Source organism: Nitrosospira sp. NpAV, from assembly GCF_000832065.1.
In the GTDB taxonomy this organism is placed as follows: domain Bacteria; phylum Pseudomonadota; class Gammaproteobacteria; order Burkholderiales; family Nitrosomonadaceae; genus Nitrosospira.
Genome location: NZ_JXQM01000007.1, coordinates 1 through 57,552, shown reverse-complemented (window position 1 = coordinate 57,552; position 57,552 = coordinate 1). Strand labels below are relative to the sequence as shown.

Annotated in this window: 54 protein-coding genes, 1 tRNA gene and 1 pseudogene (1 of these 56 only partly in view); 26 read left to right on the top strand and 30 right to left on the bottom strand. The window is 53.6% G+C overall.

Annotated elements, in window-relative coordinates:
* A protein-coding gene (locus SQ11_RS05185; RefSeq protein WP_041513098.1) for a 3-hydroxyacyl-CoA dehydrogenase/enoyl-CoA hydratase family protein crosses the window boundary here: on the top strand, positions 1-2,241 show its 3' portion. It extends 300 nt beyond the left edge of the window; the window shows 2,241 of its 2,541 coding nt (coding positions 301-2,541); its start codon lies beyond the left edge, outside the window; the stop codon is at positions 2,239-2,241.
* A gap of 116 nt (positions 2,242-2,357) precedes the next feature.
* Entirely contained in the window at positions 2,358-3,557 is a 1,200-nt protein-coding gene (locus SQ11_RS05180) for an acetyl-CoA C-acyltransferase (RefSeq protein ID WP_041513097.1), read from the top strand.
* Between the two features lie 15 nt (positions 3,558-3,572).
* Here the strand turns inward: SQ11_RS05180 and SQ11_RS05175 are convergent, their stop codons facing one another.
* Complete coding sequence (locus tag SQ11_RS05175) at positions 3,573-3,761, bottom strand: DUF3460 family protein (protein WP_041513096.1); 189 nt, start codon at positions 3,759-3,761, stop codon at positions 3,573-3,575.
* Positions 3,762-3,931: 170 nt separating this feature from the next.
* Positions 3,932-4,693, bottom strand: coding sequence for a polyamine aminopropyltransferase (locus SQ11_RS05170; protein ID WP_041513095.1), 762 nt, complete (start codon positions 4,691-4,693; stop codon positions 3,932-3,934).
* A 178-nt stretch (positions 4,694-4,871) separates the two neighbouring features.
* Between SQ11_RS05170 and SQ11_RS05165 the strand changes: the two genes are divergently transcribed.
* Both SQ11_RS05165 and SQ11_RS05160 read left to right on the top strand, forming a co-directional pair.
* On the top strand, positions 4,872-5,351 hold the full coding sequence (locus SQ11_RS05165; RefSeq protein WP_041513094.1) for a hypothetical protein: 480 nt from the start codon (positions 4,872-4,874) through the stop codon (positions 5,349-5,351).
* Between the two features lie 374 nt (positions 5,352-5,725).
* Entirely contained in the window at positions 5,726-7,174 is a 1,449-nt protein-coding gene (locus SQ11_RS05160) for an SEL1-like repeat protein (RefSeq protein ID WP_052494002.1), read from the top strand.
* Positions 7,175-7,299: 125 nt separating this feature from the next.
* Here the strand turns inward: SQ11_RS05160 and SQ11_RS17180 are convergent, their stop codons facing one another.
* Positions 7,300-7,479, bottom strand: coding sequence for a hypothetical protein (locus SQ11_RS17180; protein WP_041513093.1), 180 nt, complete (start codon positions 7,477-7,479; stop codon positions 7,300-7,302).
* Between the two features lie 233 nt (positions 7,480-7,712).
* Between SQ11_RS17180 and SQ11_RS05150 the strand changes: the two genes are divergently transcribed.
* The 7 genes from SQ11_RS05150 to SQ11_RS05115 all read left to right on the top strand — a co-directional run bounded on the left by SQ11_RS05150 (position 7,713) and on the right by SQ11_RS05115 (position 16,128).
* Entirely contained in the window at positions 7,713-8,192 is a 480-nt protein-coding gene (locus tag SQ11_RS05150) for a surface antigen protein (protein WP_041513092.1), read from the top strand.
* Between the two features lie 37 nt (positions 8,193-8,229).
* Positions 8,230-8,706: a hypothetical protein gene (locus tag SQ11_RS05145; RefSeq protein ID WP_232297904.1), complete on the top strand. Its 477-nt coding sequence runs from the start codon at positions 8,230-8,232 to the stop codon at positions 8,704-8,706.
* A gap of 240 nt (positions 8,707-8,946) precedes the next feature.
* Entirely contained in the window at positions 8,947-9,219 is a 273-nt protein-coding gene (locus tag SQ11_RS05140; protein WP_041513090.1) for a hypothetical protein, read from the top strand.
* A gap of 645 nt (positions 9,220-9,864) precedes the next feature.
* On the top strand, positions 9,865-11,019 hold the full coding sequence (locus tag SQ11_RS05130; RefSeq protein ID WP_232297903.1) for a cupin-like domain-containing protein: 1,155 nt from the start codon (positions 9,865-9,867) through the stop codon (positions 11,017-11,019).
* A 271-nt stretch (positions 11,020-11,290) separates the two neighbouring features.
* Positions 11,291-13,912, top strand: a complete 2,622-nt coding sequence (locus SQ11_RS05125; protein ID WP_198140801.1) for an MMPL family transporter — start codon at positions 11,291-11,293, stop codon at positions 13,910-13,912.
* A gap of 174 nt (positions 13,913-14,086) precedes the next feature.
* Entirely contained in the window at positions 14,087-15,187 is a 1,101-nt protein-coding gene (locus tag SQ11_RS05120) for an ADP-ribosylglycohydrolase family protein (protein ID WP_041513086.1), read from the top strand.
* Positions 15,188-15,357: 170 nt separating this feature from the next.
* Positions 15,358-16,128 (top strand): DUF1269 domain-containing protein, encoded by a 771-nt coding sequence (locus tag SQ11_RS05115; protein ID WP_041513085.1) that lies wholly within the window; start codon positions 15,358-15,360, stop codon positions 16,126-16,128.
* A gap of 138 nt (positions 16,129-16,266) precedes the next feature.
* Here SQ11_RS05115 and SQ11_RS05110 read toward each other — a convergent pair whose 3' ends face one another.
* From SQ11_RS05110 to SQ11_RS05090, 7 genes and pseudogenes are all read right to left on the bottom strand, one after another.
* Entirely contained in the window at positions 16,267-17,376 is a 1,110-nt protein-coding gene (locus SQ11_RS05110; RefSeq protein ID WP_041513214.1) for an NAD(P)-dependent alcohol dehydrogenase, read from the bottom strand.
* A 159-nt stretch (positions 17,377-17,535) separates the two neighbouring features.
* Positions 17,536-19,080 carry an FAD-binding oxidoreductase gene (locus tag SQ11_RS05105; protein WP_041513084.1) on the bottom strand — a complete coding sequence of 515 codons (1,545 nt, stop codon included), beginning with the start codon at positions 19,078-19,080 and terminating at the stop codon, positions 17,536-17,538.
* A 23-nt stretch (positions 19,081-19,103) separates the two neighbouring features.
* Entirely contained in the window at positions 19,104-20,093 is a 990-nt protein-coding gene (locus tag SQ11_RS05100) for a hypothetical protein (RefSeq protein WP_156972413.1), read from the bottom strand.
* Positions 20,094-20,116: 23 nt separating this feature from the next.
* Entirely contained in the window at positions 20,117-20,446 is a 330-nt protein-coding gene (locus tag SQ11_RS05095) for a cytochrome c (protein ID WP_041513082.1), read from the bottom strand.
* A gap of 330 nt (positions 20,447-20,776) precedes the next feature.
* Positions 20,777-20,857 (bottom strand): DUF4113 domain-containing protein, encoded by an 81-nt coding sequence (locus tag SQ11_RS18215; RefSeq protein WP_368730364.1) that lies wholly within the window; start codon positions 20,855-20,857, stop codon positions 20,777-20,779.
* A gap of 92 nt (positions 20,858-20,949) precedes the next feature.
* A pseudogene (locus tag SQ11_RS18210) lies at positions 20,950-21,093 on the bottom strand (DNA polymerase V subunit UmuC); the annotation flags it as partial.
* Positions 21,094-21,378: 285 nt separating this feature from the next.
* A tRNA-Arg gene (locus SQ11_RS05090) sits at positions 21,379-21,454 on the bottom strand.
* Between the two features lie 30 nt (positions 21,455-21,484).
* Here SQ11_RS05090 and SQ11_RS05085 point away from each other — a divergent pair.
* From SQ11_RS05085 to SQ11_RS05070, 3 genes are all read left to right on the top strand, one after another.
* On the top strand, positions 21,485-22,723 hold the full coding sequence (locus SQ11_RS05085; RefSeq protein WP_052494001.1) for an MFS transporter: 1,239 nt from the start codon (positions 21,485-21,487) through the stop codon (positions 22,721-22,723).
* 362 nt (positions 22,724-23,085) lie between these two features.
* Entirely contained in the window at positions 23,086-23,613 is a 528-nt protein-coding gene (locus tag SQ11_RS05075) for a peroxiredoxin (RefSeq protein ID WP_041513080.1), read from the top strand.
* A gap of 67 nt (positions 23,614-23,680) precedes the next feature.
* Complete coding sequence (locus SQ11_RS05070) at positions 23,681-24,076, top strand: TraR/DksA family transcriptional regulator (protein ID WP_041513079.1); 396 nt, start codon at positions 23,681-23,683, stop codon at positions 24,074-24,076.
* Between the two features lie 43 nt (positions 24,077-24,119).
* Here SQ11_RS05070 and SQ11_RS05065 read toward each other — a convergent pair whose 3' ends face one another.
* From SQ11_RS05065 to SQ11_RS16315, 7 genes are all read right to left on the bottom strand, one after another.
* Entirely contained in the window at positions 24,120-24,725 is a 606-nt protein-coding gene (locus tag SQ11_RS05065) for a Smr/MutS family protein (RefSeq protein WP_041513078.1), read from the bottom strand.
* Positions 24,726-24,760: 35 nt separating this feature from the next.
* Positions 24,761-25,711, bottom strand: a complete 951-nt coding sequence (gene trxB, locus SQ11_RS05060) for a thioredoxin-disulfide reductase (protein ID WP_041513077.1) — start codon at positions 25,709-25,711, stop codon at positions 24,761-24,763.
* Between the two features lie 49 nt (positions 25,712-25,760).
* Complete coding sequence (alaS, locus tag SQ11_RS05055; protein ID WP_041513076.1) at positions 25,761-28,679, bottom strand: alanine--tRNA ligase; 2,919 nt, start codon at positions 28,677-28,679, stop codon at positions 25,761-25,763.
* Between the two features lie 31 nt (positions 28,680-28,710).
* On the bottom strand, positions 28,711-29,058 hold the full coding sequence (locus SQ11_RS05050; protein ID WP_041513075.1) for a hypothetical protein: 348 nt from the start codon (positions 29,056-29,058) through the stop codon (positions 28,711-28,713).
* Positions 29,055-29,519 carry a recombination regulator RecX gene (gene recX / locus SQ11_RS05045; RefSeq protein WP_052494000.1) on the bottom strand — a complete coding sequence of 155 codons (465 nt, stop codon included), beginning with the start codon at positions 29,517-29,519 and terminating at the stop codon, positions 29,055-29,057. Before recX ends, SQ11_RS05050 begins: the two co-directional genes overlap by 4 nt.
* A gap of 12 nt (positions 29,520-29,531) precedes the next feature.
* Positions 29,532-30,551: a recombinase RecA gene (gene recA, locus SQ11_RS05040; protein ID WP_041513074.1), complete on the bottom strand. Its 1,020-nt coding sequence runs from the start codon at positions 30,549-30,551 to the stop codon at positions 29,532-29,534.
* A gap of 217 nt (positions 30,552-30,768) precedes the next feature.
* Complete coding sequence (locus SQ11_RS16315; protein ID WP_052493999.1) at positions 30,769-32,136, bottom strand: tetratricopeptide repeat-containing serine protease family protein; 1,368 nt, start codon at positions 32,134-32,136, stop codon at positions 30,769-30,771.
* A gap of 126 nt (positions 32,137-32,262) precedes the next feature.
* Here SQ11_RS16315 and SQ11_RS05030 point away from each other — a divergent pair, with 126 nt between their 5' ends.
* On the top strand, positions 32,263-32,901 hold the full coding sequence (locus SQ11_RS05030) for a YqhA family protein (RefSeq protein WP_041513073.1): 639 nt from the start codon (positions 32,263-32,265) through the stop codon (positions 32,899-32,901).
* 14 nt (positions 32,902-32,915) lie between these two features.
* Here SQ11_RS05030 and SQ11_RS05025 read toward each other — a convergent pair whose 3' ends face one another.
* The 7 genes from SQ11_RS05025 to SQ11_RS04995 all read right to left on the bottom strand — a co-directional run bounded on the left by SQ11_RS05025 (position 32,916) and on the right by SQ11_RS04995 (position 38,042).
* Positions 32,916-33,425 (bottom strand): CinA family protein, encoded by a 510-nt coding sequence (locus SQ11_RS05025; protein WP_041513072.1) that lies wholly within the window; start codon positions 33,423-33,425, stop codon positions 32,916-32,918.
* A gap of 147 nt (positions 33,426-33,572) precedes the next feature.
* The gene (locus SQ11_RS05020) at positions 33,573-34,076 is read right to left on the bottom strand and encodes a phosphatidylglycerophosphatase A (protein ID WP_041513071.1); all 504 of its coding nucleotides are present in this window, start codon (positions 34,074-34,076) and stop codon (positions 33,573-33,575) included.
* Entirely contained in the window at positions 34,057-35,028 is a 972-nt protein-coding gene (gene thiL / locus SQ11_RS05015) for a thiamine-phosphate kinase (RefSeq protein WP_041513070.1), read from the bottom strand. The genes SQ11_RS05020 and thiL overlap by 20 nt, the downstream gene beginning before the upstream one ends.
* Before the next feature lie 112 nt (positions 35,029-35,140).
* Positions 35,141-35,650, bottom strand: a complete 510-nt coding sequence (gene nusB / locus SQ11_RS05010; protein ID WP_041513069.1) for a transcription antitermination factor NusB — start codon at positions 35,648-35,650, stop codon at positions 35,141-35,143.
* 10 nt (positions 35,651-35,660) lie between these two features.
* Positions 35,661-36,143 (bottom strand): 6,7-dimethyl-8-ribityllumazine synthase, encoded by a 483-nt coding sequence (gene ribH / locus SQ11_RS05005; RefSeq protein ID WP_041513068.1) that lies wholly within the window; start codon positions 36,141-36,143, stop codon positions 35,661-35,663.
* 42 nt (positions 36,144-36,185) lie between these two features.
* Entirely contained in the window at positions 36,186-37,307 is a 1,122-nt protein-coding gene (gene ribBA / locus SQ11_RS05000; RefSeq protein ID WP_041513067.1) for a bifunctional 3,4-dihydroxy-2-butanone-4-phosphate synthase/GTP cyclohydrolase II, read from the bottom strand.
* 123 nt (positions 37,308-37,430) lie between these two features.
* Positions 37,431-38,042 carry a riboflavin synthase gene (locus SQ11_RS04995; RefSeq protein ID WP_041513066.1) on the bottom strand — a complete coding sequence of 204 codons (612 nt, stop codon included), beginning with the start codon at positions 38,040-38,042 and terminating at the stop codon, positions 37,431-37,433.
* Positions 38,043-38,198: 156 nt separating this feature from the next.
* On the opposite strand from SQ11_RS04995, the gene SQ11_RS04990 reads away from it, so the two are divergent.
* Positions 38,199-39,464, top strand: coding sequence for an ATP-binding protein (locus tag SQ11_RS04990; protein WP_041513065.1), 1,266 nt, complete (start codon positions 38,199-38,201; stop codon positions 39,462-39,464).
* A complete protein-coding gene (locus SQ11_RS04985; RefSeq protein ID WP_052493998.1) occupies positions 39,461-40,030 on the top strand; it encodes a response regulator transcription factor in 570 nt (189 codons plus the stop codon). Before SQ11_RS04990 ends, SQ11_RS04985 begins: the two co-directional genes overlap by 4 nt.
* 15 nt (positions 40,031-40,045) lie before the next feature.
* Here SQ11_RS04985 and ribD read toward each other — a convergent pair whose 3' ends face one another.
* The 6 genes from ribD to dnaA all read right to left on the bottom strand — a co-directional run bounded on the left by ribD (position 40,046) and on the right by dnaA (position 48,429).
* On the bottom strand, positions 40,046-41,131 hold the full coding sequence (ribD, locus tag SQ11_RS04980; RefSeq protein WP_041513064.1) for a bifunctional diaminohydroxyphosphoribosylaminopyrimidine deaminase/5-amino-6-(5-phosphoribosylamino)uracil reductase RibD: 1,086 nt from the start codon (positions 41,129-41,131) through the stop codon (positions 40,046-40,048).
* Positions 41,132-41,229: 98 nt separating this feature from the next.
* Positions 41,230-41,709 (bottom strand): transcriptional regulator NrdR, encoded by a 480-nt coding sequence (gene nrdR / locus SQ11_RS04975; protein ID WP_041513063.1) that lies wholly within the window; start codon positions 41,707-41,709, stop codon positions 41,230-41,232.
* Between the two features lies 1 nt (position 41,710).
* Positions 41,711-42,961 (bottom strand): serine hydroxymethyltransferase, encoded by a 1,251-nt coding sequence (gene glyA / locus SQ11_RS04970; protein ID WP_041513062.1) that lies wholly within the window; start codon positions 42,959-42,961, stop codon positions 41,711-41,713.
* A gap of 259 nt (positions 42,962-43,220) precedes the next feature.
* Positions 43,221-45,647 carry a DNA topoisomerase (ATP-hydrolyzing) subunit B gene (gene gyrB / locus SQ11_RS04965; protein WP_052493997.1) on the bottom strand — a complete coding sequence of 809 codons (2,427 nt, stop codon included), beginning with the start codon at positions 45,645-45,647 and terminating at the stop codon, positions 43,221-43,223.
* Positions 45,648-45,758: 111 nt separating this feature from the next.
* Positions 45,759-46,868 carry a DNA polymerase III subunit beta gene (gene dnaN / locus SQ11_RS04960; protein ID WP_041513061.1) on the bottom strand — a complete coding sequence of 370 codons (1,110 nt, stop codon included), beginning with the start codon at positions 46,866-46,868 and terminating at the stop codon, positions 45,759-45,761.
* A 190-nt stretch (positions 46,869-47,058) separates the two neighbouring features.
* A complete protein-coding gene (gene dnaA, locus SQ11_RS04955) occupies positions 47,059-48,429 on the bottom strand; it encodes a chromosomal replication initiator protein DnaA (RefSeq protein WP_041513060.1) in 1,371 nt (456 codons plus the stop codon).
* Positions 48,430-48,623: 194 nt separating this feature from the next.
* On the opposite strand from dnaA, the gene rpmH reads away from it, so the two are divergent.
* From rpmH to SQ11_RS04920, 9 genes are all read left to right on the top strand, one after another.
* On the top strand, positions 48,624-48,758 hold the full coding sequence (gene rpmH / locus SQ11_RS16700; protein ID WP_084226737.1) for a 50S ribosomal protein L34: 135 nt from the start codon (positions 48,624-48,626) through the stop codon (positions 48,756-48,758).
* 39 nt (positions 48,759-48,797) lie between these two features.
* Complete coding sequence (gene rnpA, locus SQ11_RS04950) at positions 48,798-49,145, top strand: ribonuclease P protein component (protein ID WP_041513059.1); 348 nt, start codon at positions 48,798-48,800, stop codon at positions 49,143-49,145.
* Positions 49,133-49,342, top strand: coding sequence for a membrane protein insertion efficiency factor YidD (yidD, locus tag SQ11_RS16695; protein WP_084226735.1), 210 nt, complete (start codon positions 49,133-49,135; stop codon positions 49,340-49,342). The genes rnpA and yidD overlap by 13 nt, the downstream gene beginning before the upstream one ends.
* A 70-nt stretch (positions 49,343-49,412) precedes the next feature.
* Positions 49,413-51,122 (top strand): membrane protein insertase YidC, encoded by a 1,710-nt coding sequence (gene yidC / locus SQ11_RS04945; RefSeq protein WP_041513058.1) that lies wholly within the window; start codon positions 49,413-49,415, stop codon positions 51,120-51,122.
* Between the two features lie 92 nt (positions 51,123-51,214).
* A complete protein-coding gene (gene mnmE / locus SQ11_RS04940; protein ID WP_041513208.1) occupies positions 51,215-52,570 on the top strand; it encodes a tRNA uridine-5-carboxymethylaminomethyl(34) synthesis GTPase MnmE in 1,356 nt (451 codons plus the stop codon).
* 266 nt (positions 52,571-52,836) lie between these two features.
* Entirely contained in the window at positions 52,837-54,747 is a 1,911-nt protein-coding gene (mnmG, locus tag SQ11_RS04935) for a tRNA uridine-5-carboxymethylaminomethyl(34) synthesis enzyme MnmG (RefSeq protein WP_041513057.1), read from the top strand.
* Entirely contained in the window at positions 54,744-55,373 is a 630-nt protein-coding gene (gene rsmG, locus SQ11_RS04930; RefSeq protein ID WP_041513056.1) for a 16S rRNA (guanine(527)-N(7))-methyltransferase RsmG, read from the top strand. The genes mnmG and rsmG overlap by 4 nt, the downstream gene beginning before the upstream one ends.
* Positions 55,374-55,482: 109 nt before the next feature.
* Positions 55,483-56,262 (top strand): ParA family protein, encoded by a 780-nt coding sequence (locus tag SQ11_RS04925; RefSeq protein ID WP_041513055.1) that lies wholly within the window; start codon positions 55,483-55,485, stop codon positions 56,260-56,262.
* A gap of 48 nt (positions 56,263-56,310) precedes the next feature.
* Entirely contained in the window at positions 56,311-57,150 is an 840-nt protein-coding gene (locus SQ11_RS04920; protein WP_041513054.1) for a ParB/RepB/Spo0J family partition protein, read from the top strand.
* The last annotated feature ends 402 nt before the right edge of the window (positions 57,151-57,552 follow it).

Here is a 57,552-nt window from a genome sequence, read left to right as displayed (position 1 = left end):
GACTGGAAAACCGAGCTGTACAAGAAAATCGCGCCCCACCTGGGTGAACACACTATTTTTGCCAGCAACACATCCGGGCTTTCCATCAACCGGTTGGCACAGGCATTTCCCGAGAACCTGCGCCACCGTTTTTGCGGCATCCATTTTTTCAATCCGCCGCGCTACATGCACTTGGTGGAGCTGATTGCCTGCGAAGAAAGCGATGCCGCGATGCTCGACGACCTGGAAAAATTTCTGGTCACGTATCTGGGCAAAGGGGTGATTCGCGCGAAGGATACCCCTAATTTCATTGCCAATCGCATAGGAATATTTTCGACGCTCGCCACCATACATCATGCCAGCGCATTCAACCTTGGATTCGATCTGGTGGATGCGTTGACCGGTCCTCTAATTGGGCGCCCCAAAAGTGCGACCTTCCGTACTAGCGATGTGGTAGGGCTGGACATCCTCGCCCACGTGATCGAAACCATGCGCGACACCTTGCCGGACGATCCGTGGCACCCCTACTACGCCGTACCCGGCTGGCTGCAGGCCTTGATAAATAGCGGCGCACTCGGCCAAAAAAGCAAGCGCGGCATATATCAGAAGGTAGGCAAGGAAATCCATGTACTCGATCTTGCCACGCAGAAATACCGTCTTTCCGCAGCCACGGTCGACGATGGCACAAAGGAATTGCTCAAACATAAAAATCCCGCGGCTAGATTTGCCGGGCTGCGAACCAGCCATGATCCCCAGGCGCAATTCCTATGGGCTTTGTTTCGTGATCTGTTTCACTACTGTGCTGTCCATCTGGCGGCTATCGCCGACAATGCGCGCGATCTGGATTTCGCCATGCGCTGGGGTTTTGGCTGGAATCAGGGGCCGTTTGAAATCTGGCAAGCAGCGGGATGGGAAGAAGTGACAGGGTGGATCAATGAAGATATTGCCGCCGGTAAGAGCATGAGCGCAACGCCGTTGCCTGACTGGGTTCAGGAGATGGGTCAAGGTGTTAACCGGACCGTCAATCGGGATATACAGGGGGTACATAGGGCGCATGGCTCTTATGCGCCGGTCCCAAATATCTTCCGTCCGCGTTCAGAATTAGCGGTGTATCGGCGGCAATTGTTTCCGGACCGGCTCCTGAGCGAGGAAATCCAATATGGCGAAACCATATTCGAGACGGATGCGGTGCGGATGTGGCATACCGTTGACGGTGCTGGCGGCAAGGGTGATGACGGAATTGCCATTCTCAGCTTCAAGAGCAAGATGCACACTGTCGGCAGCGACGTGCTGGATGGCGTGCAAGAAGCTATCGATGAAGCAGAGCGCAACTGGCGCGCGCTGGTGATCTGGCAAACCGAGCCGCCGTTTTCCGCAGGCGCCAATCTGCAAAAAGCCACCGAGCGGCTGAAAAGCGGCGAGCCGCCGTCCACCTTGAGTGTGCTGGCAAAGAAACTGAAGAAAACGGCGCAGTCCGCAGTGCTCAAAGCCGCACGCAGTCTCAATCTTGCCGATGCCTTGATGGCGGGAAAGTTGGCGGAAGTCGAGGCAATGGTGGCTCAGTTCCAGCAGACTTCGCAAGACCTCAGGTACTCGGCGATTCCCACGGTAGCGGCGGTGGATGGGCTCGCCCTGGGTGGCGGCTGCGAATTTGTGATGCACTGCGACCGCGCGGTGGCCACGATGGAAAGCTATATTGGCCTGGTGGAAGCCGGCGTGGGGTTGCTGCCGGCGGGGGGTGGCTGCAAAGAACTCGCCTTGCGGGCATCCCAGGATACCAAAGACGGCGATCCTTTTCCCCTGCTGAAGAATTATTTTCAAGGTGTCGCCACCGCGCAACTGGGAAAAAGTGCTGAACATGCCAAGGAGCTGGGATATCTGCGCCGCGCCGACCAAGTGGTGATGAACCGGTTTGAACTTCTTTATATCGCCAAGGCGCAAGCGCTCGCACTGGCTGAAGCGGGTTATCGTCCTCCGCTCAGAGCCCGCAACATATCCGTAGCGGGTTCGACCGGTATTGCCACCATCAAAGGCATGCTCGTTAACATGTTGGAAGGTAATTTCATCTCCGAACACGATTATCTGATTGGCAGCAAAATCGCGCATGTCATGTGCGGCGGTGACCTGACGCCTGGCAGCCTGGTCGATGAAAACTGGTTTCTGGAACTGGAACGGGCCGCATTTATAGAGCTGCTGGCCACCGAGAAGACGCAGGCACGCGTGGAACATACGCTGAAGACGGGAAAACCGCTGAGGAATTAAGCTATTGAAAAGTACTTCCTGAGCGCAAATATATTTATTGATCAGATGATTTTTATAAACTGAAGCATATCTAATTCGCAATCGTTCCCAGTGTGAATTAGCGAAGGAGAACTGCCATGACCAAGCAAACTCAGGATGCCTATATTGTCGCCGCCGTACGCACCCCGGTGGGGAAGGCGCCACGCGGAATGTTCAAAACCGTGCGGCCCGATGACATGCTGGCACATGTGTTGAAAGCTGCGATGGCGCAATGCGAGGGGCTCGATCCGGCTGCCATTGACGACGTGATTACCGGTTGCGCCATGCCGGAGGCGGAACAGGGAATGAATGTGGCGCGTATCGGACTATTATTGGCCGGGCTCCCTGATAGCGTTCCAGGCATGACGATCAATCGCTTTTGCGCATCGGGGTTGCAGGCAGTTGCGCTCGCGGCCGACCGCATCCGCCTGGGAGAAGCCGATGTGATGATCGGTGCAGGCACCGAAAGCATGAGCATGGTACCCATGACGGGCAACAAGATGTCTTTGGACCCCGCGATATTTGCGCGGCACGAGAACGTGGCAATCGCCTACGGCATGGGTATAACGGGAGAAAAAGTCGCGCAACGATGGCAGGTCAGTCGCGAAGCGCAGGATGAGTTTGCGGTGACAAGCCACGCCAGGGCGCTCGAAGCCATCGGAATGGGGGAATTCAGGCAGGAGATCGCACCCTACCCGGTTGAAGAAAAACGGCCCGATCTTGCCGCGCATGAAATCCGTAGCGTGTCCGTCCTCCGGGATACCGATGAAGGCCCGCGCCCCGGCACCAACCCGCAAACGCTCGCCACCCTGCGACCGGTATTTGCGGCCGGCGGCTCGGTAACGGCAGGCAATAGCTCGCAGATGTCCGATGGCGCCGGTGCAGTGATCTTGGCAAGCGAAGCGGCATTGAAGCGCTTCAATCTCACCCCTATTGGACGTTTCATGGGATTTGCGGTAGCGGGCGTACCGCCCGAGATTATGGGCATCGGACCGATCAAGGCGATACCCAAAGCGCTGAAACAGGTTGGCTTGAATCAGGATGATCTCGACTGGATCGAATTGAATGAAGCTTTCGCGGCCCAAAGTCTCGCGGTCATCAACGACCTGGGGCTGGATCGTGCCAAGGTCAATCCATTGGGGGGTGCGATTGCGCTGGGTCATCCATTGGGCGCAACCGGCGCGATCCGCGTCGCCACGCTGCTGCACGGCCTGCGCCGGCACAATCAGAAGTACGGTATGGTTACGATGTGCGTCGGCACCGGGATGGGCGCCGCGGGGGTGTTCGAGGCGCTCTGATTTTTTTATGCGGCGCTATTTTCCAAAATAGACGTAAGCTTTCTGCGGGACGGCCGATTCCTTGAAGCGCTTGCGTTCATCTCTGTCCAGATTCTTGTCCCACCAGATCGCACGCGCTTCTTTCTGATCTTCCGCAAGCTTGGGGTTTTTCTCGAATAGCTCGCGCATGAATTTAGTGTGGTCGGATTCGTAAAGTTTTACCATGGTCTGATCCCTCTATCCTCGTTTCTGCCTGTTGTTTATTTGCGCGGGCTTGCAGAACCTATAACTTTACCAGCTTATGTAGGATGGGTAAAGCATAGCGCAGCCCATGAAGACGCCAGCCGGAAAGAAACCTGTGCGCTCTCCCGCTGAAATTCGCCTGAAAGCATGATTCACAAAGTCTTGCCCCTCCGCAGTTTCTTGACATACTCCGGAAATGGCAGGGCAAATTCTGCTTCTAGTTTCTTGGCGCGTTCCCTCAATTCTTCCCATGCCAGTTTGCCGGGGTTTTGCTTGAACGCAAAAACAATCAGATTGCCGCGCGCCTCTGCCGCCATGGTAATAACGTGACCACCAAAACTATTTTCGATGCGTCTCAGATATTCCTGAAGCCCCTTATCCCTACTGAGCAGATTCACCACCAGCACACCCTTCTTCTTCAATGTCTCGCGGGTACGATTGTAAAAATCCTGGCTGCAAAGCGAGGACACCTGGCAACCATCGTCGAATCCGTCAATCATCAGCACATCCGCGCTGGCGGGATGGCTTGCGACATAGTCCTCCCCCTCTCCAATGATCACTTGCAGACGTTGGTCATCGGCTGGCACAAAAAAATAATTGCGTGCCATCGCAACAATTTGCGGATTAATTTCGATCACGGTGGTCTTCGTTCGCGGGAGCCGATGATAGACAAATTTCGCCAGTGATCCCCCTCCCAGACCAATCATCAGAATATTTTCAGGATTGGAATGAAACAGCATAAACCCCATCATGTACCGAGTGTAGGTCAGCTCCAGATCATTGGGAGCGGTCAGCCTCATGGCGCTTTGCACCATGCTGTTACCCAGATGGAGTGCGCGTACGCCGCCTTGCTCACTCAGTTGGATGTTCGATTCGTCCTGGGTATGAGCGCGCCGTTTGGAAAATCCATGCACGAGTCTGAATCCTTGAAAGATTATGCCTGCGCTCTCTTCGCAATTCGGCTACCATTGAACTTATCGCCGACTACAGTCGGGGTGTGGCGTCATGATCCACCAGAAACAGCGAATTGATGCGGCGGCGATGACTTCTCATTTTGAGAGCATCGCGGATATCCAGGTTAAAAGGTAAACCATGAATAAGTTAATTGTGATTTTAGCCTTGCTTTTGTCAGCATGCGCGGGTTTCGGCATTTTCAAACACAAGCCCCAGCTTTACGCGGACAAGTTCACGGGAAATCACGCCGCTCTTGCCAGCTGCGTTATAAACAAGCTACGATCGGATACCCGGTGGGTTATCAACGGCCTTGGATACGAGGTGCGAAGATATCCGGACATCGACGCGACAGAGGTTTACGCCTATCCGCTGGGTGCTCTACCCGGCACGTATGCGCGTAACTTGCCTACGAACCCCGATGCAGTGGGGGTTTATGCGGAACCGGTGCCAAAGGTTCGTAACTATGCGGGAAGCACATACACTGGTCCCGATTACTCATTCCTTTTGATGATAAAAAGAACCGACAACGAATCGGTACGCGCCACGCTGAGAGGAGATGAATACGAAGGCCATATAGCGTGGGAGAATCTGAAAGCTTGTTCATCTTCTGCACCTTAAGTATCACTGAATAAGTCCGCCAAGCAGTATGCCGGAAGGAACAGGGACGGCCCAGAGATTTCCTGAAACCCCAAGCGCCTTGTTTTAACCTGCGCATATATCCAGCGCTAACTTGCCGGGGTAAATGGCTTCGTCAGCTCGCCCTTCAGTAGGACTGCGGGACTCCGGATTCTCTTCGTTCCTTCGTTGAATACCAAAAAATATTCCCGGCATGACGTACGGCATGATAATTTCCGCCTGTTCGCCGCGATGGAATAATGGCGCTCGGAATATCCAGGTGGGGCATATTTGCTAAGCTTCTCAAGTGAAGTTCAGTTTTTTGACAACAGCGCGAAGAACAAATAACACGGGCTTGAAACGATAATGGTGAGTAAATGACGCGGTTGTTACCAATAATAGGCCTAGTACTGGCATTGCTGACACCCCCGGTTTTTGGCGGAGATTTTGAAGATGGAATGAAGTTTGTTCTCAACAAGAACTACGCCAAAGCGGTGGAATCTTTCAGAAAGGCCGCCGAGCAGGGAAATACGGATGCGCAATTCAATTTGGGGGTCATGTACGCCAAAGGCCGGGGCGTTCCCCAGGATTATCAGCAGGCGGTAGTCTGGTATCGCAAGGCGGCGGATCAAGGAGATGCGCCCGCGCAATCCATTCTAGGCTTCATGCATCTCAAAGGCCAGGGGGTCACGCAGGACTATCAGCAGGCCATGGCCTGGTATCTCAAGGCGGCGGAAAAGAACTATCCCGTTGCGCTATACAACCTGGGCGTCATGTACGCCAAAGGCCAGGGAGTTGCACAGGACTACCAACAGGCCATGACCTGGTATCTCAAAGCGGCGGAGGAGGGGCACGCTCCCGCGCAATCGATCCTGGGCTTCATGTATCTTAAAGGCCAGGGGGTTGCACAGGATGACCAGCAAGCCGCTTCCTGGTATAGAAAGGCCGCTGAGCAGGGCTTTGCAGATGCGCAATATGCGCTTGGCGTTCTGTATGCGAAGGGACGAGGAGTTGCGCAGGACGACCGGGAGGCCGTTTCCTGGTATAGAAAGGCCGCTGAGCAGGGTAACGCCGACGCTCAATATAATCTGGGGTTAGCCTACACGAAAGGACAAGGAACTACGCAAGACGAACGGCAAGCCGCATTCTGGTATCTCAAAGCCGCCGAGCAGGAGAGCACCCGGGCGCAGTTCAAGCTTGCTGTCTTATACGCCAGAGGCCGGGGAGTTGAGCAGAATGACGAGGAAGCCCTGTCTTGGTACCGCAAGGCAGCTGAGCAGGGATATGCTCCAGCCCAATTCAACCTCGGAGTCATGTATGCGACAGGCAAAGGCGTTACGCAGGATGACCACAAAGCCGTATCCTGGTATAGCAAAGCCGCCGAGCAGGGGGATGCGGATGCGCAATACAACCTGGGCGTACGGTACGATGACGGCCGCGGGATCAACAAGGACGAACAGGAGGCCTTGGTTTGGTATCGCAAGGCGGCCGAGCAAGGATACGCCAGGGCTCAATACAGCCTGGGCGTGAAGTATGACAACGGCTCAGGTGTTGCGCAGGACTATGAGCAGGCCCTGATCTGGTACCGCAAGGCGGCCGAACAGGGACACCCGGGGGCGCAAACCAATCTGGGTATGATGTACTACAAAGGCAGCGGGGTTAAACAGGACTATGTCGAAGCGGAAAAGTGGTTCCATGTGGCCAGCGCGGCGGGTTATGAAGATGCGAAATTGAACAGCGAACTAATGGCAAAGCTCATGACGCCGGAACAAATTGCCGAAGCGCGGAAACAAGCCGACGAATGGAAACAGGCACATCAAAAGTAATGTAATACATTTAATACTGAATTGGGATATGCCCGTCTTCCATCAAGAAGCGATGGCATCATGGCTAATGCAGCGCTTCACGCGGGGGCGGCAGAAAGCACCCCATGATAGCTCGTACCGGCAGCCTATTGGGACGGCGTACTACTCTTCTCCTTGGCAACAGGATTGCGCAGTGTATAGCCTTTCTCCTTCATCTTGTATCCGCCATAGGCCCCGGCTCCGCCAGCGACCAGATACCAGCAGCCGGAGAGCATTGGAAGCACAGCCAGCAACAGACCCATACAAACTATTCTTTTTATTTTCATCGCAATACTTCTAATCAAGGTTGGAAAACGATCCGCTTTTCGAGAGGGAATTTACCCCGCGGAACAGAAACTTGTCAATTGTGTCATCCACGGGCATGCGTTTTCGTTAATAATAACGCAGCGCGTATGGGAAACAATGATGCGCCGAATTCCGGGACGAGTATCATCTCGGCTTTACCAAACGTTCCGTGGATCATTCCATTTCCGGAAAGACTTTTGGGGGAGGTAATATCATGAGCCAGCCATCAAATTCTAACGCATGGATCAGGCGATTGACGATAATTGCCCTGGTCATGCTCCTGCCGGCATGTCAAACCGCGGACACGAAACGGACGGGTGGCCTGATTGGCAGCATTGCGGGCTCCATTGGGGGAAGCTATCTGGGCAGCTATCTGGGTGGAGGGACGGCGGGCCGCATCGCAGGCGCCGTCGCCGGAGGTCTGGCCGGCTACTATGTGGGCGCCAACATCGGGGGTTATCTTGGAAAAGAGGATGAACAAAAGATGGCCCAGGCATCCCAAACCGCGTTCGAGACGGGTCAACCTCAAACGTTCAGCAATCCGGATAGTGGCTTGAAGGGCAAGGCTGAAGTTGTCCCCTCAACTCGAACGGGGCAGCAGGACGATGACTGCAAGATGATCCGGCAAACCATCGTGCTCAAAGACGGAAAAACAGTTACCGAGGATGTAAAAAGCTGTAAAAATCCGCAGTGAAGGATTGCGGGAACCCCGTCTTTGGAAAGGAAATATCATGAACCACGCATTAAACGCTAACGCTTGGATGAAGTGGTTAATGATAATGGTGCTGATCACGCTCCTCCCGGCCTGTCAAACAGGGGATGCCAGACGTGTTGGCGGGGTGATCGGCAGCGTCACGGGTTCCATCGGGGGAAGCTATCTCAGCCGCTATCTTGGCGGCGGTACCGCGGGGCGCATCGCGGGCGCCGTGGCCGGGAGCCTCGCCGGCTACTATGTCGGCGCCTACATTGCGGGTTATCTGGGAGAAGAAGATAAACAAAGAATGGCCCAGGCATCACAAACGGCATTCAATACGGGTCAAACGCAGACCTTCAGTAACCCGGATAATGGCTTGATGGGCAAGGCGGAGGTTGTGCCATCGGCGCAGGTAGCAGCACAGCAGAATGGGGAATGCAAGACCATCAGACAAACCATCTTGCTCAAGGATGGGAAAACAGTTACCGAGGATGTGAGGAGTTGCAAGGAGTAAGAGCTGGGTTGTACATCATCTCATCTGTTTCTGTCAGTCATAACCAAACATCCATTCAGATGGCGCTGAACACATAGAAAGTGTGTCTGCCCGAGAAGCTCCTGAACTGTAGTGGTCGCGATGCCCATTTTCAGTAAACTTCGCGCCGATGCCCCCGTCAACCAAGTCTAAAGATTAACTGAACGATGGTGCCGAGTCGGGTATCTAAAATGGTCTACTTTCTGATTAAAGACGTGGGCCATGAAAATCATATTCGGCGCATTAATCATGATCGCACTGAACAGCCACGTGATGGCATACGACCGCAATCAGAGCACGGGTGAAGAGTGGCGGCAGCAACGCGAAACGGCAGAGACGTTAAGAATGGAACAGGCCGCCAAGCAGCGGGAAGCCGAATACAATAACCAAATGCAGCAGCTTGAGCGCCAGCAAAAAATCCAGCAGCAGGAAAAGGAATGGCGGCAAAGACAGCTTGAGGTTGAGCAATATCGCCTATGGCTTTGGACCCGTTAATATGTAGCCGACTCGAGCGGTCATAGGGCCGCGTGCTTCCAGCCGGGTCGTCCCATCCGGGTTCTATAACATGGCTAAGTAATGCTTGGCTAGGTATGCGGCCAGGAATTCCATGAGAGGATAACCCCGCTCCCATCGGTAAACAGTTCCTGCAGAATACCTCATCAATCACCTGGAAGCTTTTGATCAGTATCAATATGGCAATCGCGGTTAGCCCGGAGTCCACCCCGAGAAGCAATGGCGAGCCGCCCATGGCCAACAAATTACTGAATACGGCGATGCTTAAAACGCGCAGTCATGCCACCCGGAAAGGGAAACCTGTATCGTATTTTCTAGCCGGTGCCTCGATAATCTATCAAAGCATCAGGGCCTGACAATAAGGACGTTTATTTATCCTATACTGATCTCGATCCTGTCTGTTTTCGTGGAATAGGATACCGAGTCCATATGGATTCCGCAGCGTCGGCAAGGGCCGAGCGGGCCACACGAATAAATATCAGAATAAGACTTGGCTGAAAATGACCGAGTTTTGCATGAACCGATTCTCAAGGTGAATTAAACATTAAAGGGGGAGACAACCAAAGGAGGCATCCGATGGAACATACAGGCAAGACACAAAAGGAAAAAAGAACAGCGCTGATGCATATGAAAAACTCGCTGGCCACGCCCTTGGCGGGTATGGCCACAGTTCTATACGTTATATGGCAGTTAGTGGTGGAACAACAACTTTTCCTGCGCACATTTCTGGTGGAGCGCATGGGCAAACGCGGTGTAGCGAAACTACCGTTGGGATACGGCAATGTGCTGGCGCTGAAGAGCATCATGCTGTATCAGCACTTGTCCCATAATCCAGACGCGCTGCGGGGTATCCGTCGGCGGACGGAACAGCGGATACTGCGGCGATTGCAGAACCACCGCGTCCCGCGCAGGCAAATCCAGGCCATTCTCGAATATGGGCCCGGCGAGATCGAACCGCGCCGGTTTTATCGCGAGCACGTTAAACAGTCCATCCCGTGCGTACTGCGCGGATTTGTAAAAAACGCAGCCGCAGACTGGACCCTCGCAAGGCTAGCTGAACGATTTCCAGATACCGTGGTGCAGGCTTTGGACAAGGGCACCAAGAAGATGGTAAATACCTCGCTGCGTCAGATTGCTGAGGATGGTCGCCGTAATTTCATCCCACAACAATTACTGCTTGACCAGAACCCTGTTTTTTATGAATATTTTGGTATCCCACGCTCACAGGGATACTTCCCTGTCATGGGAAGGCCGTCAAAACCTGTTCTGAGCTTCCTGATTCTTGGCCTGGGAAAAGGGTTGAACGCCAACTACCACTGCGAGGAAGGTCCCAACTGGTATCTAGCCGTATCTGGATCAAAACGCTGGACGTTGATTGAGTCCGAATATTCCTGGCTGTTGTACCCCACGGCGCGCGGGAATGGGATGCGACGATTTGCAGAGTTCAGCGCCGATGAAAATGGAGAACCAAGCGACCGCAATGCTTACGCACTGGTTGAATACGCGCCACGCTATGAGTTCGACCTGCACCCAGGTGATGTCTTGTTTTTTCCGGCATGGATGTGGCATAAGACAATCAACCTCCATGAAGAGGGCCTGGGAATCACCTGTCGGTACACCGCGCCGACGGAGATCTCGAACAGGTATTTCCGAGGCCTGCAACTACTCTCGGGTGGTTTCTGGAAAAGCTGCGTTGAAGTCATCAGCTGCAGCATACGCGGCAATATTGCCGATCTCGCCGCCGACACCGAGCACAACGAGCAGGAAACCGCGCTGTACTGAAAGAACCCGCCCCCGCCTCTGATGTATGAATATGACGGCTTCAATGGATAGCTGATAAATTGAAACTGTTGGCAGGAGTTCTTCATGAATCTCCAAGCGCAAGGATTTTCCGCGAACGAAGGTACCCGTGAAGGTATTCGATATGCCACAGGCTAGATAATGTGGCATTCACGTGCCGAGGTATCAGATTAACCGAACCTCATGCAAATTAATCTAACCGACCCGGTCGATGATGTTAGCAAGCCGCAGTTACGCATTTTGGGGAAACTGGGTGCTTGGCCACCCTTTTACGGTGCTATCAACAATGGTTGCGCTCGGTATTTTGGCCGCTCACTACACAGTCGGCCATTTGCGAATTGATACCGATACCACCAACCTGATTGCTCCCGATGCGCCTTTTCAGCAATATCGGCGCCATTATGAACAAGCTTTCTCTCAGGATTTGAGCACGCTGCTGCTGGTGGTCGAGTCGGAGACGCCTGAACTGGCCAAATCCGCCAGCAGGAGGCTGCTGGACCTGCTCAGCAACGACACGGATCACTTCAATTCGGTCTACACCCCTAATGACAACGAATTTTTCCGTCAGAACGGCCTGCTTTATCTGGATACTGATGAGCTGCAGACGTTGTCCAACAACCTGTCTGCCGCCCAGCCGTTTATCGGCCGAATTGCTCAGAAACCCAATCTGACAGGGTTTTTTTCCATTCTTGAGGATGCCCTGAAGGCGACAGATAAAGCAGCAACAGAAAAGAACCAGGTCGTGCCTATTGACTGGGCCTCGCTAGCCGACAAGGTTTCCCTTGCTTTGCACAAAACACTCAATGGTGAAAATGTCTTGCTTTCCTGGGAATCATTGATTGCTGAAAAGAAAAGACATTCCGGCAAGGGGTTTATCATTGTTTCGCCCAAGCTCGATCATTCGGACATTCGTCCCGCCCAAGCTGCGATCGAGGCTATCCGCAAAGCCGCGGCGGATATTCAGGATCCCGGTCTGCCGGCTGTCAAGGTGTGGGTGACGGGCGAAGTCGGCCTTGAAGATGATGAGCTTGCAGGTATGAGCAGCGGCACTTTTACCGCCAGCGTTTTCTCCGTCGTACTGGTGTTATTAATCTTATTGGTTGCCTACCGATCCGTTTTACTTACGGTAGCCACGTTGCTGACCCTGGCCTTGGGCATGCTTTTCTGTGGAGCGTTTGCAGCTATTGCGGTAACGGAATTAAACCTCATTTCAGTTGCTTTTGCGGTGTCCAATATCGGCCTTGGCGTGGAATATGCCATTCATTTTTGCTTGCGCTATCGGGATAATTTGAACGCTCATGCCGATAAGGAGCTGGCGCTACGTGATACTTTCATGACCGTGGGGCCCTCGCTGTTACTGGCCGCTGGCACCACATCCATCGGGCTTTATGCGTTTATACCGACTGATTACAAAGGCGTTGCCGAGCTTGGGCTGCTGGCAGGAACCAGCCTGTTTATTTGCTTGTTGATCACGTTGATTTCCCTCCCGGCGCTATTAAAAATCTTGCCGGCTCCGCGGAAGTTCGGGTTGGAAAAAGGTCGACATCCACTCTCAGATCTATCCAGGAAACTGGCGGCCTTGCCGCTCCGTTATGCCAAAGCGGTTTCCGTTGCGACCCTCGTTTTGGCTCTGATCTCCATCATATTGGCATTTAATGTGAGAATTGATTTTAATCCAATCGACCTTCGCGACCCGAATACCGAATCGGTAATTGCGTTCAAAGAATTGATGGCGGACGAGGAAACCACGCCGCTGACATTGAATGTACTGACCAAGGATGAAAACAGCACCAAAATCCTGCAACAAAAGCTGTCGGCATTGGCTTCGATTGATAAAACCATCAGCCTTTTCGATCTTCAGCCCACGGACCAGGATGAAAAACTGGCCGTGATTGAAGAGGTGGGGCTGATACTCGGTTCGCAAGGACAGCAGTTCCCCCAACTTGAAACCGATGCCGACCCTGTTCCCGGTATCACGCGTTTGATAAAAGCCATTGATGTCCTCCTGCCCCAAAAAACCAGTGACCGTGACCGCGAATCATTGACACGCTTAAAAAAAGAATTGGGGGAAACTCTGACCGAACTTGAGGCACGGCCAGAGCCCAGCCGGAAATCTTTCGTTGAAAAAATTCAGACTGCGCTGCTCGGTACCTTGCCGCCGGTCATGAAAGAATTGTCAGTAAGTCTGGAAGCCAGAAATATTAGTCTGACCGATCTGCCCCCCGATATCAGGGAACGCTGGCTGAGCAAGGACGGTTTATTCCGCGTGCAGATCTTTCCAAAAAAAGACCTGAATGATCTGGCCAATCTCAAGGAATTCATTGCCGAAGTGCAATCGGTTGCACCGGAAACAACCGGCCTGCCGATTATATATTGGGAATCCATGAAGGAAGTCGTCCAGGCTTTTCAGCAGGCTATTGTGATTGCCCTGGTTGCCATTGCAGTGGTATTGCTCGCCATCCGGCGCAGCTTTCCGGATACCGCGCTCGTCATGGCGACGCTTATACTGGCAGGACTCTTTACCATGGCCAGCGCGGTACTCACCGACACCCCCATTAATTTTGCCAACATCATCGCCCTGCCTCTGTTATTGGGACTGGGGGTCGACAACGGCATCCACATGCTCGTAAAGCTGCATTCGCTTTCCGAAGAGGAGAATATCTATCAATCCAGTACCGCCAGAGCCATATTTTTTGGAGCGCTGACCACTTCCTCCAGCTTTGGGGGATTGGCATTCTCGCCGCATTCAGGTATCTCCAGCATGGGCTTGATCATCACCATGGGCATATTCTGGATCATGGTTTGCACGTTTATCATCCTTCCTGCACTGAGTAAACTGATATTAAGCGAGAAGGAAGATATACGGCTACGATGAGCGGGTAAACGCCAGGCTGCCAGAACCCGCAGCACGGGCATTTATGGATATTGGCGCGCTGAACACGAATCGAACGTGTGATCTACCCCTTAGGAGTTTCCCGGACTCATTTTTCCAACCTGTTTATCTGCCCATTTGTTTAGAATTTCTTTATAGCCACAAGGAGGATCAGAAATGACAGACACCGCCATTCAAAATCGTGCCGCCGGTGCCATTATGGGTGCTTTCATAGGTGATGCCCTTGGCGTTGGCCCCCACTGGTACTATGATTTGGACGAACTCCACCGGGACTATGGCGACTGGATCACCACCTATACCGATCCCAAGCCGGGCCGCTACCACGAGGGGCTGAAGGCTGGTCAGTCCTCGCAGGCCGGTATTATTCTCAAGCTCATGCTCCGCTCGCTGGTCGAGCGGGAGGGGTATGACGAAGCAGATTTCTGCCGGTGTATGGATGAAGAGCTTTTTCCCCTGCTTGACGGCACTCCGGCGAACGGGCCTGGAGGATACACGAGCCAGTCCATCCGTAACGCTTGGCGCAAGCGCGTCCAGGAGGGTCTGCCTTGGGGACAAACAGGCGGCAATGCCGATACTACTGAAGCCATCGAACGCACGCTGGCGCTGGCGGTTCGCTATGCGATGGAGCCCCGGAAACTGGCTACCGTTATTTCCGATAATGCCCGCCTTACCCAGATAGACGATGTCGTGTTATCGATGACGGTCGCTTATGGTGCCGTGCTTAGCCTCCTGGTTCAGGGACACAAACTTGACAAGAACCTCTCTGATACCATGATGCGGTTGGTAAAAAAGGGCCAGCTACCTTTTCACGTGGTGACTCACTCGGATCTGCAGCCACCCCGCCCCGGCGATCCGGACCCTCCGCGCGCAGGAAGATTCGCTTCACCCGACGCCCTGCTCACGCCATCGTACGTTGCCACCGCCGCGACCGATCCTGCTATCCCGATAGAACCTGCCTGGAAGGTGTCCTTCGTATACGGCATGCCCTGTGCCATCTACCACCAACTTCCGGCAGCTTACTACCTAGCCGCCCGCTTCCCTCACGACTTCAAATCGGCTGTGCTGCATGCCCTGAATGGCGGCGGGCAAAACCAGGCCCGCGCCATTTTGACCGGGGCTCTCGCCGGTGCCCAAACCGGGCTGACTGGTATTCCCCAGCACTTCCTGGATGGGCTGGAAGAAGGTGAAACACTCACAAAGCTTGCAATCGACCTGGCGGCGAAAGTCGGCGATCCCACCGGTGCCAGCGAGAGCTAAAACGTCTATCAACACGGAAATGATCGAAAGGTAGCAACAGGTAGGGGACTCTTAGCTTTCACAAATCGGTTATCTCCTCAAGATTTTCCCTTAGAAGACTTGGGGACTTTTGAGATAGCGGAGTTTCGGCGGAACAATTTTGGTTTGTAAGATGCAGAAAGGAGATATTCATGAGCAATTTTATTGTTGTTATCTTCCCCACAGAAAAACAGGCATACGAAGGCAGGAAAGCACTCAGGGAACTTCAGGATGAAGCCAAGCTCACCATCTACGGAATGGCGCTCATCAATAAGGGAACTGACGGCAATGTTGCGATGAAGGACGAAGCTGGCGAAGCACCAAGTGCAACGGCAGTAGGTGCAGTTGCGGGTAGCCTGATTGGTCTCTTGGGAGGACCGGTGGCACTTGCCATAGGTGCAGCCGGAGGTGTTTTTCTCGGGCAGTTGGTGGATGCCTTCAATTATGGAGTCGGCATGGGGTTTGTTGAAGAAGTATCCCGGAATCTAAGCCCCGGAAAAAGCGCTCTGGTCGCCGAGGTTGACGAGTACGGGACCGTAGGGCTCGACCTAAAGATGGAAGCGCTGGGCGGAATTGTAGTTCGCCAATGGCGCGTGAATGTGGAGCAAGACCTGATTGGGAATGACATCCGCTGTCGCAAGTCCGAACTTTTGGATCTCAGGACGGAGTATGAGCAAGCGGCGGAGGAACACAAGGCGCGATTGAAAGTCAGGATCGGGGTTGCCGAGGCCAAACTTAGAACCGCCCTGGAAAGCGAAAAGGCCAAGGTGGAAAGACTAAAACAGCAGGCAGACGTAAAGATCAAGGCTCTCCAGAAGCAGATTGCAATGGCAAGCCCGGAAACCAGAACCAGAATTGAGCATCGGCTTGGGGAAATTCAAACAGAATCAGAAAAGCTTTCCACAAATCAAGGTTCACGTTAAGCCAGTGACATCGATATCCCGCCTTGCCATGCATCTGCGAAAACACTAACACTCAGCTTACTCAATTGTCTGATGTCTGCTAGGCGGGTAGTGGCCTATAACAGGTTTAAGTGAGCGGAAGAAGAAGGCTCGTTGCTTTTATGGCTGTAAACGGACAATCGGCTTTATGGTCAAGCCTTTCTCGCTGTCCTCCGCAGCCTGATTGATTTGGTCGAGCGGGTAGAATTTCACCAGCTTGTCGAAAGGAAACCTCCCGTCCCGATAGAGCTCGACTAAAGCCGGAATGAAAAGGTCGGGCTTGCTTTCGCCTTCGACAATACCGATGATGCGCTTCCCCGCCGTCATTAGGCCATTAACATCGAAGCTGGCCTCGGTACCCAAGGCAGGGGCACCGACGATCCCGCAACTGCCTCCAATTGCCAGTGCATCGATCGCCTGCCGTAAAACTGCTGGCCTGCCGCTGGATTCAAGCGTGAAATCGACACCTCCTCCGGTAATTTCACGCACCGCTGACACGGGATCGGTTTCTCGACTGTTTACGGTATGAGTGGCGCCCAACTCTTTTGCCAGTTCCAACCGGGCAGGCACCACATCCACGGCAATGATCATCGTTGCCCCTACCACCCGTGCCGCCATGATCGCACTCAATCCCACCGCGCCACCCCCAAAGGCCGCAAAACTGCTGCCAGGCGTGACCTTAAGCACATTGATGACTGCCCCCGCGCCGGTCTGGATGCCGCAACCAAGGGGGCCTAGCATTTCCAGCGGGACATCCCGCGGCACTTGGATTACGTTGCGCTCATGCACCACGGCGAAGGTGCCGAAGGACGACTGCCCGAAGAAATGGTCGTGAACAGGCCCACCATTCCCGTCGTGCGTGGCCGTGCTGCCATCTTCGCGCGCACCGCCAAAATTCAACGGGTAGAAATTCTCGCAATAGGTCAGGTCTCCGCGCAAACAGGGTTTGCAATGCCCGCACCACATGTAGGTGAGTACCACGTGGTCACCTACCTGCACTTTTTTCACGCTGCTTCCAATTTCTTCGACCACTCCCGCTCCCTCATGACCGAGCACAATTGGCAGGGGCACTTCATAGAGCTGGTCGCGCGCAACCATGTCGGTATGGCACATGCCGGTGGCCACGATCTTGATCATTACCTCGTCCGGGCGGCAATCGTCCAGCGTCAAATTCTCGACCTGAAACGGTCCACCCTTGCGGCGAACCACTGCACCCCTGATTTCTTTCATTTTTGCTGGCCCTTCGAAAGGTTTGTAAAAGAATCCGTATTCCTGTTGCAAAGCGTGCGTCGAGCCACTGCGCACGCCAGGCGCATGAGGAGGATCGCGAAACGAGAGGCCCTCCCTCTCGACCATCTGCCTATCCCTCGTTCGAATACGTACCGCCCATTAGCGGATGCCCGATTTCCCCGGTGCGAGAATTCCGTTGGGATCGAGCGCGTCCTTGAGTATCTTGTTGACCTTACGCTGGATCGGTCCGTACGTATCCGCCACTTTGTCCATAAATGCCGTATTGACGCGGTAAGTCCCGTATCCCAGCGCTGAAAAGGTCGTCAAAAGTTCATCAAAGCACTGATACGCCGCTTTCACCTGTTCCGGATTGGTCTTGTCGTACAAGACATCCACCACATGGTGCATGTCGCGCATGCCGACGATGAATTCGCCTGAGTAATCCAGCCCGTATTTGCCAAGGATCTGCTTGGTCACGGACATTTGCTTGAGCGTTTCTGTGCCACGAGCCTGGGAAACGGGCGCAAACCACATAGAACCTCCACCCCCGCGCCAGTTGTACAGGGAAAACTCCTTGAGCGTCAGATCTCCGCGCATGAGCTTCGCTCGATATTCAAATGCGGGATCGCTACCCGCCTCCTTCTCGGTCAATATCTTCGCCTTGTCGGATTTGCCGAATGCCTGTGTCACGATCTTCCAGTTCACGTCGACCTGTTCCTGGGTGCCATACAGCGCCGCATAAACGTTCCAGATACCCAGGTTGTGATCTTTCGTAATCTTGCGAATCGCTTCATCCGGGATCGCCCCGGGCCCGGTAACATAATCACCTCGCCGTGCTTTTGTCGGTGCCTCATACAATGCGTGAGCGATGACCACAGCATTGGGAATAATCCCATTGATGCGTAGCGGCCGAATGGTCTCCACGATTTCCACGATATCTTCTTCGTTCTGGTACTGGATAACGAACGGCTTGAAAACCGGAGGGGCGGGCATGAGCCAGAAGCCAAATTTGGTGACGATGCCATAATTGGACTGGGTGAAGATCCCGTCCAGGTAAGGGCCATATCCCCACTTGAAAACCTGCCATGTATTGGAGTTGGGCATCGATCCCATGCCGGTGCGCAGGACATCGCCATTCGCCAGCACAACCTCCATGCCACATGCATACATGAAATGCTCGCCGTAGGGCGTATACCCCACTCCGCGATCCAGCGTATTGCCGACCGGCCCCGCTATTGCGGAGGGAGCCGGGAAGGATAGCCATAAGCCCAGCTTGCGTTCGGCTATATAGTCATAGAGCTGTTGATAAGTAACCCCCGGCTCGACGAGAGCATAGGCCAAGTCCTTGTCGACCTCGAGAATGCGATTCATGCGCTTAAGATCCAGCACCACTTGCCCGCGCTCGGCGGGGGCTGCACCGCCATATCCGAGATTCTTGCCGGTCGAGATGGTCCATATCGGTACTTTGTACTGATTACAGATCCCCACGATCTTCTGGATCTGCTCGACGGTGGTGGCTATCAGGGCAGCGGAAGGCGCATGCTCGGAATCGGGAACCGGCATCATGGTCTTGATGTAGGGCGCGAGCTGTTGCGGGCTGGTGAGGACGAAGGCTTCCCCGAGAATGCCGCGAAATTCTTTTATCGCGGTATCGAATATCTGTTCAGAGACGCCCTTGGGCAGCGCAATATATTTACCGGCCATTGTTTTTTCTCCTTGGCGCCATATTAGGTATCGAACACGAATGAAGTGAACGGCTCCGCCACAGCCAGCCTCCTGTCGTGTTTCCCGGCCGCCGATCGATGCACGAACGCTCGGCTGCAGCAGGGCCCGTTAATCAGACTCTCCTCACTCAGCGCCGCGACAGTGACGGCATGCCCTACCGATTCAACCCATCCGTAACGCGGGTGCCCGTTGCCACGTGCCGCAAATATGCCCGCTTCGTGCGCCGGCTCCCGCTGCGAAACAGGTTGCCATGTTCCCGCGGGGTTCCAGCCGAGCGATGCGCACCCGTCGGAGGGCGAAAGGCCCGAGCAATGAAGATAGACCGCGTCTGCTCCCGAAGCGGGACTCGCATCTGCGCTCTTGAGCCTGAAGTTCAGGAAGCCGGGTATGCTGTTTGACATTGTCATGGTCCCGGCGGACTGCGCCTGCGAGGATAAAAAATTTTCCACGATGGAAAAACTGCTTTGATTCGAAACGAGACTTGAAGCAAGAACACTTCCCGCCGCATGCGGCGGCGATGCGGCACTCCATACATGACGGAATTCGGAAACGCTTGGTAAACTTCGCCAAGTGCCATCGGAAGAAGCGTGCGAACCGAGCAAGATTAGTCTTCCACTGGCATTGCGTACCAGTTCGGTGAAAATCGCCGCGCTGCCATCATCCATCACGGCAACCCAGCGAGTATTGCGGGATTTTTCCAGCAGCCGTATCACGAGCTCATAATCGTTGAGCAGACCGCCTTTCAATTTTATCACCTGTGGCAAGAGACCCATACCTGCCGCCACCGCTCCATTGCCCCGAGCCGCATGTTGAACGGCCGTGTGGAAACCGGCAGCAAACGCACCATCCACGCCTGTATTCCCCAATAGCAAGCCGAATTTCTCGGCTCTTCCAATGGGCGCACTGGCGAATGCCCCAGGCGGGATACCCAGCGCCAGTAACGTACCGCCTGTCAATACGCCTTTCATAAGATTACGTCTGTTAACGTCCATGGATCGGCCTCCCTGCCATTGACTCAGTTTTTCGAGATGTATTCCGCCACCTTTTCCAGCGAGGTGTCATCGATTTCGGAAGAACGGAAGGAGGGCATGGCGCGCAGTCCATCGCGCACAATGGTACGAACGTAGGCGGCGGGAAGATGGCGACCACGGATAACGGGTCCTACCTTGGTTTCATGGCAATGACCGCAGACTTTGGCATAGACTTCGGTCCCATCCTTCCACTCGAACCCGACGCTGGAATCGTTCTGAGATTGGGCCCATGCGGTATTCGCTACCAGCCCAACGGTAACTGTCCCCGCCAGCAGAAAACCGGAGGCTGTGCCTCGCAATATTATTTTCCTCATATCACCTCCTCTGGAAAGATAAATATGTACCGGCGCTCATCCGGCCACGAGCATTTGCTAGTCCGGTTTTAAAGCCAGCCGACCGCTACCCTGCTCTAAAAAAGGAAAAATGCCGGAATCTAATGCCCACTAGTTCAACAATAGATCAGCGAGAAAAAAATACAAGGTTAAAACCAGCTCAATGTCAGTATTTGAATGAGCAGATCTGAATTTGAATGGACGTGATCTAGCAGGAGCTATATGCAAAAGATATATCCAATATTAGCTCACCACTGGCAGCTCATCCCTCTCTCCCGTGTAGTCGGGACTCTTGAAGCTGCGCCGCATGGATCAGCTTCGGTCAACTCCCTCTGATGCGAAATGTACGGCGCTGCGTCGGTATTTGCTGTTGATCCTGTCCACGATATCCATAGCCTGCCTGATCTGTTGGATGAATACGCGAAGAGGTCGGTCTGCTGGCCTTCCTGCGAAACCAGCTCCGACAGCATCACACCTGCTTTCTGGTAATAGACACTGGGATGGTAGATCTTCTTCAGCAACCACAGCGCTGCATTCGTGATTTGAAGACTGCATTCCGTGGGGGCTGGCAATGCAATCGTCTGGGTCCTCCCATAGAGCTCGGCCTGATCAAACGGACTATTCTGGATGAATACCGAGACTGTGTGCCGGCCCTGAGCATAGCACTATTAGCCGCATCACGCTTGTACGAACCGGATCTTGGTCAAGGCGTGCACATATCGCAGTCGTGTTCTGGTTTTTATGGTTGAGGCTCTTGCCGATGATGGCAAGGCTGCTCCTTGCTTGGCCTCCAGATAGCATGCCGACGAGCTGCCGGAAACGGAAGATTTAGGGCTTTGCTAGTATAGGACGTAGTCCCTGGGTAACCCCAATGGATTACGATTAACGGATATGAACCTAAGCCTCTGAATTTATGGCGCCCTGAACACGAATCGAACGTGTGACCTACCCCTTAGGAGGGGGTTGCTCTATCCACTGAGCTACCAGGGCGCTAGCTGCATTTTACGCTAATATGCCGGTATGAATAAACCGGACGCAGCTCCTGACGAAAGCCCCGCCGCGCGCGGAAAGCTGCCCCGTACCGTCGTTGTTCTCGGTTTCGTCAGTTTCTTCAATGATTTCGCTTCCGACATCGTCATCCCACTCATTCCCCTATTGCTGGCAACGGTGCTGGCTGCCGGGCCGCTGGCTTTGGGGTTTATCGAAGGTGTCGCCGACGCGGTGGCGAGCCTGCTCAAGCTGTGGTCGGGACGGCATTCGGATGTCATGAGCGGGCAGCGCAAGGGGTTGGCGGTGGCAGGATATACGCTTTCCAATATCGCTCGACCGTTGTTGGGGCTGGCCGGTTCGTGGCCAATGATTCTGGTGTTGCGCAGCATCGACCGCGTAGGGAAAGGGTTGCGTAGCGCGCCGCGCGATGCGCTGGTGGCGGATGCGACACCGCCCGCGATGCGCGGCTATGCCTTCGGTTTTCATCGTGCGCTGGATAATGCGGGAGCGGTGGCAGGAAGCCTGGTCGCGGCCGCCGCGCTGGCGTGGGCAGGCATGAGCCTGACCGAGGTGATACTCTGGTCGGCAGTGCCGGGTTTTGTCGCGGTGCTGCTGCTGGGCGCGGGCGTAAAGGAACAGAAGCAAGAAAAGGCCGCCGCTGTCCATGCTCCGGCGGTACTGCCGCCTTTGCGTTGGGCGGTGCTATCCGTGCCGATGCGCCGGTATCTGCTGGTGCTGATGCTGTTTACATTCGCCCGCGCCTCGGAAACTTTTATTCTGCTGCTGGGGCACCAATTGGGCGTGGGGGTAGTCGAATTATTGTTGCTATGGTCAGCCTTGAATTTGGCCAAGGCGGCCACCTCCACCTGGGGCGGGCAATTGGCCGATAGCTGGGGGCGCGGTGCGCTGATGCTGATCGGATGGACAACATTTTCGATCTCGTTTTTGCTGCTGGGCACGATTACGGATAGCATCGGGCTGTGGACAGTAAGCATTTTTTACGGTCTTTGCGCGGGCATGAGCGAAGGCGCGGAACGGGCGATTATCAGCGATTACGCGGAACCTCGCGAACGCGGAACGGCTTTCGGCTGGTATCATCTGATGGTGGGTATTGCGGCGATTCCGGCGGGATTGCTGTTCGGCTCCCTCTGGCAGTTCCAAAGCGCGGAGATAGCGTTCTTTTTTGCCGGCGGGCTGGCGGCTTTTGCCGCGCTGTTGTTGCGGTTTTGGGCCTGGCCGGTCAGGAAACTGGATGGAGTTGATAGATAGAGTTTGGTGGGGTATGAAATGTGTTAAATGATGTACGCGAGAAGGAAGGTCAGCATGAGGATGGCACTACTACCTCTTGCTCCGTCATTCCCGCGAAAGCGGGAATGACAGGTTGAGTTTCCACCTTTGCAAGAAATGCCATTGGGATTATGTGGATTATATTCATTACAATCCGGTCAAACATCAACATGTTAAGCAGGTCGCGGATTGGCCGTATTCCACGTTTCATCGTTATGTTGAAACCGGCGCATACTCCAGAAATTGGGCTGGAAGCGATGAGTCAGGCGACGTGGAGTTTGGGGAGATATGAATGATGGGTTGCGCTTTGCTTCACCCATCCTACGAAAATTTATGGGGGATTTATGAAAATACTTTCGATCCTTGCACCATTGATGGCAATGGTTCTATTTTTTGGGAGTCAGGCCGCACGTGCCGAACCACTCGAGGTGGGCCAGCCGGCGCCGGATTTCAGCCTTCCCGACCAGAGCGGCAAAGTCCATAAGCTTGCGGATTATCGCGGCAAGTGGCTGGCGTTGTATTTCTATGTCAAGGACGACACGCCCGGCTGCACCGAGCAGGCGTGCAAGTATCGTGATGATATCCATCAGCTGACCGATCTGGGTGCGCAAGTTGTCGGTGTGAGCGTGGACAATAGCGCCAGTCATGCCAATTTCGCCAAGAAATATAATCTGCCCTTCCCGCTTCTGGCGGATAGCAAGGGCGAAACCGCCGCGCGCTACGATTCGCTGCGGGGCGATGGCAGTATGGCCAAGCGCAATACTTTCCTGATCGACCCGCAAGGCAGGATTGCCAAAGTTTATTTATCGGCCAGTACTTCGCGCAATTCTGCTGAAGTGATCGAGGATTTGAAGAAACTGAAGGGTTCGTGAACGGGTCATAGCTGGTGGCGGATTATGCGGCTTTGGATTTTGCGATTCGATCATTAGGAATATCATCATGGCAAAATTGACCGAAGACCAGTTGGTACAATTGAAAACAGCGTTGCAACAACGCTATCTGGAATTGCGGGAGGAAGTCCGCAGCGAACTGGAACGTTCGGGCGAGCAGCATTATATTGACCTGGCGGGTAGCGTGACCGATGCCGGCGACGATTCGGTAGCGGACATGCTGGTGGATGTTGGCGCTGCAATCGTGGACCGTCAGGTACATGAGATGCGCGAAGTGGAAACCTCTTTAAAACGACTGGCGGAGCTGAATTTCGGGGAGTGTATCGATTGCGGCGATGAAATCGGTTTTGATCGGCTCATGGCTTATCCTACCGCACAGCGATGTGTACGTTGCCAGAATCAGCATGAGAAAACCTATTCCCACGAACAAAATCCTACCCTTTAATTGTGGTAGCCGCGTGGGGCAGCGGGATCATCGATGCGGGGCGTTATCCCGCGTTTCCAGATGCAAATACCTTGAGCAGTACCAGCACGGCACCGCTGCCGCCGTCTTCCGGTCTGGCCTGACAGAAAGCCAGTACGTCATCGCGCTGCGAGAGCCAGCTTCCAATCCTGACCTTCAATACCGGCTCGTGAGACTTTGAGCCGAGGCCCTTGCCGTGTATCACCCGCACGCAACGGAAACCGCGTTGGGTACCGGCATCCAGAAAAGCCACCAGTTCCTTGCGCGCTTCATCACGCGTATATCCATGCAAGTCGAGTTGTGCCTGAATTCCCCAATGGCCGCGCCGCAACCGCCGCAAGGTCTGGCGTGAGACACCGGGGCGCAGGAATGACCACTCGTCTCCTGCTTCCATTTCCAGCGAGATATGATCTGAAAGCGAGTCATCCGGCACGGTTTGTTCGTCATGCGGAATCTGACGCGGGACGGGTTGGGGTCGCCTGCTGGTATGGAGCGTCTTGTCAGATTTGGGCAGCAGCGCTACATCCTGAACCGCTATGCGGAACAATGCGGAATCGTCATCGACGATTCCGGATACGGCTGCATCCTCGGTTGTAGGCACGGTTGAAGACTTCTTGCCCCGCCGTTTCATATAAATTTCTCAAGCCGCGGTTGCCCGATGGTTACTCAACCCGAGACATCAAGATACTTTTCAGCATCCAGCGCCGCCATGCAACCGGTTCCCGCACTGGTCACCGCCTGGCGGTAGATATGATCCTGCACATCCCCCGCGGCGAATACGCCCGGGATGCTGGTTGCGGTGGCATTACCCTCGTTTCCACTCTTGGTCAGGATGTAGCCATTTTTCATTTCCAGCTGCCCCTGGAAAATATCGGTATTGGGCTTGTGGCCGATGGCGATGAATACGCCTTGCAACGCCACGGTCTTGCCGGCGCTGTCGTGAGTGCTTTTAATGCGCATGCCGTTAACGCCGGAATTATCCCCCAGCACTTCGTCCAGCACGTGGTTGAGTTCCAGCTTGACGTTGCCGTTTTTCACCCGGTCCATCAATTTATCGATCAGGATTTTTTCCGAGCGGAATTTGTCGCGCCGATGTACTACCGTGACATTCCGTGCAATATTCGACAGATAAAGGGCCTCTTCCACCGCCGTGTTTCCGCCGCCCACCACCGCGACATCCTGTCCCTTGTAGAAAAACCCGTCGCAGGTGGCGCAACCCGATACGCCCCTGCCCATATACGCTTCCTCCGACGGCAGCCCCAGGTACTGTGCGGAGGCCCCGGTGGCGATGATCAGTGCATCGCACGTGTACGTGCCTTGATCGCCGATCAGCGTGATGGGTTTATCGGTAAGTTTGGCGGTATGAATGTGATCGAAAATGATCTCGGTGTTAAAGCGTTCCGCATGTTTCTGAAAGCGTTCCATCAATTCCGGGCCTTGCACACCCATGGCATCCGCCGGCCAGTTATCGACGTCGGTAGTGGTCATGAGCTGGCCGCCCTGGGCCATGCCGGTGATGAGTACGGGCTTGAGGTTGGCACGCGCGGCATAAACTGCCGCACTATAACCGGCGGGACCGGAGCCGAGGATGAGGAGGCGAGAGTGTTTGCTTGTCATAGTACGATATATGGGATTTATTATTAAAAAAACAAGTTTCCGGCTGATGCTACAAGCGTTGTTCAACCCACCCGGCCACGCTCTCCAACGCGGCAGGCAGATTATCGGGCCGGGTTCCCCCTGCCTGGGCCATGTCGGCGCGCCCGCCGCCCTTGCCGCCCACCTGCAAGGCAACAAAATTAATCAGTTCACCCGCCTTGACTTTCGCCGTGAGATCGGCGCTGACACCCGCGATCAGCTTGACGCTTTCCGCTTCCAACGCGGCCAGTACGACGACACAGGATTTGAATTTATCCTTGAGCTTGTCCAGCGTTTCGCGCAGCGTCCTCGAATCCGCATCTTCTAGACAGACCGCCAGGACTTTAACGCCTTTCACCTCTCGTACCTGTCCGGCGAGATCATCGCCTTGCGAGCTGGCAAATTTCGATTTCATGCGCGCAAGTTCTTTTTCGAGATGTTTTACGTTATCCAGGATTTGGCCAATGCGTGCGGCGGCTTCCCGCGGCTGCGCCTTCACCGCATCCGCGACATGCTGCAATTGCGCTTCCTGTTGCTGGATATAAACCAAAGCGCCCTCGCCGGTCACCGCTTCCACGCGGCGCACTCCCGCCGCCACCCCGCTCTCGGCAACGATTTTGAACAATCCGATGTCGCCCGTGCGCTTGACGTGTGTGCCGCCGCATAACTCACGCGAGGAGCCAATATCCAGTACACGCACTTCGTCGCCATATTTCTCGCCGAACAGCATCATCGCACCGGTTTTCTTGGCATCCTCTATCGCCATCATGCGCGCCCCGGTGGCCGCGTTGGTCAAAATTTCCGCGTTGACCAGAACTTCGACCTTGCGAATTTCGTCATCCGTCATGGGCTGGTTATGCGCGAAATCGAAGCGCGTTTTATCGGCATCGACCAGCGAGCCCTTTTGCTGCACATGAGCGCCCAATACCTCCCGCAGGGCCTTGTGCATCAGGTGGGTAACGGAATGATTGCGCTCGGTGCGTGCCCGGGCCACCGGGTTGACCTTTGCCAGCACCTTGTCGCCGATCACCACCCGCCCGCTGCGCAGCAGCCCCTTGTGGCCGAATACATCCGCCTGAATTTTTTGCGTATCGGATACGGCAAAGGTGCCGTTGGCGGCCAGCAGCTCCCCGCAATCGCCTACCTGTCCGCCGGATTCCGCATAAAACGGGGTATGATCCAGCACAACCACTGCCTCATCCCCGGCTTCAATGAAATCTACCTGGCTACCTTCCTTGTAAAGGGCGAGAATTTGACCTTCGTGTTGCAAGCTTTCGTACCCATGAAACTGGGTTCGACGTTCACTATATTTAATTCCATCCTGTATGTCGGTAAATCGACTAGCCGCTCGTGCGTGTTCTTTCTGGCGAGCCATTGCAGTCTCGAAACCTACCACGTCCACGACTACCCCGTGTTCACGACATACATCTTGAGTAAGATCAAGAGGGAAGCCATAGGTATCGTGTAGCTTAAATACGAGATCTCCAGGAATCCTTCTAAAAGACTCCAGTTCTATTTGAGGGACAAGAAACTCTTTATATGGAAAGTCGCTTCCTGCAAGAAGGGCCGCAAATCGGAAGGGAATTTCAGAACCGACGAAAACTACGTATATCTCCGCATATGAAAACGGATCGTTCTTGAACGCATATATAGATTTGTATATACGGTCATACGATACGTTATCTTCTTCACCTAAAACAACCTCAACTGGAATTTCCTCTCCGCTATCGCTAATTAAAGCACCGTCAAAAGCGTAGTTCATTCCCACAACGTCCATATGCTTCAAAACCAGCCCTGTCTTTCCTGAGAGCCAGCGCAACACAAAATTTTCTTCGGAAGTCGCATAACTGAGTATTCGCATTCCGGTTTCGATTGTGATGAAGAAACGCTCTTCCTCCTGTTTCAGCACGGCCGCTATGCGGGCCTTGGCTTCAACCAATTCCGGATAGGCCGAGCCCATCGCTTTCGCCAGATCTTCCACTAGCGCATAAAAGAATGGCTGATTCTGGCCCAGCTTATAGCCGTGGCGGATGGCGCGGCGGATAATGCGCCGGAGAACGTAGCCCCGCCCCTCGTTGCCGGGAATCACGCCATCGGCGATGAGAAAGGAGCAGGCACGGATGTGGTCGGCGATTACTTTGAGCGAATTACTGGATAAATCAGTTGTATTCGTAATCTGCGCCGCCGCCTTGATCAAATCCTGAAATAAATCGATTTCATAATTGCTGTGAACCTGTTGCATGACCGCGGATATACGCTCCAATCCCATGCCGGTATCTACCGACGGCTTGGGCAACGGGTGCAGTGTGCCGGCGCTATCGCGGTTGTATTGCATGAACACGAGGTTCCAGATTTCGACATAACGGTCGCCATCCGCTTCCGGCGTGCCGGGCGGGCCACCTGCAATATCCGGACCGTGATCGTAAAAAATTTCTGAACAGGGACCACAGGGACCGGTATCGCCCATCTGCCAGAAATTATCCGTGGTGGCAATGCGCGTGAAGCGCGACGAAGCAACTCCCACCTCGTTGAGCCAAATGTCGGCGGCTTCGTCATCCTCGGCATAAACCGTGACCCATAATTTTTCCTGCGGGACCTTGAGCGTAACGGTAAGAAATTCCCAGGCAAATTTGATGGCGTTGCGCTTGAAGTAATCGCCAAAGCTGAAATTGCCCAGCATCTCAAAAAAGGTATGGTGCCGCGCGGTATAACCCACATTCTCCAGATCATTATGCTTGCCGCCCGCGCGGACGCAGCGCTGCGAACTCGTCGCGCGTACATAGGGCCGCTTATCCTGGCCGAGAAATACATCCTTGAACTGCACCATTCCCGCATTGGTGAACAGCAGCGTGGGATCGTTCGCGGGAACGAGGGGGCTCGACGCAACCACCGTGTGGCCGTGCGATGCAAAAAATTCGAGAAATTTTTGTCTTATTTCGCTGCTTTTCATATCGGCTTCATGTGAATATATGAGGTAGCGGCTAACGCCGCGATATCTCCGTTACCGTCATTCCCAGCGATTCGCCATTGATAATCGCAATATTCGCCACCTTCACCTTGACGGTGATTTTTTCGTTCATCTTGGGCAGATCGGCTTCCGTCAGGATGGCAATCTCTCCGCTATCGTCCTTCAATACATAAGATTTCGTATTAAATAACGGAATCCGCGTGGGATCCTTTGCGATACCCCGCAGCGTGACTTCCTTGCCGTCAAAATTGGCGGGAGATGTATTGATTTCGTTAATGGACGTCGCATTGATGGCATCGCAGCCACCGAGCAGAATCCCTATAAAGGCCGCCACTACAATCTGAACAACACAATTCCTCACGCTTCTTCCTTATCAGCATGGCGCAATACCTGACGTATTACTTCCGCCGTAAATCCCCGCCCCATGAGGAAACGCATTTGCCTGCCAAGCTCTTTCGCATTGGCGGGCATCGCACCGAACTTTTTCCGCCATACTTCGCGCGCGTTCTCCTGCTCGGTTTCCCTGATATTGGGCAACGCCGCGGCAATTAAATTCTCCGCGATACCCTTTTCACGCAACTCATGCACAATCCGTTGACTGCCGAACTTGCTTTTACGCATGTGTATCACCTGCTCCACCATGCGCGCGGCTGACAGAAAACCGCGTTGTTCGAGTGTATCCAGCAGGGAAGAGAGTTCTTCGGGAGTTTGCGCATGGGGCGCGAGCTTTCTTTCGAGCTCAAGCCGGGAGTGTTCCCGCCGCGCCAGATAGCCCAAGGCGCGGGTTCTCAGGTTCGGCTCGATACGCCGCGGCGATTTCACGGCAGCCCGCGATTATTCCACGTCAGCGGTTTCGGCCTGATTGGCGACTCCCACGGCCGCGCGGATCTTCGATTCGATTTCCATCGCCACGTCTTGATGCTCTTTCAGATACTCGCGGGCATTATCCTTGCCCTGGCCTATTTTATCTCCCTTGTAGGCATACCAGGCGCCAGATTTCTCGATCAGCTTGTGTTGCACGCCCAGCTCGACGATTTCCCCTTCCCGCGAAATCCCCTCGCCATAGAGAATATCGAATTCGGCCTGCTTGAATGGGGGGGCAACTTTATTCTTGACCACCTTGACGCGGGTTTCGCTGCCGATCACCTCATCGCCTTTTTTGATGGAGCCAGTCCGGCGTATGTCGAGACGCACCGATGCGTAGAATTTCAATGCGTTGCCGCCGGTGGTTGTCTCCGGGCTGCCGAACATGACACCGATTTTCATGCGTATCTGGTTGATAAAAATCACCATGGTATTGCTGCGCTTGATGTTGGCGGTAAGCTTGCGCAACGCCTGCGACATGAGTCTCGCTTGCAGGCCCATTTGAGGCTCGCCCATCTCGCCCTCGATTTCCGCCTTGGGCGTCAAGGCGGCGACCGAATCCACCACCACCACATCGACGGAGCCCGAGCGTACCAGCATGTCGGCAATTTCCAACGCCTGCTCGCCGTTATCGGGTTGAGATATCAATAATTCCTGTACATTGACGCCGATCTTTTGCGCGTATTGCGGGTCCAGGGCATGTTCCGCGTCGATGAATGCCGCGGTGCCTCCCATTTTCTGCATTTCGGCGATGACTTGCAGGGTAAGAGTGGTTTTGCCGGATGATTCCGGTCCGTAGATTTCAATGACCCGTCCTCGTGGCAGCCCTCCCACGCCCAGCGCGATATCAAGCCCCAACGAACCGGTGGAAATTACTTGGATGTCTTTGGCGACCTCGCTGGCACCCAAACGCATGATCGAGCCTTTGCCGAACTGCTTCTCGATCTGGGAAAGCGCCGCCGCCAGCGCTTTGCTTCTGTTTTCGTCCATGGATTTTCCTTTTAAGAATGGGGCTGATTATCGCATATGTGATCCAGCGCGGGAAGGCAAGGGCAAATGACAACGGGTTCGCAACGGGTTCACTGGGAGCACGATTCCCATCTTCTACCCAATAGCGCATCTTGTTGGAAGGCAAATGAACCGTGAGCTGATATACAGGAAAATCCCGGGATGCAAGGAGAATGAATCGGGGCCATTTATTCCCGGCTTAAGGCAAGATATAAGTATTGAAATAACGCTCCGCCCTGGCGGGATCAAGGTTGCGCAGGGCGTGATAAATTCCCCTCATCTTGCCGCGCTCATTCAGTAATGCGTAGTTCACGCCCAGGTTGTACCAGGCATCGGCATTCTCCGGCTGTATACGCACCGTTTCCTGATAGGCCAGAGCCGCCTCGCCATGCAGGTTCAGATGGTCATAGGTACTGCCCAGATTGTACCAGGCGCCGGCATTCTCCGGCTGTATGCGCAGCGCCTCCCGATAAGCATGAATGGCGTGAGCGTACTGCTTGAGTTCATAGTGGGTATTGCCCAAGTCATACCATGCCTCGGCATTCTCCGGCTGTATGCGCAACGCATCCCGATAGGCATGGATGGCGTGATCGTATTCCTTGAGACTGGCATAGGCAGCGCCAAGTTTATGCCATGCCTCGTCATACTCGGCCTGATTGCGTATCGCCTCCCGATAGGCATGCACTGCCTGGGTGTATTGTTTAAGGTGGGCTGCGGCCGCTCCCACGCTATACCATGCGGCTGCGTTTGCCGGATCACGCTTGACTTCCTGTTGAGCGAATCTTAACAACGCCTGCCAGTCCGCTTTCTTCTCCAGTGCCATGGCGCGGCTAAGCCAATCCAATCCGGCTATAGTTGTGATCGTTTGAACAGGCTGGGCCCGTTTCGATAATTCGCCGATCCACTCCACCGGTAGCGCAAATGTGAAGTTTTGACGCTCTAAGGATCGGAGAGAGAGAAGCCCTACCAGCCGTGCCCGATCATCGACCAGCGCGCCGCCGCTGGAACCTGGAGAGACGGCGATGGAGACTTGCATATATTGTGATCCCCCATGCGGCCGCGTATTGGACACAACGCCTTCGCGCAGCACCAGCTCATGCCCGCCGGATACACTGATGGCATGAACGCGCTGGCCGACCCTGATTTTCGCGGCTGAACTCAAAGCAATGGGTGTGCCTCGCAAATGGGGAACATTCAGCTGGCAAAGATCACGCTCCGGATCAGCGTATTGCAGCGTGGCTTTGAAAGTGCTGCCTGATTTTCTTACTAGGGTACTTTTTCCTTCCTTGGCGACCTCGTTCACCACATGGCAGTCGGTAACCACCTGATCCGCTCTTATCACTACGCCGCTGCCTTGGCGAATGGATTTACCATGGGCATCCACCACATCTACTTCCACCACGGAAGGCGACACGCGCAGGACAATTTGTTCAAGGGTCAATGGGATAGGGGGAGCATGGAGAACATCGGCGATGGCAAATGACGAAAACAAGGCCAGTCCCCAACCTCCAATCTTAATTGGCAGGATATCCTGTTTCTTTTGCCGGTTATTCGGACTCACAGCCATATTAACCCGTCAATTTGAATACGCATCGTAGCGCATTGGCTCAACCTATGTGCATCAGCAACCCCAATCGCGCACAATAAAAAAAGTGTAAAATGCCGGATTATTTACCGAAACCCGCGGAACCGTATGGAAATCAAGGAAATTAACAAAGAACCCGCCAATTATCCCGCGAGGAAACCGATCCAGCCGCTGGCATATTTCATCTTCACCACACGCTGGTTGCAATTACCGCTGTATCTTGGACTGATTCTTGCCCAATGCGTATATGTGTACCACTTCTGGGTTGAATTGACCGATCTGATTGGCGCCGTCATGGGTAACCAGGCTGCGCTACAGCATATTCTGGACGCGGTAGCGATTGAAGGCGCGGCCAGGCCTACCAAGATCGGTGAAACTACCATTATGCTGGTCGTGCTGGGTTTGATCGACGTGGTGATGATTTCCAATCTGCTCATCATGGTGATTATCGGCGGCTATGAAACGTTCGTTTCACGTATGAATCTGGAGGGTCATCCCGATCAACCTGAGTGGCTGTCGCATGTCAATGCATCGGTGCTAAAGGTCAAACTCGCTACCGCCATCATTGGCATTTCCTCCATCCACTTGCTCAAGACCTTTATCAACGCCAACGCGTACGATGAAAAAACCATCATCGCCCAAACTGGAATCCATGTCGTTTTCCTGCTTTCGGCGATTGCAATTGCTTATAGTGACCGTCTCATGTCCGGTACGGGCGCCCACCGGGGAGCCCAGGAATCCCATTGAACGACAGCGTATCTTCAAGCAGTCAGCGGCGGGATGCCTTGCAGCAGATCTATCACTCCTTGCAGCGCCACCGCCACCGCTTGCCGCCTTATCGACTCACGGCTGCCGCTGAAATAGCGGGTTTCGGTAAGCGCAAGGCCGTCTTTCATTAGCCAGGCGAAGCATACCATCCCGACCGGTTTTTCCGCTGTGCCACCATCCGGGCCGGCAATGCCGGTTATGGAAACCGCAACCTGCGCATGGCTATGCGTAATGGCACCTTCGGCCATTTCATACGCAACCTCCCTGGATACCGCGCCATTTTGTTCGAGCGTCTTGCCCCTTACGCCCAGCATTTCACGCTTTGAGATATCTGCATAGGTGATAAAGCCGCGTTCGTACCAGACGGAACTTCCGGCGATTGACGTGATGGTTTGCCCCAGCCAGCCGCCTGTGCAGGATTCGGCGCTGGCAAGCATCAACTCCTGCCGGGCGAGCGCCAAGCCTACCTGCCGGGCGAGATCTTCAAGTGTCAAATCTTCCATGATCTTAAATCCGGGGGTTGGACCGGCTCACCCAAGAGATGAGGTTCAAATAGCATAAAATGTCATTATTAATCATATCGCTAATCTAATAAATAAGCAGTCGGCTGCCGGATTCAGGATGGTCCGTCCCTAAATTTTCATGCCTCGCTAAATTACAAATGCTTTCCATGCCGCCAGACACAATAGCGTGAAAAATGCGGCCAGCAAGTCATCGAACATTACGCCGAAGCCGCCATGCAATTTGTCGTCGTAGTATCGGATCGGTGGCGGCTTGATGATATCGAACAGACGAAACAGCAAAAACGCAAATGCCTGCCATATCAAATTATTGGGCGTAAACACCAGCACCAGCAGAAAAGCTACGATCTCATCCCAAACCATGCCGCCATGGTCATGGTCGCCAAGCGCCTTGCCGGTGACGCTGCAAGCCCAGATACCGATGATGAACAGCACGATAATCAGCAGCAGAAATTCAACCGGCTCGAGGAAGTAACCAAATACCCAGAATAACGGGAATGCGGCAAGCGTGCCCGCGGTGCCGGGCGCAACCGGACTCAAACCTGCGCCGCCGCCGAATGCGATGAAGTGCGCCGCATGGCGCCGTACAAACGCTTTATCGGGAAGGAAGTGATCAGACGCGGAAGTGGTCATATCCCTTCGTCTCCAGCGTTACGGTATTGCCCGCGGCATCCAGCACGAGCAGACCTTCTCCTTCGCGGATTCTACCGATGCGGGTCAACGCAATCTCCTGGTCGCGGGAGAGCGCCTCGATTTTTTTGCGCCTGGACCTGGGCGCCGTGAAACAAAGCTCATAGTCGTCCCCGCCGGCCAGCAGGCATTCGATAGCCAGCGCCTGGGGAAGATATTGCTTCATGGATGCAGAACAACGTATATCATTCATTTTGATGATTGCGGCAACGTTCGAACTTTTCAGAATATGCCCCAGATCCGCCAGCAGCCCATCGGAGACATCGATGGCGCTTGCGGCGAGACCGATCAACCGCTGGCCTAATCCGACCCGCGCCATTGGAGTATAAAGCGCTGGAAGGCATTCCGCGATTTCGTCGGGTTTCAGCACGATACGCTGCTGCTCGTGAGCAAGCGCTAAGGCAGCATCGCCCAGATGGCCGGATATCCAGATATCATCACCCGGCTTGGCGCCGCTTCGGCGCAATGCCTTTCCTTTTGCCACTTCGCCCAGAATTGTTACGCTGATAGTAAGGGGGCCGCATGTCGTATCTCCACCGACGAGGTCCACTTGATGGGTATGAGCAAGCCCAAAAAATCCTTCAGCAAATGCTTTCAGCCATTTTTCATCCGTCCGCACCATGGGTTTCGGCAGTGCCAGCGAAAGTGTGGCCCACCGCGGCCTGGCACCCATCGCAGCCATGTCGGAAAGATTCACGGCGAGGGATTTATAGCCTAATTTGCATGGATCGGCATCGGCGAAAAAATGCTGGCCGGCGACCAGCATGTCGGTGGAAATCGCCAGTTCCATTCCGCTTGCCGGCTTGATCAATGCCGCATCATCTCCCACACCCAATACCGCGCTTGGTGCCGGACGGGTAAAATAGCGGTGGATAATGTCGAATTCGGAAGGCATTTTGTACTACGCGGACAGCCAAACTAATCCGACAGTTGAGCAGGGTGGAATATCCGATTTTTGCGGATCATGGCCCAGCTGAAAAATAAGCGGCCAACTGCCGGATTCGGGCTCATGCGTTTGCGTTGATCTCAATCGCTCGCAGTTTCGCTGCCAATTTATCCAGTACGCCATTCACGTATTTATGTCCATCGGTGCCGCCATAGGTTTTGGCTAATTCCACCGCCTCGTTGATGACCGCTCGATAAGGCATTTCCGGATGATTGGCAAGTTCGTGGGTACTCAGTAGCAGAATGGCAACCTCCACGGGACTGAGCTCCTTGAACGGCCGGTCGAGATGAGGCTGAATTTCCTTCTCCAGCTCGGGGACGTTCGCCAGCACACCTCGCAACAGTGCGCAAAGATATCCCTCGTCCGTCCTGGGAAATTCGTTGGTTTCACGGAGCTGCGCTTCGATGGCTTGAGCGGTTCCGCCCGCCACCCGCCATTGGTATAGCCCCTGCAAAGCGAGTTCGCGAGATCGGCGGCGCCGGGTTTTGCGGCCCGGTTTTCCCGCCGGATTGCTTGTGGACTGTTTTAATGGCGGGGTTGATGATTCACTTGCCGGTTTGGTCTGCGTCATTGGGTCGATTTCATTGAGTCACTTCGTCGAGCTCTCTTAGCAGATTAGCCATTTCCAGCGCTACTTGCGCGACTTCGACGCCTTTCTGGCTCATGCGCGCCAATGCCTGATCGTCGGTATCGGCAGTAAGTATGCCGTTGGCGACGGGGATGCCGGTGTCAAGCTGCACGGCGGCCACACCGCTGGCCGATTGATTGGCTACGACCTCGAAATGATAGGTGTCTCCGCGTATTACTGCGCCTAATGCCACCAGTGCGTCAAACTGGTCGGTTAAAGCCATTCTTTGCAGCGCGAGGGGAATTTCCAATGCGCCTGGAACAGTCACCAGCAACATGCCTGACTCCTGCACGCCCCGTTTTACCAGTTCCGCGGTGCAGGCTCCCAGCAACCCCTCGCTCACATTCGCATTAAAGCGGCTCATGACGATGCCGATACGCAATTCCGCACCGTCAAGATCGGGTTCAACTTCGAGAATGTTGTCATACCGTGCCATGTGTACTCCTGTTCCAAAATTGAATCGCAAACAAAGTATTTTTCAGGAAAGCCGTTGTTTCTGGTTTTTGTCTTCCGGTTCCAGATATCCCGTTACTTCCAGACCGAACCCCGCCATGCTTGGCATTTTACGAGGAATGGCCAACAGCCGCATCTTTCCTACGTCGAGATCCCTCAGTATCTGCGCGCCGATACCATAATCGCGCAAATCCGCCCTGGCGATAACCTTAGGCCTGGATTTCGCCGGCATCACGCGTTCCATCAATTCCGCCGGACTTTCTCTGCGGTGAAGCAGCACAATCACGCCACATGCTGCTCCCGCGATTATACGGAGGGTGTCATTCACATTCCAGGAATGGGTATCATCATTGATATCGAGCAGATCGATGACCGAAAGGGGTTCATGCACCCGTACGAGAGTTTCGGTGCCGGGGTCGATTTTTCCCTTAACCAGCGCCAGATGCGTGGCGTTGACCGTCTTATCGAGGTAGGCGACGAGCTGGAACTTGCCATGAATTGTTTGAATCGAACGCTCGGCCATGCGTTTCACCAGGCTTTCGGTGCGGCTGCGATAATGAATCAGATCTGCAATCGCACCGATTTTTAATTGGTGCTTTGCGGCGAATTCGATCAGATCCGGCAGACGCGCCATGCTCCCATCTTCCGTCAGGATTTCGCAAATGACGGATGCGGGGGTAAGCCCCGCCAGATTCGCTAAATCACAGCCAGCCTCGGTATGGCCCGCGCGTACCAGTACGCCCCCATTTTGCGCCATCAGGGGGAAGATGTGCCCAGGCTGGACAATGTCTTCTGGTTTGGTGTCCCGGCTTACCGCCGCCTGGACGGTGCGCGCACGGTCGGCGGCGGAAATACCGGTTGTGACCCCGCTTGCCGCTTCGATGGAAACCGTAAAATTGGTACCCAGCGGCGAACGATTTGCGGACACCATCAGAGGCAGATTGAGCTGCCTGCAGCGCTCTTCGGTCAATGTCAGGCAAATCAGCCCGCGTCCATGCGTGGCCATGAAATTGATCGCCGCCGGTGTGACAAAATCGGCGGCCAGAATCAGATCGCCTTCATTTTCCCGGTTTTCCTCATCCACGAGGATCACCATTTTGCCCGCCTTCATGTCGGCGATAATTTCCTGAATTGAGCTGATGATCATGTCAAATCTTACCTATATCCCGAATCCGCCGTTGTCGCGAATTCATCAAATAAAATGGAGGCCAAGTTGCGCAAAAGTCTTTATGAAACATAACGGCTGGTTGAAAAACGACTGAAAAATGGGTCAACCGACGGATTTGGGATTCATGCCATCCCCTATCAATCGTTCTACATACCGCGCCAGCATATCCACTTCCAGATTCACCTTTGCACCCGTCTTCAGCGCACTCAGCGTGGTGACTGCCAGTGTATGCGGAATGAGATTAATCTCAAATTCATCTCCCGCTATCGCGTTTACCGTCAAGCTTACGCCATTCACTGTAATCGAACCCTTTTTTGCGATATATTTTAGTAATGAGACCGGTACCTTGATCGCCAGGCGATAACTTTCCCCATCGGGCGTGAACGTTACCACTTCGCCGACCCCATCCACGTGTCCACTCACCAGATGGCCACCCAGCCTGTCCGACAGGCGCATGGCTTTTTCGAGGTTGACGCTACCGCCTTGCTTATCCAAGCCTTCGGTGCAACTCAAGGTTTCTCGCGAGACATCCACCGAAAACATGTCATCCGCCAAAGCCGTGACGGTGAGGCACACCCCATTTATCGCGATACTATCCCCTGTATTAACGTCGCGTAAATCCAGCATGCCGGGCGCGATATCCAAGCGCAACCCGCTCTCCTGAGATGCGATGCGCCTTAGCTCGCCCACTGCCTGGACAATTCCCGTAAACATCCAACCGCTCCCGCTTTCCAATACAATAAGCGCTTATTGTAAGCGTGATTTGAGAGCATGCGGCAATTTGCCGCATAGTCGTGGGTTCCAATATGCGCTAATGTTCAAGGCTGCTCGATGATTTGTGAGGAAGTAAGACGCGGATGAGCAACGAAAATGTTCAGTGATCTCAGTCAGTCGCCGCTGAGCAAGAATTTGCAACGCTTGTTTCTGCTCCGGAATATTGTGATTGCCGCTCAGTGCCTGACCTTCGCCCTGGCATACTGGGCACTTGAAATGGAATTGCAGTGGACGGAAATGGTCGCGGTCGCCGCGCTGCTCGCTGTGCTGAATCTGGCGACATGGTTTCGCCTCCGCCGTAACTGGCCGGTATCGAGCGTCGAATTTTTTGCTCAACTTTTGATTGATGTTTTCGCATTAAGCGCATTGTTGTATTTCAGCGGGGGTTCCACAAACCCGTTTATTTCGTTATATCTGTTGCCGCTGACGATTGCCGCCGCGGCATTACCCTGGGCCTATACATGGCTAATGGCCGCGATCACGATAAGCTGCTACACATCGCTGTTATTTTATTATGTGCCGTTACCGCACGATCATGAGGAACACATCAGTGAGTTTAACCTGCATGTTTCCGGCATGTGGCTGGCCTTCGTGCTCAGCACGGTATTAATCGCCTGGTTCGTCGTCAAAATGGGCATATCGATCCGCGAGCGCGACAAGGATCTGGCATTGGCGCGCGAACAGGCATTACGCGACGAACAAATTATTGCGCTGGGGACGCTGGCCGCGGGCGCGGCGCATGAACTCGGCACGCCGCTGGCGACGATGGCGATCGTGACGGGGGAATTGCAAAATGACTATAAGGACAACAGCGAATTTCAGAATAGTATCAGAATATTGCGGGACCAGATCACGCATTGCAAGCATACGCTGACGCAATTGCTGGCCGATGCTGGACAGGCACGCGCCGAAGAAGGCAGCGGTCAGGCAGTCGATTATTTCCTGCGCCAGGTGTTGGATAAATGGGAATTGATGCGCCCCTCGGTTAAATTTACTTATCATGGGAAAGGAGTGCAGCCTGCCCCGCAAATCCTGAATACCCAATTACTCAGTCAATCTATTTTAAATTTGTTGAATAACGCGGCTGACGCGTCATTAAAACATATCGAGATAGAGGCCAACTGGAATGATCATGAATTGCAGCTCGAAATCCTTGATTACGGCGAAGGACTTACCGGGGAAGCCGCTCAACGGGCGGGTGAAGCTTTTTTTACCAGCAAGGCGCCCGGGCAAGGTTTCGGAATCGGTTTATTCCTGGCCAATGCGAATATTGAGCGCTTTGGGGGTAGCGTTCGTTTGACCAATCGGGAAGGCGGCGCCTGTACCAAAGTTATATTACCTCTGATACGGCAATCCACATGACCAATATGACAACACTTCCGACAATGGAAGCCGATGATCACCCGGCTTTGCTGATTGTCGATGACGACGCCACTTTCTGTGGCGTGCTTGCCGGCGCCATGACCAAGCGCGGGTTTGACGTGACATGCGCGCACACGGTCGAGCAGGCGCTGGAATGCGCCGAGGCTTGCACGCCAGAATATGCTATTATCGATCTTAGGCTGCCGGGTACTTCCGGGCTAACCCTGGTTGAGAAATTGAAAACGCTGGATCCCGGAACCCGGATCGTCATGCTGACAGGTTATGCCAGTATCGCCACGGCGGTGGAAGCGATCAAACTCGGCGCCACGCACTATCTCGCGAAACCGGTGGACGTCGATGAAATCATGCTTGCGTTCGAGCGCACCTCGGGCGATGCGGATGTGCCGATCAGCGCGCATCCGCTGTCGGTAAACCGACTAGAATGGGAATATATCCAGCGCGTACTCACCGAAAACAAGGGAAATGTTTCCGTCACGGCAAGGGCACTCAACATGCACCGCCGCACGTTGCAGCGCAAGCTTACCAAGAATCCCGCGAAAACATGATCCGGGGTTACGGAATTACAGGATACGCGCGATGACGCGAATATCCGGCCCCACCATGCGCAAATCATGAATCGTGAGCGCGCGTTTGTCCGCAAGATCCGTTAATTCCGGCAGTTTCAGCATGCCATGCGCCAGGTCGCCAATCAGATACGGCGCGAAATAGATCACCAGCTCATCCACCAAGCCCGCATTGATGAGCGCACCGTTCAATTTGCGGCCCGCCTCGACCATCACTTCGTTGATCTCAAAATCGGCAAGTGTCCGCATCATTCCGGCAAGATCGACGTTGTCATACTTATCCGGCATTACGATGGAACGGGCGCCCACATCACGCAGGGCGACGATTTTTCCTTCGCTGGCGGCAGCGGTGAAAATCAACTCGCCCCCGCCCCGTAGTGCCTTGGCATCCAACGGAATCTCCAGGCGGCTGTCCACCACCACGCGCAACGGCTGTCTGGATGTTTCCACGTGGCGGACAGTGAGCTGCGGGTCATCCGCCAGTATGGTGCCGATGCCGGTCAGAATGGCGCAGGAACGAGCACGAAACCGGTGGCCATCGCATCTTGCCGCTTCACTCGTGATCCACTGGCTGCTACCGTTGCTAAGTGCCGTCTTGCCATCCAGACTTGCCGCGATTTTCATTCGGACCCACGGGCGCTTGCGCGTGTGACGTGCGACAAAGCCGATGTTAAGGGCCCTGGCTTCCCCTTCCATCAATCCCGTTTGTATATCTATTCCGGCCTGTTTCAGCAGCTCATAGCCGCCACCGGCTACGAGGGGATTCGGATCGCTCATGGCGCATACCACTTTAGCGATGCCCGCATTGATTAGCGCTTCGGCGCAGGGAGGTGTTCTTCCATGATGACTGCATGGCTCCAGGGTGACATAAGCGGTCGCATCGCGCGCGGCTGTCCCGGCAGCGTTAAGGGCGTTGATCTCGGCGTGAGGCTGGCCGGCCCGCTCGTGCCAACCGCTGCCCACCACCCTGCCATCGTGCACTATCACGCACCCCACGCGGGGATTGGGGCTCGTGCCATGCAACCCCTTTTCGGCGAGTTGCAGCGCTTGGGACATATAGGCGTGATCGGCTGGCGAGAACATATGAGGCCTCATCACTCGAGGTTGCAGATGTCATTTGTAATTTTATTGCTTATGGCATTGTCTTGGTAAAAACACGAACGGATGCCTGGGTGCTCAATTCAAGGTTTTTTTATTTCTCTTTTCCGCTGCGGTCGCTGCACTTCCTTGATCGCATCATGAAAATCGTCGGCATCCTGGAAGCTTCTGTAAACCGAAGCAAAGCGGATATAGGCCACCTTGTCCAGTTTGTAGAGTTCCTGCATCACCATTTCACCGATTTTGCGCGAAGGCACTTCACGTTCACCCAGACTCAAGAGTTTTTGTACGATACGGTCCATCGCCGCATCCACGTACTCGGTAGGAACCGGACGCTTGTGCAGGGCACGCATAAAGCCCGTAAGCAGTTTATCGCGATTGAACTCGGAACGGTTGCCGTCCTGCTTTACCACTTGCGGCAAACGCAATTCCACTGTCTCATAAGTGGTAAAACGCTTATCGCATGTGAGGCAACGGCGGCGACGGCGTATTCGGGTACCTTCCTCGCTGACGCGGGAATCAATCACGCTGGTATCATCCGCATTGCAGAAAGGGCATTTCATCCTAACCGTTATAAACCGGAAATTTCGCGCATAGTGCCTTTGCCTGATGCGCCACTTGCGAAAGGACCCCTATGTCAGTAGGCGCATCCAAGACGTCGGCGATCAGATTTGCCAGTTGCTCAGCTTCGATTTCCTTGAAGCCGCGCGTGGTTATGGCGGGAGAGCCGATACGGATGCCGCTGGTGACAAAGGGTTTCTGCGGATCGTTGGGTATGGCATTCTTGTTGACGGTGATATGCGCCATTTCGAGGGATTCCGCAGCTTGCTTGCCGGTAAGATTCTTGGCACGGAGATCCACTAGAAACATATGACAGTCGGTGCGCCCGGAAACAATGCGCAGACCGCGTTCCTGCAACACCTTTGCCATGACGCGGGCATTTTCGATCACCTGTTCCTGATAGTCCTTGAATTCTTTGGTAGCGGCCTCTTTGAAAGCCACCGCCTTGGCGGCAATCACGTGCATCAGCGGACCACCTTGGGTTTGCGGAAAAATCGCCGAATTGAGTGCCTTTTCGTGCTCCGGCTTGGCCATGATGATGCCGCCACGCGGCCCGCGCAACGTCTTGTGGGTGGTGCTTGTGACAAAATCGGCGATACCGACGGGATTGGGATAAAATCCAGCGGCCACCAGACCGGCATAATGCGCCATGTCCACGAACAAATAGGCACCCACTTCATCGGCGATTTTGCGAAAACGCTTCCAGTCTATGATTAGTGCGTAGGCGGAAGCACCGGCGACGATCATTTTGGGTTTGTGTTCGCGCGCCAGGTGCGCCACCTGATCGTAATCAAGTTCCTCGGTTTCCGGTTTAAGGCCGTAGGAAACCGCGTTGAAAATTTTGCCGCTGAGATTGACCGAAGCCCCATGAGTCAAATGCCCGCCATGGGCGAGCGACATGCCAAGAAGCGTATCGCCGGGTTTCAAGGCGGTTAAATAAACCGCGGCATTGGCCTGGGAGCCGGAATGTGGCTGGACATTGACGTACTCGGCATCAAACAGCGCTTTCAGCCTATCGATTGCAAGCTGCTCGACGATATCGACATATTCGCAACCGCCGTAATAACGCTTGCCGGGATAGCCCTCGGCGTATTTGTTGGTAAGCACCGATCCCTGTGCCTGCATTACTGCCGGGCTTGCATAATTTTCGGAGGCGATTAATTCGATATATTCTTCCTGGCGCTGTACTTCGCCCTTAATCGCTTTCCATACTTCGGGGTCAACATTTTCCAGGGTCAGTTTCGGGGACAACATAGCGATTTATCCTCTGAATAATAGTAAAGAATTCGTGCATTCTACCATCATCAGCAGGACTCGCAGGGGGATACAAATGACGGGGCTTCAGCACCATCAGTCGCCAATGAAGATTGGACTGATCTCGAAATGAAGTGGAAATACCACCAGCGCTAGAAGATTTCCGAGGAATTAGTCAGCAAGGCCTCGCCTTGGATGATTCCTCTGAACAAGCATTCCCTCAGTGCGGAAAACTTTTTCAGAAGGTCTTTATATGGGGCTATACATCAAGATTTCTAACTCCCAACGCATTGTTCTCGATGAACGCGCGGCGGGGTTCGACCACGTCGCCCATCAGCGTGGTGAAAATTTCATCAGCGGCGATACTGTCTTCAATCTGCGCACGTAGCAGCCGGCGGCTCTGGGGGTCCATGGTGGTTTCCCATAACTGCGCGGGATTCATTTCTCCCAGGCCTTTATAGCGCTGAGTGCCGATGCCTTTTTTCACTTCCTGCAGCAACCAGTCGAGCGCCTGTTTGAAGTCGCTGACGGGCTGTTTCTGCTCGCCGCGCTGGACATATGCCGCGGGTCCCATCAAGCCTTCGAGTACTTGAGCGGTTTGCTTGATTTGAGCGTAATCGCCGCTTTGCAGAAAATCCTGGTCGAGGTAGCTGGCGCGGGCGTTACCGTGATGCATACGGGATATCTTCAACCGGTACTCCTCGGTGGCGACGTCATATTCCGGTGTTATTTTTACCGTCCCTACATGCGCGGCCAATTTGGCGGCGCTTTCGGCGGCATGGCTTTCGCTGCTCAAATCCACGCCGGGATGGCGGAACAAGGCATGCATCACTTCGCTGTCGATGAGGCGGCTCATGCGCTCAATGACAGCTTCGGCCAGCAAGTATTCATTGGCGATGTTTTCCAGTGTCTCCCCTGTGAGCGGCGGTCTGTCCTCATGGGTATGCAACTTTGCATCGGTCAGCGCCAACCCCAGCAGGTATTGTTTGAGTTCGTGGTCGTCCTTGACGTAGCGTTCCTGCTTGCCGTGCTTGACCTTGTAGAGCGGCGGCTGTGCGATATAGACATGGCCGCGTTCGATCAACTCCGGCATTTGCCGGTAAAAGAACGTGAGCAGCAAAGTACGGATGTGCGAACCGTCCACGTCCGCATCCGTCATGATGATGATACGATGGTAGCGTAATTTGTCGGGGTTATATTCATCCTTGCCGATACCGGTTCCGAGCGCGGTAATGAGGGAAATAATTTCCTGCGATGAAATGAGTTTATCGAAACGCGCCTTTTCTACATTAAGGATTTTTCCCTTCAATGGCATGATCGCCTGAAATTTGCGATCGCGTCCCTGTTTGGCGGATCCGCCTGCTGAATCGCCTTCCACCAGATAAAGTTCACAGAGCGCGGGATCTTTTTCCTGGCAGTCAGCGAGTTTTCCAGGCAAGCCCAGTCCGTCCAGCACGCCCTTGCGCCGGGTGAGTTCGCGGGCTTTTCGCGCGGCTTCGCGCGCCCTTGCCGCATCGATGATCTTACTGCAGATGGTTTTCGCATCGAGCGGGCGCTCCAACAGGAATTCCGCCAGCTTTAACGCCACGATTTCTTCTACCGCCGGACGCACTTCCGAAGACACGAGTTTTTCCTTGGTTTGCGAGGAAAACTTGGGTTCGAATAATTTCACCGACAAAACGCAGGATAAGCCTTCCCGCATATCGTCACCAGATGTTTCAATCTTGGCTTTTTTTGCCAGCTCGTTTTTTTCAATATAATTATTGAGCGTACGTGTCATGGCGGCGCGCAAACCGGTAAGATGAGTTCCGCCATCCTTTTGCGGGATATTATTCGTAAAGCATAATACCTGCTCGGAATAACTATCGTTCCACTGCATCGAAACTTCCACCACGATGCCGTCCTTCTCTCCAGTAGCGTAAAAAATATTCGGATGAAGCACTGACTTGGTACGATTAACATATTCAACAAAGCTTTTTACCCCACCGCTGAAGGCAAAATTTTCTTCCTTGGCATTGCGTTGATCGACCAGATGAATTTTCACGCCGTTATTGAGAAAGGAAAGTTCGCGCAAGCGCTTCGCGAATATGTCGTAATGGTATTCGATGTCACCGAAAATTTCCTTGCTGGCCAGAAAATGGACTTCGGTGCCGCGCCGCTCGGTCTTGCCGCTCACCGCCAGCGGTGCGACGGGAACACCCATGCGGAATTCGATCTGATGGGTCAGGCCGTCGCGCCGGATGGACAGGCGCAGCCATTCCGACAAGGCATTGACAACTGACACGCCGACCCCATGCAGGCCGCCCGATACTTTGTAGGAATTGTCATCAAACTTGCCACCGGCATGAAGTTCGGTCATGACAATTTCCGCGGCGGAACGCTTCATTTCATCATCATGCTTGATGCCGGTGGGAATGCCCCGGCCATTGTCCTGGACCGTGACCGAGTTGTCCGGATGAATGATGACGGAGATTTCATCGCAGTGTCCGGCCAGCGCTTCGTCGATGGCGTTATCCACCACTTCAAATACCATATGATGCAAACCCGTGCCGTCGCTGGTGTCGCCAATATACATGCCAGGACGTTTGCGCACCGCATCGAGTCCTTTCAGGATTTTTATGCTATCTGAACCGTAATTGGCTGAATCTTCAATTTTTTTCTGTCTGGATCGGTCTTTTTCGTTCATGTCTGGCTACTGTGGTTTCACGTGAAACGGATTTGCGGAAAGTCATACCTTACTTTGCGCACTGCTATTCCGGATGGATAATTCGGGGAATTAGATATTTTTTGGTACTTGTCATATGCGCATGGGCATTACCACATACTTGAAATCATCATTTCCGGGAATCGTGATGAGCGCGCTGCTGTTCGCATCGCCAAAAGAACAACGTACTGTTTCGCTGGTTAGGTTGTTCAATACGTCCAGAAGGTAAGTCACGTTAAAACCGATATCCAGCGCTTCGCCATCATACTGGACTTCCAGCTCCTCTTCCGCCTCTTCTTGCTCTGCATTGTTACAGACGATGCGAAGATTGCCCGTTGTCAAAATCAGGCGGACACCCCGAAATTTTTCGTTCGAAAGGATGGAAGCACGCTGGAGCGTCTGCAAAAGCAATAAACGATTTACATCGAATTGCTTTTGATGGTCAACCGGGATTACACGATTGTAATCAGGAAATTTACCGTCTACGACTTTGGATATGAGTATGACATTCGAAAATGTAAAACGTACTTGATTTTGTAGAATTTCCACCGTGACGGGCTCGTCGGTGTCATTTAACTGCTTTGCCAATTCGAGTATTACTTTGCGGGGCAAAATGACTTCTCTTTTTTCCTGCGGCACTTCCAGCATGAGCAGAGCGAACGCCAAACGATGCCCATCGGTTGCAACCGCTTTCAGATGATTTTCTTCCATCAGAAAGAGCAGGCCATTCAGATAATAGCGAATGTCCTGTTGTGCCATGGCGTATTGCACCAGGAATAAGAGATGTTTCAGGTCGTTTTGCTTTACCGTTATTTTCGCCTGAGATTCCGTGTTTTCAGGAAATTTTGGAAAATCTTCCACCGGTAGTGTTTGCAAACTAAAACGGCTTTTTCCCGCCTTTCCCTGGAGCCGGTTTTCCGTAGTCTCCAATGTCACCTCGGTCTTATCAGGTAACGCGCGCAATATGTCCTGAAGTTTTTTTGCCGCTACGGTAACTGAATATCCTTCGCCTATCGTGTTGCTATCCTGTGTGGATGTTGTTATTTGAATTTCAAGATCGGTTGCAACAAAGGAGGTTTCTTCATTCTTGCGCTCTATAAGCACGTTTGAAAGTATGGGTAAGGTATGGCGGCGTTCGACAATCCCGGTGACCGTTTGCAACGGTTTCAGCAAAGTATCCTTATCAGCTTGTATCAGTTTCATTTATTTAAATCCAGATAATCGTTAATAGGGGTTGCGTAAGTCCGGTATAAATAGAAAAATACAAATAGTATTAATAAGCTAAGCGCTATTTCTTATCTGTATTTAGAGCGTATTGCCTGTGGATAGTTTGTGTACACAAATTGAAATTGGTCATAAAGGGCAAGTTATCCCCAACTCATACTGTTGTTGTTCAACCTCGGAGAATATGCAATAACGTATTGAAGTCCCGGTTAATCGATGGATCAGAAGCCCGCAGTTCGGCAATTTTGCGGTAACCGTGCAGCACCGTTGTGTGATCTCTGCCTCCAAAAGCTTCACCGATGTCAGGCAAACTCAAGGGAGTGAGTTCTTTGGATATGGCCATGGCCATTTGCCGAGGTCTCGCAACAATGCGAGAACGTTTTTTGGAATACATTTCGGCAACCTTGATTTTATAATAGTCCGCCACAGTTTTCTGGATATTTTCAATGGAAATCTGGCGATTTTGTACTGCCAGCAAATCTTTAAGCGCTTCCCGCGCCAGGTCCAGCGAGAGGGAATGTCCCGTGAAGCGGGAATAAGCGAGCACCCGCTTCAGTGCCCCCTCCAGTTCACGGACGTTGGATCGAATATGCTTGGCGATGAAAAAAGCAACATTTTCATCCAGGACGATTTTTTCCATCAGGGCTTTTTTTAGCAGGATGGCGACGCGCATTTCCAGTTCCGGCGGTTCAACCGCTACTGTCAAGCCCCAGCCAAAACGGGAAATTAATCGTTCCTCCATGCCGGAGATTTCCTTCGGGTAGGAATCGCAAGTGATAATGACTTGCTTATGCGCTTCAATCAGCGCGTTGAAGGCATAAAAGAATTCTTCCTGTGTCCGGTTCTTGCCGCCAAAAAACTGGATATCGTCGATAAGCAGGAGATCCAGGGAATGATAATAGCGCTTGAAATCATCGAACGCTTTATGTTGGTAAGCCCTTACTACGTCGGAAACGTATTGTTCTGCGTGAATGTATCTGACTTTAGCGGTGTTGTTGTGCTCCAGCACACAGTTACCGATTGCTTGAATCAGATGGGTTTTTCCCAAGCCCACGCCACCGTAGATAAAAAATGGATTGTAAGCGACACCCGGACGTTCCGCCACCTGGATAGCACCTGCCCGCGCCAATTGATTGGCTTTTCCCGTGACGAAGCTATTGAAGGTGAAGGAAGGATTGAGGCGGCTCGGATTTTTTTCCTTTGGGGTTTTTGGTGTCGACCGCACGGGCGTGTCGACTATCGGGATCGGCGTGATAACAGCGTTATTCACTACAGGAGCGGTTTCCTTGGTTGCGTCCTGGTTGGCGAGCTTTAATTGAAAATGTATACGGCGCGAAAAATGTTTTTCGGCCATTTGTTCGATACGCGATAGAAAATGGTCTTTGATCCATTGCATGACAAACCGGTTGGGAGCGACGAGGATCGGTTCGTCGGCACTATGTGACAAGTCCAGGTAAAGAGGCTTGATCCAGGTATTGAATTGCTGGGCACTCAATTCTTTCTCAAAATATCCGAGACAGGAAAGCCAAAAATTGTGCATTGCCGATATGATCTGAAGTACGTAAATGGGAAAAGGACGGAATTACGGAGCGGCGTTGAGGGTTCTATTTTAGACGCTTCCCACTCGGTTATCCACAGGGTGGGGAAAAAATATAGGTTGACACCAACATCTGTAAAGGGTTGTAATGCGAGGTTTTATTTATCTGCCTCAAGGACAAGGAAAAAGGGAAAACGATGAAACGTACGTACCAGCCCTCCGTAACCCGGAGAAAGCGAACACATGGTTTTCGGGTTCGCATGAAAACCGCCGGCGGCGCAGCTGTTATTCGGGCGCGTCGCGCCAAAGGCCGTGCTCGTTTGGGAGTATAGAGTTAGCCAACTGCGGAAAATCCACAGTCGAGGAGCTGTATCATTCGTTTTCCGAAAAGTCACCGGTTGCACCAGGCGAATGAATTTTCCTCGGTAATCCGGTTCAGATGTTCAGTCAGTGGCGAGTTTCTGCAGGTTTTCGCTAAACCTAATAATCTCGTGCATTCACGATTGGGATTGATAATCGCCGGCAAGATCGAGCGGCTGGCGGTAAACCGCAATAGGACAAAACGTCTGTTGCGAGAGACATTTCGCGCGCAGCAGCGAGAATTGGCGGGACTGGATCTGGTGGTGCGCTTGCGTTGCCGCGTTTCGCAAGGCAATTTTGCGCGGTTGGTGGGCGAGGCGGAAATGCTAATGATGCAATTACAGCGATGTCGCGGATAATTATTGGCTTTATCAAACTTTATCAGTATTGCCTGAGTCCGTTCTTTGGGCCGTCGTGCCGGTTCAGCCCATCTTGTTCACACTATGCATGTGAGGCGCTGGCCAGGCATGGATTGCTGCGCGGGATGCGCCTCAGTATATGGAGAATATTGCGCTGCAATCCTTGGGGTCGCGGCGGATATGACCCGGTTCCATAAGAATGGATTCGATCTGAATTATTTCCGGTACAGTTTACGCGTATCATAAAAAAATAAATTGCGAAGCACGATGGACACACAAAAATTTGTACTTTTCCTGATTTTCTCCACATCGATGTTGTTCCTTTGGGACGCATGGCAGAAAGAGCAAAATCCACCCCCGGCGGCGGCGGTCGCAACCCAGGCGCCAGCAGGTGAATCGTCTGTCCGCCGTCAGGAAGACACGCCGGTTCCGGGAGAAAAACTTGTTTCGACACAACCTGGCAAGGGTGAACCCTCTGCGGAGAGCGTTGGTCCGATAAAGACTTCCGGCAAGCTGGAGTCGGGTGAAAAAATCGTGGTCAAGACCGACTTGGTGGTAGCGGAAATCGATACCGCCGGGGGAGATTTGCGCCGGCTCGAGTTATTGGATCATCCGGACAAGGAAGACAAGAACAAGCCTTTTGCATTGTTGCAAAGCCAGTATGAACACGTTTATGTGGCGCAATCAGGACTGATCGGAGAGGGTTTACCCAGCCACAAGACGCATTATACGGCGGAGTCCCAGACATATAGCCTGGCGACGGGCCAGGATAAAATTGAGGTGCGGCTCGTCGCACCCGAGGCGAATGGCGTCCAGGTAACCAAGGTTTATACGTTTCATCGCGGAAACTACCTCATCGATGTAAGTTTCGAAGTCGCTAATCGGGGAGCGGCTGCGATTCAGCCGTTTTCTTATTTCCAGATGCTGCGGGATAGCAAGCCGCCGGTTGGTTCTGTTTTCATGATCCCGACCTATACTGGCGCAGCGCTTTACACCGAGGCAGAGAAATTCAAGAAAATCGAATTTTCGGCTCTGGACAAGGGTAACGCAACGTATCCAAAAAATGCTGATAATGGCTGGATTGCAATGCTCCAGCATTATTTTCTTACCGCATGGCTGCCAAGGGACAAGTTGCCGCGCGAGTATTATGCGAAACGCCTGGGCGAAAATGAATATACAGCAGGCGTAATCGTGCCCGTGGGACAGATAGAACCGGGGAATACAGCGACCCTTACGGTACCCCTCTATGCAGGCCCCGAAGAGCAAAGCAAACTCGCGACGGTCGCGCCAGGGCTTGATCTAACGGTGGATTATGGCTGGTTGACCGTGATTGGAGCGCCTCTTTTTTGGTTGTTGTCTTTTTATCATTCTTGGACCGGAAACTGGGGGGTTGCGATTATTCTTCTGACCATGTCGGTCAAACTGGCATTCTTTCCCCTTTCGGCGGCAGGTTACCGATCGATGGCGAAGTTGCGGGTAGTGACGCCCAAGTTGCAGCGCTTGCGCGAACAGCATGGCAATGATCGCCAGCGCATGCACCAGGCGATGATGGATTTTTACAAGACGGAAAAAATAAACCCGATGGGTGGCTGTTTGCCCATTCTCGTTCAGATTCCGGTATTTATTTCGCTTTACTGGGTATTGCTGGCCAGCGTCGAGCTACGTTACGCGCCATTTGCGCTGTGGATAGAAGATATGTCGTCGCCGGATCCCTACTACGTGCTCCCTATCTTCATGGGGATTTCCATGTTTGTGCAATCAAAGCTCAGTCCGCAAGCTACGGATCCGATTCAAGCCAAGGTGATGCAGATCATGCCCTTTGCTTTCAGTGTTTTCTTTTTCTTCTTCCCCGCCGGATTGGTGCTGTACTCATTGGTGAATAATGTGCTTTCGATCGCGCAGCAATGGCAAATCACGCGCATGATTGAACGTAGCGCTGCCAAGTCCAGCAATATACCTGCCACCAAGAAGAAGTGAACCGGCTGGAAAAGCAGCAACTCATCTGACGGCGAACCGCTTCCGTCTGAAAATCCGCATGTGACGGATCCTTCTCGATGCAACTTGCCCGAATGGGAAGTACAGACATCATTGCCGCCAACGCTACGCCGCCCGGACGGGGCGGCATCGGTGTAGTGCGGGTTTCCGGTAAAAGCCTGCAATCTCTGGCGCTAAGCGTCATTGGACTCATCCCGCAGCCGCGCCATGCCACGTTCAGCAAGTTTATCGATGAAAATGGAGCGGCCATAGATCATGGCATTGCGCTTTATTTTCCGTCTCCGCATTCCTATACGGGTGAAGATGTCCTGGAACTCCAGGGTCACGGCGGTCCGGCGGTTATGAATCTGTTACTGTCCCGTTGTCTCTCCGCGGGTGCCCGGCTGGCACAGCCGGGGGAGTTCACTTTGCGCGCTTTTCTTAATGGCAAGCTGGACCTTGCTCAGGCGGAAGGCGTCGCCGACATTATCGATGCCAGCACCGGTGAGGCCGCGCGTTGTGCCATGCGCTCGCTGCAAGGAGAGTTTTCTGCGGTTATCGTTGGTCTGGTGCAGGCGCTCACCGAGCTGCGCATGCTGGTGGAGGCGACGCTGGATTTTCCGGAGGAAGAAACGGTCACCCTGCAACAGGCGAACGTTTATGCCAGGCTGGAAGCTATCCAATCGCGGCTGGAAGAGGTGCTCACGGCAGCCAAGCAGGGCAGTCTGTTGCGCGAAGGCGTGAGCGTGGTCATGGTAGGACAGCCCAATGTCGGTAAATCCAGTCTGATGAATCAGTTGGCCGGAGAAGAGACGGCAATTGTCACTGAGATACCGGGCACCACCCGCGATGCTATTCGCCAAACGGTCGAGATAGAAGGCATTCCGTTTCATCTGGTCGATACCGCGGGGTTGCGCGAAACGGACGATCTCGTCGAGAAAATCGGCATCGCTCGTACGCATGCGGCAATAGAAAGGTCGGATCTGGCATTGTTACTGATCGATCGCCGCTTGGGTGTTTTGCCGGAAGATCGAGAGATAGTCAGAAGCCTTCCGGCTAAATTGCCGGTGATTCGTGTGTACAATAAAATCGATTTGCTGGATGAAGTGCCGCAAGTCGGCGATGGCGAAGGTGGAGCCTCGATTTACCTTTCGGCTAAAACGGGCGCCGGGATCGATTTGCTTCGCCGGAAGTTGCTGGATATGGCGGGCTGGCAGCCGCACTCGGAAACCGAAGGCGTATTCATGGCGCGTCAGCGCCACGTGGAGGCGCTGACGCGATCGGGGGAATATTTGCGGAGCGCGCTGGAGCTTGCCAGACAAGGGGTTCAACTGGACTTGCAGGCGGAGGAACTGCGAGTTGCCCAGCTTGCCCTGTCATCCATCACCGGGGAATTCAGTGCCGATGATTTGTTGGGCGAAATATTTTCGCGTTTTTGCATCGGCAAATAGAATTGGTTCTCGAGGGTACGGCAGGCCCACGTTTTTAATTTTATCCTTTCCGTACGGCTCTCTCCGCCGCTTTGAATATCGAACTTATGCCGCGTTGTTTCACGTGAAACATTACATCCCGTGATGTCCGATTCGTTCGGCTACGGGGAACATGTTTGTGATATGGCAGCGCGTGCGCCCTTACGCAACCCCTCATTTTGCCGTAGAATGCTTTTTTTTCACGGCGCTGCTTACGGGGTAAGCAGCGCAGCAAGCGGCGATTTCTAATGATTTTTTCCGAGAATTTCGATGTCATCGTGATTGGCGGTGGCCATGCCGGCACCGAGGCGGCGCTTGCGGCCGCTCGCATGGGGCAAAAAACGCTGTTGCTTTCGCACAATATCGAAACATTGGGGCAGATGTCATGCAATCCTTCCATAGGGGGCATCGGCAAGGGACATCTGGTTAAGGAGGTGGATGCATTGGGTGGCGCGATGGCCGCAGCCGCCGACGAGGCCGGCATCCAGTTTCGCATTCTCAATTCAAGCAAGGGGCCGGCGGTACGCGCAACACGTGCCCAGGCTGATCGCGTTCTCTATCGTCAGGCGATTCGCCGGCGCCTGGAAAATCAATCCAACCTTTGGCTGTTTCAGCAATCCGTAGATGATCTCACGCTTGAAGGCGACCGGATCACGGGAGTGGTTACTCAGCTGGGAGTAAAATTTTCCGCGAGTGCCGTGGTGCTTACCGCCGGCACGTTTCTCGGCGGATTGGCGCATGTTGGATCATCCAGTTTTCAGGCAGGCAGAGCGGGTGATGCTCCGGCCGTCAGTCTCGCTATGCGCCTGCGCGAGATGAGGCTGCCGGTGGGCCGGCTAAAGACCGGCACCCCTCCGCGCATAGACGGACGTACCGTCGATTATTCGGTAATGACCGAACAACTCAGTGATACTCCCGTGCCGGTTTTTTCGTTTATGGGCGCCGCCGCCCAGCATCCACGCCAATTGCCGTGCTGGATCACGCACACGAATAGCCGCACGCATGACATTATTCGTGGCGGCCTGGATCGTTCGCCGCTGTTTACGGGTGTCATCGAAGGAGTCGGGCCGCGTTATTGCCCTTCCATCGAGGATAAGGTGGTACGGTTTTCCGCCAAGGAATCCCATCAAATCTTTCTGGAACCGGAAGGACTCAGTACTCACGAGATATATCCTAACGGGATATCGACCAGCCTGCCGTTCGATCTGCAAATTGAATTGGTGCGTTCCATCAAGGGAATGGAAAAAGCCCATATTACGCGCCCCGGCTATGCTATCGAATATGATTATTTTGATCCACGAGCATTGAAAAGCTCGCTTGAAACCAAGATGATCGAGGGGCTTTTTTTCGCTGGACAAATCAATGGCACCACCGGTTACGAAGAGGCTGCCGCACAAGGGTTGCTGGCGGGCATCAATGCGGCGCTTAAAACCTTGGATCAGGATGCGTGGTGTCCGCGGCGCGATGAAGCTTATCTTGGTGTTCTGGTGGATGATCTTATCACGCGTGGCGTCACCGAACCTTATCGCATGTTCACCAGCCGCGCCGAATATCGCCTGCAGCTGCGCGAAGACAATGCGGATTTGCGTCTGACGGAAAAGGGGCGCAGGCTCGGTGTGGTGGACGATGCGCGCTGGTCGGCATTCGAAACCAAACGGGAGGCCATCGTCCGCGAGCAAGACAGATTGAAAGCCATCTGGGTGGGGCCAAAAATGAATTCGGGTGCACTGGCAGAAGCGGATGTGCTGCGGGTGTTGGGGAAAACGATCGAGCGGGATTATTCGTTGAGTGAGCTGCTACGTCGTCCCGACGTATCCTATGCGAGTCTCATGAGCTTGCCGGGCGCGGGTGATCCTGTTGCTGACCCGCTGGTGGCGGAGCAAGTTGAAATCCAGGCCAGGTATCATGGTTATATTGCCCGCCAGAAGGATGAAGTCGCGCGCAATGCGCATTATGAGGAAATTCGTTTGCCGCAAGATCTTGATTATGCCACGGTCCGCGGCCTTTCCAGTGAAGCACAGCAAAAATTGAATCAGCACAAGCCGGAAACCGCGGGACAGGCCGCACGAATTTCCGGCATAACCCCGGCGACGATTTCATTGCTGTTGGTACATGTGAAGCGTGGTTTTTCCAGTCAGAATAAAAAGAAAAGCGCGTGAATCTGGCGGCGCAGCTCGCTGACGGACTCGCGGCATTGGGGGTGATGCTCCCCAGCGAAACGCAGACCCGCTTACTCCAATATCTTGCGTTAATCAGGAAATGGAACCGGGTGCATAATTTGACGGCAATGCGTGAGCCGGAGATGATATTGATTCGTCATTTATTTGACAGCCTTGCGATCCTGCCGCACATTTCAGGATTACGTCTCGTGGATGTCGGCAGTGGCGCCGGTTTACCGGGCATTCCCCTAGCTTTGGCGCACCCTGAATGGAATGTGGTATTGCTTGAAAGCAACCAAAAAAAAGCAGTATTTCTACAACAGGCGCGCATTGAATTGAAGTTGAAGAATGTTGAGATAGTCACCGAGCGAGCCGAAAATTTTCGCCCGGCGAGCGGGTTTGATACGGTAATCTCGCGCGCTTTTTCGAGCCTGGCCGACTTTGTCAAACTGGCAGGACACCTGGCTAGGGAAAATGAAGGCAGGCTCGCTGCGATGAAAGGTGTCTATCCGCATGAGGAATTGGCGCAATTGCCGCCCCCATTCATTGTTGAGAATATATTCCATATTGGGGTTCCCGGACTTGAGGCAGAGCGCCATCTGATTATGATTAAGCATGGGGTATAGGCAATCGCGTGGAATTAATTTCTGGCAATATCGGATATCAAGATGCGTTCCGCAGTGAGCGCTCACTTTCATGTTATGTTATTACTTTAGGCCTGGGAGTAGCGCAGTAATGAAAATTCTGGCGATAACCAATCAAAAAGGCGGGGTGGGAAAAACCACCACCAGCGTTAATCTGGCGGCGAGCCTCGCTGCGGCAAAGAAGCGTGTGTTGTTGATTGATCTTGACCCGCAGGGTAATGCCACCATGGGAAGCGGTGTGGATAAACGTGCTTTGCAATACACGGTTTATCAAGTTTTGCTGGGTAGCCAGCGTATCGCCGATGTGCGCGTGATCGCCACCAGCGGCAAATATGATCTGATTCCTGCCAATCGTGATCTGGCCGGGGCCGAAATCGAGATGGTGAATCTGCCCCAACGGGAAACGCGCCTGAAAGAAGCGCTGCGGGAGGTGGAAAGCGAATATGATTTCATCCTCATCGATTGTCCGCCGGCGCTCAACCTGCTTACGCTCAATGGGCTGTGCGCCGCCTACGGGGTAATGATTCCGATGCAATGTGAATACTACGCGCTGGAGGGTTTAAGCGATCTGGTCAATACCATAAAAAAAGTGCGCGCCAACTTGAATCCGGTGCTGGAGATCGAAGGATTGTTGCGCACCATGTTTGATCCGCGCAACATACTGGCGCAACAGGTATCGGAGCAATTACAGCAGCATTTTGGCGATAAGGTTTACCATACCGTGATTCCACGTAACGTACGGTTGGCCGAGGCCCCCAGCTTTGGCATACCGGCGCTCTATCACGATAAATTATCCAAAGGTACACAAGCCTATCTGGCGCTGGCGGGTGAGATGCTTAGCAGGGATCCACTCAATGCCGCGCCTGTCTGACAAAATGGAAACTAGCGGAACAGAAGACATGCAGCGGGACGGGAGACTATGAAATCAAAGGGATTGGGAAGAGGATTGGATGCGCTCCTGGCGGGAAACGACGACGGTGGCCGGACCGGGGAGTCGCTGCGGAATTTGAAAATATTGCAATTGCAACCAGGCAAGTATCAGCCACGTACCCATATGGACCAGGAATCTTTGGCCGAGCTGGCCGAATCCATTAAAGCGCAGGGTGTGATGCAACCGATACTGGTGCGCCCCGTTTCTTCGGAAGGTTACGAAATCATAGCCGGGGAGCGGCGCTGGCGGGCAGCGCAAATCGCCGGGCTTACGGAGGTTCCCGCGCTCATCCGCGAAGTGCCGGATGAAGCCGCCCTGGCCATGTCGCTGATCGAGAATATTCAGCGCGAGAATCTAAATCCATTGGAAGAAGCGATGGGTATTCAGCGGCTCATCAAGGAATTCGGTATGACGCACCAAGCTGCCAGCCAGGCGCTGGGTAGTTCGCGCAGCGCTGTCTCCAATCTTTTGCGGTTGCTTAATCTGCCGCAGCCTGTACAGGAATTATTGATGCAGGGGAAAATCGACATGGGCCATGGCCGCGCGCTGCTGGCTCTTCCTCCCGCCAAGCAAATACAAACCGCCAATCTCGTGGTGCACAAGCAACTATCGGTACGCGAGACTGAAAGGCTGGTGCATCGGATGGAACGCCCGGCCGTAAAACCGCAACGCCCCAGATACGACCGGGATTTACTGCGCTTACAAGAAAGCATATCGGCCAAGCTGGGTACGCAGGTCGTCATAAATCCGGGAAAAAAAGGTGCCGGAAAGGTGGTAATCCAATACAACAGCCTGGAACAATTGGACGGAATACTGGCTCGCTGGTAATCAACCCAAGTCGTTTCACCGGCAGCTGACTCAAAAGTGAATACGATCGCTTTTTGGAAAAGAAAGCCAAAGGCGCATCGCAGATACTGTAAATATATCCGATAGATACAATTTGTCGGCGTCCCCATCCCTATGTTCTCGGAGCGCCTCTCGCGTCAGTTCTCCGAGCAATTCCTTAGTATCGGAAACCACACCGGATCTTCTCCACCAGCGAATTCAGGGCGGTTCAGGGGACATGTGCGGCAGCGTAATCAATTCGTTTTGCTCTTTCGTTTTGCAGACAAACTGCTTGACTTGGCGCATCTTCGGGGATAGTCTTTACGGGGTTGTGGGTATGTAATGGTTTAGTATTTAGTATTATGGCGGCGACGCATTCTTTCTGCGAGGAAGCGGGGAGAGGCG

What these genes read in the sequence shown, in the direction of transcription:
- SQ11_RS05180 (WP_041513097.1), top strand. Translation starts at nt 2,358, where the DNA reads ATGACCAAGCAAACTCAGGATGCCTATATTGTCGCCGCCGTACGCACC.
- SQ11_RS05175 (WP_041513096.1), bottom strand. Translation starts at nt 3,761, where the DNA reads ATGGTAAAACTTTACGAATCCGACCACACTAAATTCATGCGCGAGCTA.
- SQ11_RS05165 (WP_041513094.1), top strand. Translation starts at nt 4,872, where the DNA reads ATGAATAAGTTAATTGTGATTTTAGCCTTGCTTTTGTCAGCATGCGCG.
- SQ11_RS05160 (WP_052494002.1), top strand. Translation starts at nt 5,726, where the DNA reads ATGACGCGGTTGTTACCAATAATAGGCCTAGTACTGGCATTGCTGACA.
- SQ11_RS17180 (WP_041513093.1), bottom strand. Translation starts at nt 7,479, where the DNA reads ATGAAAATAAAAAGAATAGTTTGTATGGGTCTGTTGCTGGCTGTGCTT.
- SQ11_RS05150 (WP_041513092.1), top strand. Translation starts at nt 7,713, where the DNA reads ATGAGCCAGCCATCAAATTCTAACGCATGGATCAGGCGATTGACGATA.
- SQ11_RS05145 (WP_232297904.1), top strand. Translation starts at nt 8,230, where the DNA reads ATGAACCACGCATTAAACGCTAACGCTTGGATGAAGTGGTTAATGATA.
- SQ11_RS05140 (WP_041513090.1), top strand. Translation starts at nt 8,947, where the DNA reads ATGAAAATCATATTCGGCGCATTAATCATGATCGCACTGAACAGCCAC.
- SQ11_RS05130 (WP_232297903.1), top strand. Translation starts at nt 9,865, where the DNA reads ATGAAAAACTCGCTGGCCACGCCCTTGGCGGGTATGGCCACAGTTCTA.
- SQ11_RS05120 (WP_041513086.1), top strand. Translation starts at nt 14,087, where the DNA reads ATGACAGACACCGCCATTCAAAATCGTGCCGCCGGTGCCATTATGGGT.
- SQ11_RS05115 (WP_041513085.1), top strand. Translation starts at nt 15,358, where the DNA reads ATGAGCAATTTTATTGTTGTTATCTTCCCCACAGAAAAACAGGCATAC.
- SQ11_RS05110 (WP_041513214.1), bottom strand. Translation starts at nt 17,376, where the DNA reads ATGAAAGAAATCAGGGGTGCAGTGGTTCGCCGCAAGGGTGGACCGTTT.
- SQ11_RS05105 (WP_041513084.1), bottom strand. Translation starts at nt 19,080, where the DNA reads ATGGCCGGTAAATATATTGCGCTGCCCAAGGGCGTCTCTGAACAGATA.
- SQ11_RS05100 (WP_156972413.1), bottom strand. Translation starts at nt 20,093, where the DNA reads ATGGACGTTAACAGACGTAATCTTATGAAAGGCGTATTGACAGGCGGT.
- SQ11_RS05095 (WP_041513082.1), bottom strand. Translation starts at nt 20,446, where the DNA reads ATGAGGAAAATAATATTGCGAGGCACAGCCTCCGGTTTTCTGCTGGCG.
- SQ11_RS18215 (WP_368730364.1), bottom strand. Translation starts at nt 20,857, where the DNA reads ATGGATATCGTGGACAGGATCAACAGCAAATACCGACGCAGCGCCGTA.
- SQ11_RS05085 (WP_052494001.1), top strand. Translation starts at nt 21,485, where the DNA reads ATGAATAAACCGGACGCAGCTCCTGACGAAAGCCCCGCCGCGCGCGGA.
- SQ11_RS05075 (WP_041513080.1), top strand. Translation starts at nt 23,086, where the DNA reads ATGAAAATACTTTCGATCCTTGCACCATTGATGGCAATGGTTCTATTT.
- SQ11_RS05070 (WP_041513079.1), top strand. Translation starts at nt 23,681, where the DNA reads ATGGCAAAATTGACCGAAGACCAGTTGGTACAATTGAAAACAGCGTTG.
- SQ11_RS05065 (WP_041513078.1), bottom strand. Translation starts at nt 24,725, where the DNA reads ATGAAACGGCGGGGCAAGAAGTCTTCAACCGTGCCTACAACCGAGGAT.
- trxB (WP_041513077.1), bottom strand. Translation starts at nt 25,711, where the DNA reads ATGACAAGCAAACACTCTCGCCTCCTCATCCTCGGCTCCGGTCCCGCC.
- alaS (WP_041513076.1), bottom strand. Translation starts at nt 28,679, where the DNA reads ATGAAAAGCAGCGAAATAAGACAAAAATTTCTCGAATTTTTTGCATCG.
- recA (WP_041513074.1), bottom strand. Translation starts at nt 30,551, where the DNA reads ATGGACGAAAACAGAAGCAAAGCGCTGGCGGCGGCGCTTTCCCAGATC.
- SQ11_RS16315 (WP_052493999.1), bottom strand. Translation starts at nt 32,136, where the DNA reads ATGGCTGTGAGTCCGAATAACCGGCAAAAGAAACAGGATATCCTGCCA.
- SQ11_RS05030 (WP_041513073.1), top strand. Translation starts at nt 32,263, where the DNA reads ATGGAAATCAAGGAAATTAACAAAGAACCCGCCAATTATCCCGCGAGG.
- SQ11_RS05025 (WP_041513072.1), bottom strand. Translation starts at nt 33,425, where the DNA reads ATGGAAGATTTGACACTTGAAGATCTCGCCCGGCAGGTAGGCTTGGCG.
- SQ11_RS05020 (WP_041513071.1), bottom strand. Translation starts at nt 34,076, where the DNA reads ATGACCACTTCCGCGTCTGATCACTTCCTTCCCGATAAAGCGTTTGTA.
- thiL (WP_041513070.1), bottom strand. Translation starts at nt 35,028, where the DNA reads ATGCCTTCCGAATTCGACATTATCCACCGCTATTTTACCCGTCCGGCA.
- nusB (WP_041513069.1), bottom strand. Translation starts at nt 35,650, where the DNA reads ATGACGCAGACCAAACCGGCAAGTGAATCATCAACCCCGCCATTAAAA.
- ribH (WP_041513068.1), bottom strand. Translation starts at nt 36,143, where the DNA reads ATGGCACGGTATGACAACATTCTCGAAGTTGAACCCGATCTTGACGGT.
- ribBA (WP_041513067.1), bottom strand. Translation starts at nt 37,307, where the DNA reads ATGATCATCAGCTCAATTCAGGAAATTATCGCCGACATGAAGGCGGGC.
- SQ11_RS04995 (WP_041513066.1), bottom strand. Translation starts at nt 38,042, where the DNA reads ATGTTTACGGGAATTGTCCAGGCAGTGGGCGAGCTAAGGCGCATCGCA.
- SQ11_RS04990 (WP_041513065.1), top strand. Translation starts at nt 38,199, where the DNA reads ATGTTCAGTGATCTCAGTCAGTCGCCGCTGAGCAAGAATTTGCAACGC.
- SQ11_RS04985 (WP_052493998.1), top strand. Translation starts at nt 39,461, where the DNA reads ATGACCAATATGACAACACTTCCGACAATGGAAGCCGATGATCACCCG.
- ribD (WP_041513064.1), bottom strand. Translation starts at nt 41,131, where the DNA reads ATGTTCTCGCCAGCCGATCACGCCTATATGTCCCAAGCGCTGCAACTC.
- nrdR (WP_041513063.1), bottom strand. Translation starts at nt 41,709, where the DNA reads ATGAAATGCCCTTTCTGCAATGCGGATGATACCAGCGTGATTGATTCC.
- glyA (WP_041513062.1), bottom strand. Translation starts at nt 42,961, where the DNA reads ATGTTGTCCCCGAAACTGACCCTGGAAAATGTTGACCCCGAAGTATGG.
- gyrB (WP_052493997.1), bottom strand. Translation starts at nt 45,647, where the DNA reads ATGAACGAAAAAGACCGATCCAGACAGAAAAAAATTGAAGATTCAGCC.
- dnaN (WP_041513061.1), bottom strand. Translation starts at nt 46,868, where the DNA reads ATGAAACTGATACAAGCTGATAAGGATACTTTGCTGAAACCGTTGCAA.
- dnaA (WP_041513060.1), bottom strand. Translation starts at nt 48,429, where the DNA reads ATGCACAATTTTTGGCTTTCCTGTCTCGGATATTTTGAGAAAGAATTG.
- rpmH (WP_084226737.1), top strand. Translation starts at nt 48,624, where the DNA reads ATGAAACGTACGTACCAGCCCTCCGTAACCCGGAGAAAGCGAACACAT.
- yidD (WP_084226735.1), top strand. Translation starts at nt 49,133, where the DNA reads ATGTCGCGGATAATTATTGGCTTTATCAAACTTTATCAGTATTGCCTG.
- yidC (WP_041513058.1), top strand. Translation starts at nt 49,413, where the DNA reads ATGGACACACAAAAATTTGTACTTTTCCTGATTTTCTCCACATCGATG.
- mnmE (WP_041513208.1), top strand. Translation starts at nt 51,215, where the DNA reads ATGGGAAGTACAGACATCATTGCCGCCAACGCTACGCCGCCCGGACGG.
- mnmG (WP_041513057.1), top strand. Translation starts at nt 52,837, where the DNA reads ATGATTTTTTCCGAGAATTTCGATGTCATCGTGATTGGCGGTGGCCAT.
- SQ11_RS04925 (WP_041513055.1), top strand. Translation starts at nt 55,483, where the DNA reads ATGAAAATTCTGGCGATAACCAATCAAAAAGGCGGGGTGGGAAAAACC.
- SQ11_RS04920 (WP_041513054.1), top strand. Translation starts at nt 56,311, where the DNA reads ATGAAATCAAAGGGATTGGGAAGAGGATTGGATGCGCTCCTGGCGGGA.